Origin of the sequence: Paracoccus sp. MA, assembly GCF_020990385.1 — a bacterium.
Classification (GTDB): domain Bacteria; phylum Pseudomonadota; class Alphaproteobacteria; order Rhodobacterales; family Rhodobacteraceae; genus Paracoccus.
This window is the reverse complement of sequence record NZ_CP087598.1, coordinates 1232856-1287000: the sequence shown is the minus strand read 5'-3', so window position 1 is coordinate 1287000 and position 54145 is coordinate 1232856. Positions and strand designations below refer to the sequence as shown.

Here is a 54145-nt window from a genome sequence, read left to right as displayed (position 1 = left end):
AGACCACGGGCTCGCCGCCCTTGCGGGCACGGATGTCATCGGGGCTCAGACGGCCCTTGCGATCGGGGGTCGCGCTCATCACTCTCTCCGTTATCCAGGGCCTCGGCGGCCGCTGCCCGAATATTTGATTCCTTCCGCCATGTCTCGCAATAAAATGATGCAGATGCAGCATTCCTGCGCACGAAAAGAAGCCCCGCCCATTCGCGTCCCTTGCAGCCGGGCCGGTTTCCGTCGTCGCTTCATGGATCACCGGCTGCAGGTGGGGGAGACAAAGGCAATCGCGACAGGTGATGCCTCCAGCTCTGCTGTCAGGGAGAATCTGCCGCGCTGAATTACAATATTTGAAGGAATTTCCATCGGTTGGACAAGATTCTTTGCCTGTTTTCCGGAAAGATGGCCGCAAGCGGGGCAGGGCGGCCCCACAACGGGCGACCTTGCGACCCGGCCTGCGGCTTGACATGCCGGGGGACCGGGCCTAGTGCCGGTTTTCGGCCCCTGCGGGCCTGACCAACCAGCGCCGCGCCTGCGCGGCCGTTTCCTCGGGATCGAGACATGACGCTGAAAGCTGCCATCCTTGGGGCCTCGGGTTACACGGGGGCGGAACTCGTCCGCCTCCTCGCCACCCATCCCCGGATCGAGATCGCCGCGCTTTCCGCCGACCGCAAGGCGGGGCAGGGCTATGACGAGGTCTTTCCGCATCTGCGACACCTGAAGCTGCCGGCGCTGGTCAGGATGGAGGAGATCGACTTCTCGGCCATCGACCTGGTGTTCTGCGCCCTGCCGCACGGGCTTAGCCAGCCTTTGGTCGGACAGCTGCCGGGCGATGTGAAGATCGTCGACCTCGGCGCCGATTTCCGGCTGCGCGATCCGGCGGATTACCGGAAATGGTATGGGCTCGACCATGCCGCGCCCGAGATCCAGCCGCAGGCGGTCTATGGCCTGACCGAATTCTATCGCGACCAGATCCGCGAGGCGCGGCTGGTCGCCGGCACCGGCTGCAATGCCGCCACCGTGCAATTCGCGCTGCGGCCGCTGATCGCATCAGAGCTGATCGACCTGGACGACATCATCTGCGACCTGAAGAACGGCGTGTCCGGGGCAGGGCGCTCGCTCAAGGAAAACATGCTCTTCGCCGAGCGGTCCGAGGATGTGGCGGGCTATTCCCAGGGCGGCAAGCACCGCCACCTGGGCGAGTTCGACCAGGAATTCTCGGCCCTGGCCGGGCGCGAGGTGCGCATCCAGTTCACCCCGCATCTGGTGCCGGTGAACCGCGGCATCCTGGCATCCTGCTACCTGAAGGGCGAGCCGCAGGCGGTGCATGCCGCGCTGGCGGTGGCCTATGCCGACGAGCCGTTCATCGTGGTGTTGCCCTTTGGGCAACTGCCGGCGATGGCCCATGTCCAGGGCTCGAACTTCTGCCATATCGGCGTGACGGGAGACCGGATTTCGGGGCGGACGCTGGTCGTCTCGACGCTGGACAACCTGTGCAAGGGCTCCTCGGGGCAGGCGGTGCAGAATGCCAACCTGATGCTGGGCCTGCCGGAAACCGAAGGGCTGATGCTGGCGCCGATCTTCCCCTGACGGCGCCGCCAGAGGGCACCTCGTCCACGATCCTCAAGGGCGGCGCGCGGAACCGGAAGGCGGGCCCGCGCGTCTTGTCCAATATGAGCGGCGCCTTGCCGCTTCACAGGAGGACATACGAGATGCGTAGCCTGATTGCGACAGCCGTTTCCGCGATGGTGCTTCTGCTGGCCGGTTGCGGCGACAACCCCACCGAACGCGCTGCGACCGGCGGGCTGGGCGGAGCCGTCATCGCCGGTCCGGCCGGTGCGGTGGTGGGCGGGACCATCGGCGCCGCGACCGCGGATTGATCCGCAGGGTCCCGCCGTTCCCCGGATGACGCCGCATGACGAGAAAGGGCAGGGCGCGAGCACGCCCCTGCCCAAGGGCGTCAGAAATCAGCTCTTGGCGCGCTCGACATAGGTCAGGTCGGCGGTGTTGATGATCACCTTGGTGCCCACGCCGATATGCGGCGGCACCATGATGCGCACGCCGTTATGCGCCATGGCCGGCTTGTAGCTGGACGAGGCGGTCTGACCCTTGACCACCGGCTCGGTCTCGACCACCTCGACCGTCACCTTCTGCGGCAGTTCGATGGCGATGGCGACGCCGTTATGGACCTGCAGGAAAACGCTGATGCCGTCCTCCAGGAAAACCTTGTCGTCGCCGACCACGTCGGGCGAGACGACGACCTGCTCATAGCTTTCCGGCTCCATGAAATGGAAGCCCTCGCCGTCCTCGTAGAGGAAGTTGTAGGCGCGTTCATCCACATGGGCACGCTCGACCTGTTCGGTGGTCTTCCAGCGTTCCGAGACCTTGTTGCCGTCCGAGATGCGGCGCAGTTCGACCTGGGTCGTCGGCGTGCCCTTGCCGGGGTGGAAGTTGGTCGCCGTCAGGACGACATGGAGCTTGCCGTCGATCTCGACGACATTGCCTTTGCGAAGGCTGGAGGCGATGACTTTCAAGGCGGTTCCCTTGCCTGCTTTTCAAATTCCGGGGTGCCGGATACGAAGTCCGGCAAAGATGATGTCCCATAGCGTTTTCCGCAGCTTTGCGCCAGCCGCAAGCGGAAAACGACGCAAATGCAGGAGTTGTGCGCATGAAATCCGCCGATGAAAGCCCCTGGTGGGACCGCGACCGCCATGCCGGGCGCCGGCCGCTGCTGCTGGCGCGAAACCGCATCCAGGCCGCGATCCGCGACTGGCTGGGCGCCCAGGGCTTCATCGAGGTCGATCCGCTGGCGCTGGCCGTCAGCCCGGGAAACGAGGCGCATTTGCATGCTTTCGAGACCCGGCAGATCGGCAATGACGGCGTGCCGCGGCGGATGTATCTGCATACCAGCCCGGAATTTGCCATGAAGAAGCTGCTGGCGGCGGGCGAGGAGCGCATCTTCGCCTTCAGCCATGTCTGGCGCAACCGCGAGCGGGGGGCGCTGCACAGCCCCGAGTTCTGCATGCTGGAATGGTATCGCGCGGGCGATGATTATCGTGTTCTTTTCGAGGATTGCGCGCAATATCTGCGGCATGCGGCGGAATGCGCCGGTGCCGAGCTGCTGCGTTTTCGCGGCGCCGAATGCGACCCCTATGCCACCCCCGAGGTGATGAGCGTGGCCGAGGCGTTCCGCGACTATGCCGGCATCGACCTGCTTTCGACCTGCGACGGGACCGAAACCGATGCCGCGGCGCTGCGCGCCCAGGCCGAAGGGCAGGGGGTGCGGCTGGCCGAGGATGACGGCTGGTCCGACATCCTGTCCCGCGTGCTGGTCGAGAAGGTCGAGCCGCATCTGGGCCATGGCCGGCCGCTGATCCTTGACCGCTATCCCGCCGCCGAGGCGGCGCTGGCCCGCCGGGCCGCGGACGAGCCGCGCGAGGCCGAGCGGTTCGAGCTTTACGCCTGCGGGGTCGAACTCGCCAACGGTTTCGGCGAGCTGACCGACCCGGTTGAGCAGCGCCGCCGCTTCCAGAAGGAGATGGAGGAAAAGGCGCGAATCTATGGCGAGCGTTACCCGCTGGACGAGGATTTCCTGGCCGCGCTGGCCTTCATGCCGCCAGCCTCGGGCTGCGCGCTGGGATTCGACCGGCTGGTGATGCTGGCCACCGGCGCGCCGCGGATCGACGAGGTGATCTGGACGCCTCTGGCGGAATGATCCGCAAATCAATCCCCTGCACGGATGATCTGAACCCGTTTGTGCAACCCGATAGAAAGGGCGGGCTGCCGCCGGAGCGGAATTTCCGGCTTTCGGCCTTGCGGATCGGGCGCTAGGCTGGGCCAAAACGCTCGACCAAGGGGACAGGAATGCGGTTTTCATTGCGACTTTCGGCAACGCTCACGGCCATGGCCCTGCTGCTGGGCGGCTGCGCCGGCAACTATCCCGGCACGGGGGTGCCGCAGCAGAGCCAGGAAATCAAATGGGGCCGCTACCAGAACCCGCCGCCCGAGAAGGTCGCCGGCCTGCGCGGCTGGGTCGAGGGCTTCAAGACCCGCGCCCGCAGCCAGGGCATCAGCGACAGCACGCTGGACTTCGCCTTTCGCGACGTGACCTATAACCCCGAGGTCATCCGCCGCTCGCAAACTCAGGCCGAGTTCAAGAAATCCGTCTGGGAATATCTGGAAAACGCGGTTTCGGAAAAACGTCAGACCAACGGCCGGGCGGCGCTGGCCCAATATGGCGGCGTGCTGAGCCGCGTCGAGGCGGCCTATGGCGTGGACAAGGAAATCGTCACCGCGGTCTGGGGCATGGAATCGACCTATGGTGAACGGCGCGGCGACCTGCCGCTGATCGAAAGCCTGGCCACGCTGGGCTATGAAGGCTACCGGGGCGAATTCTTCCGCAGCCAGCTGATGGCGGCGCTGCGCATCCTGCAGGCCGGCGACATCGATCCCGGCCACATGACCGGCAGCTGGGCCGGCGCCATGGGGCACACCCAGTTCATCCCGACCACCTATCTCAGCTTCGCTGTCGATTTCACCGGCGACGGGCGCCGCGACATCTGGTCGAACGACCCGACGGACGCGCTGGCCTCGGCGGCGAACTATCTGGCGAAATCCGGCTGGCAGCGCGGCCTGCCGGCGGCGGTCGAGGTCACGCTGCCGCCCGGCTTCAACACCGGCTTGGCCGGCAAGGGCAAGCGGCGCAGCGTCGCCGAATGGCAGTCGCTGGGCGTGCGCCAGGCCAACCAGCGGCCCTTGCCGCCCGCCGGCACCCCGACCGAGCTGATCCTGCCGGGCGGCTCCTCGGGCGCGGCCTTCCTGATCACCCGCAACTTCCACGCCATCCTGCGCTACAACAATGCCGACAGCTATGCGCTGGCGGTGTCGCATCTGGCGGATCGGTTGAAGGGCTATCCGGGGCTTGCCAATCCCTGGCCGGCCGACCATCCCGGCCTGCGCATCGAGCAGCGCAAGGAGATGCAGCGCCTGCTGACCGCGCGCGGTTTCGACACCCAGGGCGTTGACGGCAATGTCGGCTCGAACACGATCAGCGCCATCCGGGCCTATCAGGCCTCGCGCGGCTTGCCCGTCACCGGCGAGCCCACGGCGGCATTGCTCGAACAGCTGCGCCGCGGCTGAGCAACAGTCTTCCGGGCCAGCGCCAGCGGGCGCTTGCCCGGTCGCTTCTGGCGCAGAGCCGGAATCCTTGCCGCTTGCGTGGCCGGTCGAACGTGGTCCGAACATGAGCCCGAGGCTTGGCCAAGCTCAGGCCGCATCGACCGAAGTGAAGGCCAAGCCGATCTGGCATGATGGTTGATGACATAACTCTGGTTATCATGATTTCCAGCGAATGTCGCGACAACCGATGTCCTACCACTGAAATAATGGCCATTCGGGCCCCTTTTTTGTCCTTTCTACAACCAATTATTGGCCACTGGTGTGGCTGATGTATGCGTATTTTATTTAATTACATATAGTTACATGAATGCAGGTGGTCGACACTGGCGGTCGTGACCCGGCGTCCCGGCCCGAGCCCGGCCCGTTGACCGCCGTGGCGCTGCCCGGCAAGTTCGGCTCACTCCCACCCGGAGCGATGGAACGGCCCGAGGGTCGCCGGATCTCTGGAGTTTCCTGATCACCACGTTTCCGCCGGAAAGCGCCGCTTCTCCGAAAGGCGGAGCCATGTCTCGAAGGTCGACGCGATGTCGCAACATGCAAGCCGTCCAGACCCTGGGCAAGACGCCCCTGAGGCCCAGGCGCGATCACCGCCCTGCCCTGCGGCACGGATTCCCGCTCACATCCGCTGAGCCGGACATCGCCCCCCCCCCCTGCCCTGACCAACCTCCATTCTGCCGGAATCGCCCGGCCGGTTCTCCGGCCGCCGGCCCCGTTTTGCCAAAAGGAATCCTCATGTCCAGCATCCCGTTTATCGAGGCCCATCCATCCGAACGAAGGTCGGGTCGACCTCATTCTGACCACAGGGTCATGCGGCCAATGAACATCCTGATCACCGCCGACCTGCACCTCGACCTCTGGACCGACGCCGGGCGCGATCCGTTTGCCGGGATTCTGCCGGTGCTGCGTGATCTCGACGCGCTGATCATCGCCGGCGACCTCGCCAATGATCCGCGGCGGAGCTGGCCCTGGGCACTGTCCCGGCTCGGGCGGCTGGTCTCGCCCGCGCGGATCTGGGTTATTCCCGGCAATCACGACTATTACGGTGCCACGCTCCACGACAATGTTCTGGCCCGGATCGTAACGGAGGCCGGGGCAAACCTTGCCCAGAAGCGGGTGCTGACCTTCGGCAATTGCCGGCTGCTGTGCTGCACGCTCTGGACCGACTTCGCACTGACCGGCGATCCGGAGGCGGCCATGGCCCGCGCCGGGATGGGGATGCTGGACTACGCCCGGATCCGCCGGGCGGAGGGCGGGCTTATCCGCCCCGAGGATACCGTCGAGATTCACCGTGATCACCTCGATTGGCTGACGCGGGAGATCGCCAAACCGTGGTCCGGCCAGACCATTGTCGTCACGCATCATGCCCCAAGCACGGCGGTCTCCGGTCCGATCTCCAGCCTCAGCCCGGCCTTTGCCTGTCAATCGGCACGCAACTTTGACCCCCTTTCGGCGCCCAATAATGACCCCGCTTGGTCAGCACGGGTAGCTGGCCCGATGCGGTGTAGCCTCCATACAGCGCAACCGGATCGGGCCAGCGGCGTCTCGGTCATTCCCGCGTCTTGAAGCGCCAGCTCTCGTTGCCGGTCTCGACGATGTCACAGTGATGGGTCAGTCGGTCGAGGAGCGCCGTTGTCATCTTCGCGTCTCCGAAGACGGTCGGCCATTCGCCGAAGTCGAGGTTCGTCGTCACGATGATCGAGGTGCGTTCGTAAAGGCGACTGATGAGGTGGAACAGGAGCTGGCCACCCGTCTGGGCGAACGGCAGATATCCCAACTCGTCGAGGATCAGGAAGTCGAGGCGGCACAGGAGATCCGCAGTGCGTCCCTGTCGGTCGGCGCGGGCTTCGGCGTCCAGCTTGTTCACCAGGTCCACGACGTTGAAGAAGCGGCCGCGCTTGCCACGGCGGATGCAGGCCCGGGCGATGCTGACGGCAAGGTGGGATTTGCCGGTCCCGGTGCCGCCGATGAGGACGACGTTACGCTGATGCTCGAGGAACTCTCCGGAGGCCAGATCGCGCACCAGCGTTTCGTTTACGGGCGTGTCTTCGAAGCTGAACTCGTCGACTTCCTTGGCCAAGGGCAGCTTGGCGATGGTCATCTGGTATTTGATCGAGCGAGCTTGTTTCTCGCTGATCTCGGCGTTCAGCAGGTCGCCCACGATTTGCTGCGGTTCGTGCTGTCGCTTCACCGCCGTGGCGATGATCTCATCGTAGGCGGCCTTCATGCCGTAGAGCTTCAACTGGCCCATCGCGTCCAGCACCTGTGATCTTTCCATGGCGGGGTCTCCTGAGGCTGTCGTAGCGTTTGCAGTCGGCCACGGGCTCGCAGGTCAGGCGCAACGCGTCCGGCGTGGCGATGGTCAACGGAGGTGGTGGCTCGCGATGTCGGGCCAGGATGTTCAGAACGACCGATGCCGCCGGGGCGCCTTCGGTCAGGGCCTCGACGCAGGCAGCCTCGACGGCTTCCAGTCCATCCGTTGGGATCATGCTCAGGATCTGGACCATCTGACGGTCACCGTTCGGCACGCGCCCCAGCTTACGCTGGACGCGTCGTATCGCCGGCGGCAGTTCCCATTCCTTGAAGGGAGCGCCGTTTCGAAGGGCGCCGGGCTTGCGGGCCAGCACCGGGATGTAGTGCAGCGGGTCATAGATGGCCTTGTCGCGCCCGAAGGCGCGGTCGTGCCGGCCGACGATCTTGCCGTCCTGCCAGACCTCGACCCGCTCGGCATAGGCGCGGATCTCGACCGGACGGCCGACGGCGCGACCATCGACCGAGTAGCGGTTCTTGTCGAACCTAACGAGGCAGGTCTTGGACACCGAGGCCGGCACGGCATGGAATCCGTCGAAAGGGCCGACGTAGGGCACCAGGCTCGCCCGCTCATCCTGGAACACGTCCCAGATTGTCCGATCACGCAATTCCTGGTGCGGATGGGCCTTGGCCCAGGCAATACAGCGATCCTGAAGCCAGGCGTTGAGTTCCGCGTAGCTCTTGAAGCGCGGCCGCGGCACGAAGAACCGCCGCCGGACAACGCCAACCTGGTTCTCTACTTGTCCCTTCTCCCAGCCGGACGCGGGGGTGCAGGCGACGGGATCGACAAGGTAGTGTCCGCACATCTGCTGGAACCGGCGATTATACGCGCGGTCGCGGCCGACGAAGATCGTGTCCACCGCCGTCTTCATGTTGTCGTAGATCCCACGCGCACAGGCGCCGCCGAAGAAGGCAAAGGCCTTGTCATGGGCATCGAACACCATTTCCTGCGTCTCTCGCGGGTAGGCCCGGACGAACAGCATCCGGCTATGACAAAGCCGGACGTGAGCCACCTTCACCGTGGTGGTCACGCCGTCGATCAGAACGACCTCGTGACTCCAGTCGAACTGGTAGGCTTCACCCGGATCGAAGCTCAGTGGCACATAGGCGGCGGCTGACGCTTCCTGCTCCGCCTGCGACCACGAAGCCGCATAGCGTCGGACCGCGTCGTAGCCGCCGTCATATCCGAGGGCCCTGAGCTCTTCGAAAATCCGGATGCGGGTCAGCCGCTCGCGCTTCGGCTTGCGCGCATTCGCCGCCAGCATCTCGTCGAGCTTGCCTTTCCAGGGACCGATCTTCGGCTGCGGTTGGACGGTTCGCTCGTAAGTCATCTCCGTTGCGCCGGACCGGATCACCTTCCGAACCGTGTTCCGCGATACCCGCAGCTCTCGGCAGATATGCTTGATCGACTTCTTGTCCTGGAAATACGCCCGGCGGATCTTCGCAATCGTCTCCACAACCAGCATCCCACACTGTGCCCCCCGATAGCCTCGGAGGCATCATGACCATCAGCGTAAGGGGGTCATTTTTGGAAGCCGATTACCCCGTTACGGGGTCAATTTTGCACGCCGGTTCACACATTATTGTATGACGGGGCGTAACCGTCCGGGCTGACCGCTATCCATTCCACTTCCAAGGCAGCAGATCGTCGACCTTGGTGATCTTGTAGTCCGGGATGCGGGCGAGTGGTCGGCGAGCCAGGCATTGGAATCGATGGCGTTGAGTTTGGCGGTTTCGATCAGGGTATAGGCGATGGCTGCGGCCTTTCCGCCTGCCTCGGAGCCGACGAAGATGTAGTTCTTCCAGCCGAGGGCGATGGCGCGCATGCTGCGCTCGGCGGCGATATCGACTATGGCCTGCTGATGCCCTGGCACTGCCCGGTCGGGCGGCTTGACGACTGACCACGATCCGGCCCGGAAAACCGGGCCGGGTCCATCCCGTCATCATGGAGACAAACGGTGCCGACCACGCGATCATCGACTTCCAGCACGCGGACGCACCCGGTGATCGGGACCCAAATTTTTTTTACCCGTTCAGCCTCTTGGAAATCAATTTTTCGCATAATTGCCTAAACCCATGAAGTCGCACGACAGGAACAACCTGTCGCGAATTTTCGAAAGCGGCCTACAACACCTTTCCTTTCATAGCGTGGAGCACTCTGGGAAAGCTAAATTTTTCGCATACTTTCCAGCTAGTAAACGGCGTTTTCTAGCGTCTTCCATCTCCCCGCAGCCGGGGCTATAGCGCGATTCGAACGAAGATTGTGAAAAGTGAAAATGCAGATGCGAAAGACCTGACCCGCGCAAAAACGAAAACACCGGGATGCGCCAACATCCCGGTGTGATCGTATCGAGGCAGACCTAAATCCACCGATTTGACACCGGTTTCCTAGCAGACCTTGCGGCTCGCCGCAAGGATTCGTATGGGCGACAGTCTTCCTCATCTCACCAGGCTCTTTTCCGGAAACGACTGACCGGCCGATCCGATCCTGACCGTAATTGCGGCAGGCCGGGAATGGCCTCGTCATCCCCGCTTCCCAGGAAGATCGCCTCATCCAGACCGGGTTCTCTGCCCGCTCCGGTGCAAGACCGCCTTCGCCCGGACCCGGGCGGGGATCGATCCCCCATGAGGAACAATCAAATGCCCCAATCTGTCCATAACCATGTCGGCACCTTCGTGCCGCCTTTGCCCAGCACCGCGCAGCGCGACGTGGTGCTCAGTTCCAAGAGCCATTTCTGTGGCCATGTCGTGATCGGCGATGGCTCCGGCCGCGGCGCCATTGCCGGCGTGCCGCCCAGGGTGGTGCAGGTGGAGAGCCATCTTGAGCTCTGCTGGTGCCTGTGCCTGTCGGTTCGCGCCGATATCGCCGATCTGCGTGAGCAGATGCAGTTCGACTGGTTCAACGAGGACGGCGAGGTCCATCCTCACTACTTCGACCTGTTTGTCACCAGGACGGACGGAACCCGGATCGCCTGCGCCATCCGTCCCACCGCCTGGATTGGCGGGGCGTTTGGCCGGCAAATGCCCCGGATCGCGGCACAGACCCGCGCTGGCCGCTTCGCCGACGACGTCCGCCTGCTAACGGACGCGGATCTCGATCCGGTGGAACTGCATAACGCCTGGCTGCTTCATGGCGTCCGTGCGGGCGATCCGGTGGCCGACGAGGCCGCGGCGCGGGTTTTGGCCGACATGTCAGGCACGGCCTCCCTTGCCGATCTCACCGCGATGACCGGTTGCGGTGCCGGAGGCTTCCGCGCCCTGCTGCGGCTTGTCCGGTGGGGGCAACTACGCGCCCTCCACCACGAACATATTACCCCGGCTACCATCGTCTACAAAGGGAGCAATCTCTGATGCAGATGTTCAATCTGAGCTTCGATCCCGACCGCCATCACTACGCCTTCGGTCAATACGACCGCGTGACCATCGATGGCCTGACCTACAAGACCGTGACCCATGGCCGGAACGAGGAGGGCTGGCTGCTGGAACTGGATGACGGTTCCGGCCGCTGCACGTCCTTCGCCCATCGGGAACTGAGCCGGATGGGATCGATGGGGCGAATCCGGGTCGAGCACAACCATTACGCCCCCGAGACCGCCAGGGTCCGGCTTCTTGGCGGCGGCATGCGCATCTCCGAGCTGCCCCCGGCCGAAGCGGCCCGGGTCAGCAGGAGAAGCGCCTATGTCGAGGCCTTCCGGGAGCTCTTCCAGGAAAAGCTTATCAAGATCACCGATGAGAGCATCAAGGCGAGCCGGGATCTTCTGCGCAGCCGGGCCATGGACTATGTCGGCAGGCTGATCGGCGGCCGGGGCGCGGCGATCTCTCAGGATATCACCAGGACGCCTTCCGCGCGCACGCTGCGCCGCTGGCTCCAGGCCTGCCGCAGCTTCGGCATGAGCGGGCTGATCGATGCCATGAACCGGCGCGGCAACCGCAGCTGTCTGATGGGAGGCGGGGAACTGGCGCTGCTGATGCGTGAGGTCGAAGGCTATGCCGATGAGAAACGTCCGACCATCAGGACCATCCATGTCAATGTCTGCCTCGCTTTCGAGGCGCGGAACAATGAGCGCCGGGCACAGGGCCTGCATCCCTTCAACATCCCGAGCTATGAGACCGTGCGCCGGGCCATCCACCGACTCGACCCCTATGCGGTGACGCTCAAGCGCGAGGGTGCCGAGGCGGCGCGCAAGAAGTTCATGCCGGTCGGCGAAGGGCTGCTCCTGTCCCGGCCGCTCGAACGGGTGGAGATCGACGAGAATACGATCGACATCATCTCGCTCGCCGAATGCGCCGGGCTCATGGAGCTTCTGACCGAAGAAGAGCGCAAAAACCTCGGGTTGGACAGGAGCAAGGCGCGCTGGTTCGTGACCGTCGCCATCTGCGCTACGACGCGCTGCATCCTCGGCATGGCTTTCTCGCGCACCGCCAGAGAGGAGGCCTCGCTGCAGGTCCTCCAGATGATCCTGTGTGACAAGGGAAAATGGGCCGATGCCACAGGGTCGCTCGGTTCTTGGGACATGCACGGCATCCCGATCCTCATCGTCACCGACAACGGCGCCGCCTTCCAATCGGAACGGTTCCGAATCGCCTGTGCCGACCTAGGCATCACCGCCATGCGCGCCCCCGCTGGCCTGCCGGAGGTCCGTGCCCGAAACGAGCGTTTCTTCCTCAGCCTCAATACCGGCCTGCATCCCCGCCTGCCAGGCAATACCTTCGGCAGCATCCGCGCGAAGGGGAACGCCGATCCCGAAGCCCGCGCCGCCCTGACTTTCGACGACCTCGCCTTCTGCCTGGTCCGCTGGATCGTCGACATCTACCACAACACTCCGCATTTCGGTCTGGGCGGCGAGACGCCGCTGCATTGCTGGCGCCGACTGACCGCCGAATGGGGCGTGCAGCCGCCGCCGTCACGCGAGGATCGTCGCGTGATCTTCGGTGAGCGCATGCCGCGCAAGCTTTCCCGCGAGGGCGTGACAGTGCTCGGCATGCGCTATCATTCCGAGGCGTTGGCCCGCTGGATGACCTGCAAGGAGGAACGCAATGTCGAAGTCCGCTGGCACCCCGACGATATCGGCCAGGTGACCGTTTACGTCCAGGGCCAGAGGTTCCAGGTGGGCTCGGTTCTCCCCGGTTTCGACGGTGTTTCCGCTCGGGAGTGGCTGGCAGCGACACGGGAACTGCGCGCGGCCGATCCCGCGCGCAAGACATATGACCAGCAAATCGCCTTGCAGGCGGTCGCGGCCATCCGTGAGCGCAGCACCTCGGCTACCACCCTCGCGGGGCTGATCGCCGAGGACTGGTCGCCGGCCCGGATCAAGTATGAGGAGGACCGCCTGTTCATCGGCTTCAATGCTACCGTCGGTCGAAAGACTGCGCCTGTCGCCTCCGACGGGATGGGTCGGGTGATCCCTGATGAGGTCGGCGGCGAAGATCGCCCGGCCTTCCCGGACACCCACCATTCCCCCGTCAGTCCGATCGCCGCCCGCCCTGCCCTGGCCCGGCCCGAACCAGCACATCCCGCCACTCTCCCTGACATGCCGGTAGGCGCCTCGCCTTCGTCCATCTGGAAAATCACGGAGTAGCCCCATGCCCGATCCCGCTGCAACTGCGCGCATTCTCGAAAAGCTGCGCAAGCTCCGCATAGACACCCCCAGGGACGCGGCGTTCCGCTCCCATTTCGACCGGCTGCTGCGCCGGGACGAGGCCGGAAACCTCCTGCATGAACCGCAGCGATTCTCGGCGGAGCGCGAGACCCGTGGCGTGATGGTGATCGACGGCGCGGGGGGTGGCAAGACCACCCTCATCGACCACGCCCTTGCACGACACCCGGCCCTGGCCGGGGCCGGGACCGACGGCCGGCACTATCTTGAGGCGAGCGTGCCCAGCCCTGCCACCTTCAAGAGCATGGCCGGCGCCCTGCTCCACCGCAGCGGTTATCCTGTCAACGCCGCGCACCGCGAGGGCTGGAGTCTGTGGGAGACCCTGCGCGGCCGTCTGAAGGATCTCGACATCACCACCCTCTGGATCGACGAGGCGCATGACCTGTTCTGTGCCGACCGCAACCTGATCCTGCGCGCTATCAAGGCGATCATGCAGGGCGACGAGGCGGTCGTCGTGATCCTGTCGGGCACCGAAAACCTGCGCGAGATCATCCGGTCCGATCCGCAGGTCCAGCGACGGTTCTCGACCCTGAACCTGCCGCCGGTGGCCGTGGCGACGGATGGCGCGAATTTCCGGGAGGTGATCGCGGCCTATTGCCGGATTGCCGGGCTGGAGCAGCCGCTTGAGGCCGATCTGATCCCGCGCCTGTTCCATGCGGCGCGTTATCGCTTCGGGCGTTGCGTCGAGACGATCCTCGGCGCCATCGAGTTTGCGCTGGAGGGCGATGCGTCGCGCCTCGACATCGGCCATTTCGCAGAGTTCTGGGGCCTGCAGGAGGGATGCCCGCTGGGCGGAAATGTCTTCCTGGCCCCGGACTGGCCGCAGATCGACCCGGATCAGGACGAGGCGGATGATCGACCCGTTTCCGTGCGGGCGCGGCGGCGGCGGAAATGACCATGGCCCGCCTCTTTCCCTTGCTGCCGTTTCGGACGGACGAAACCCATTGGTCTTGGGCGGTCCGCATGGCCGCCTTCCATATCCGTGGCCCCATCGGGATCTTCCTGCGTGATCTCGGCCTTGATCCCTTCGCTCTCTCCATCGGCGATCCGGATGAGGTGGTCAGGCTGTGCGAGATTGCCGGGCAGGATCCGGGACCGGTGCTGCGCAACACCGTGGTGCAGAACACCAGCCGGAGCTGGAGGCTCGGTGAGGAGGCTCTGATTGACAGCCTGTGTCCACAGCAGGATCTGCGCTTTTGTCCGGCCTGCCTCGCCGAGGACGATGCGGCCGCCATGGCGGCAGGCCATGACATCTCTAACCACCGGCGCGAGAGGCTGATCTGGCGGCTGAAGCCGATCCGTTCCTGCCTGAAACACAGGCTACCCCTGATCCGCCGGGATCGGCCTGACCATATGGTTGGGAAAGGCGTCTTTGCCGGAAGCGTGCTAGAAACCGCCGCGATGTTACAGGATCTTGCGGGCCGCGCTGTGCCCTGTCCGGGATCCCCGCTCCAGACCTATATCGCCAATCGGCTTGCTGGGCGTCATGGCCCGGCCTGGCCGGACAGCCTGCCGCTGGAACAGGTGATCAGGATCACCGAGTTTCTGGGTTCCGCCCTGGAGTTCGGGCCATATGTTGCCTTCGGCGACCTTTCCACCCGGGATCAGGATATCGCTTCGGCCTGCGGCTGGACCTATATCGTCAACGGGGAAGCAGGCATCCGCCGCGCCTTGCAAATCCTTCAGGCCGGGTTCGACCCGAAGCGGTCCCCATGCCGTATCAAGAAATGGGGGGCCTTCGGGCCGTTGCTCGACGAACTCCGGCATCCCCTCCCGAGCAATTCGCTCCGCAGAATCTTTGAAGAGCATCTCGCCAGCATTGCTGAATCCTGATCCGCATCCCGGGCAGGATTCGGTTCACCCCCTCGTCAAGTCACCCATTTGCCAGTCAGGCCGCCTTCGGGCGGCCTTTTTCTTTGGCGCCGGAGCAAGTTTCGATGGTCAATATTTGCGTGGAAAGTGGTCAAATCAGAAAACGGGCACTTACGAGATGTATTGAAATCAATCAGTTAAAGAGACCCAAGACTTCCAGAATGGCCATTATTTCAGTTGTTCGACAACCGAAAGAATGACCACTCTGGTGCAGGCTTCGACCCTTGACGCGCGAGTGGTGGCGCCGCCCGCTCGGCACCGAAGACCAGCGCTGGGCAAATGCATGGAACTTGCCAAGATGGTGCGGCGCCCGTTCCAGTCCGGCTTTCTCATATAAACTCGGCTCTGGCGCCTTCGGAGTCACGGCCTCGGCCTCCACGTCCCACGATGAGAAAGCGCGTCGAGGGACAAGCCCGCTGCCCGATATCCGAAATCGGTCCTTTCCGCCCTTGGGGCCAGCCTGCCTTCGGATTATTTTTCCTCCGCCAGAACCCCCTTCCGATCAAGGGCGGCGGAAGCTCGCTCATCCGGCCAGCGCCAGTGCAGCGCCCGCCATCGCGGCCAGAAGCACCACCCGCCAGGGCGCGAGCTTCCAGCCCGTCAGGGCCACGAAACAGGCGAGCGCCAGCGCCAGGTCCGGCAGGCCGCCGATCGCGGTGGTAAAGACCGGGGAATACAGCGCCGCGCCCAGAATGCCGACCACGGCGGCATTCGCCCCCTGCATCAGCGATTGCGCCCCGGCCATGCGGCGGAAGCGGTCCCAGAACGGCAGGACGCCCAGCAGCACCAGAAATCCCGGCAGGAAGATCGCCAGCAGCGCAAGCGCGGCGCCCAGCACCCCGTTCGGCTCGGGCCCCAGGGCCGCGCCCAGATAGGCGGCAAAGGTGAAAAGCGGCCCCGGCACCGCCTGCGCCGCGCCATAGCCGGCCAGAAAGGCCTGTGGGCCGATCCAGCCGGGCTGCACCACCTCGGCATCCAGAAGCGGCAGCACGACATGGCCGCCGCCGAAGACCAGCGCCCCGGCGCGATAGAAGCTGTCGATCATCGCGAGCGCCTGCGACCCGTCCGCCAGCAGCGGCAGCAAGGCCAGCAGCGCCAGGAACAGCAGCAGGGCCGCCGCCCCCGCGCCTCGGGACAACGGCACGACCAGATGCCCGCTGGCGGGCCTTGCCGCGCCGCGGCCCAAGGCAAGCCCCAGCCCCGCGCCGGCGGCGATGGCGAGGATCATGCCGGGGGCGCCCGGCAGCGCGGCCAGCACGACGACCGCGAGCACCGCGATCGCCGCGCGCTCGCGATCCGGGCACAGCTGCCGCGCCATGCCCCAGACCGCCTGGGCCACGATGGCCACCGCCACGACCTTGAGCCCGTGCAGCGCCCCCTGCCCCAGCGGCCCCGAAATCGCCGTCGCAGCCCCGGCAAACACCAGCAGGATCAGCGCCGAAGGCAAGGTGAAGGCGGTGAAGGCTGCAAGCGCCCCCAGCCAGCCGGCCCGCATCAGGCCCAGGGCAAAGCCGACCTGGCTCGAGGCCGGGCCGGGCAGGAACTGGCACAGCGCGATCAGATCGGCATAAGCGTGATCGTCCAGCCAGCGCCGCCGCACCACCAGCTCGTCGCGGAAATAGCCCAGATGCGCAATCGGCCCGCCGAAGGAGGTCAGGCCCAGCCGCAGGAAGGCCCCGAAGACCTCGCCGGCGCTGCCGCGCGCGGGGTCGCTGTCGGAAACCGCGTTCGACATCCTGGATCGCCCTTCTGCTGCCGCGGGCAGAGTGGCATCCCCGCCGCGCGGGGGCAAGCTGCCCCGATCCCTGCCCGTCCTGGCGGGATGCGGCGTGAAGGGCGATCTTGCGGGCCGCGCGGGCTTCCCCTACATCATGGAGAACAGTGAAAGGAACCGCCATGGCGATGGAAGCCCAGGATATCGAAGCCCTGATCCGCGCTGCATTTCCCAATGCCCAGATCACCATCACCGACCTTGCCGGGGACGGAAACCATTATGCTGCCGAGGTGATCGACGAAAGCTTCCGCGGCCAGAACCGCGTGCAGCAGCAGCGCGCAGTCTATGCGGCGCTGCAGGGCCACATGGACGGCCCGAACGGCGCGCTGCATGCGCTTGCCCTGACCACCAAGGCCCCCGAATAAGATCAACCGCCAGCGTCGCGCCATGGCGACGCTTCAGCAAGGACCAGCAGAATGACCGACGCACGCCAGCAGATCCAGGACACCATCGACGGCAACGATGTCGTCCTGTTCATGAAAGGCACCAAGGAGATGCCTCAATGCGGCTTTTCAAGCCGCGTCGCCGGGGTGCTGAACTATATGAACGTCCAGTATCGCGACGTGAACGTGCTGGCGGACGAGGCGATCCGCCAGGGCATCAAGGAATTCTCGGACTGGCCGACGATTCCGCAGCTTTATGTCAAGGGAGAGTTCGTCGGCGGCTGCGACATCGTCACCGAGATGACCCTGTCGGGCGAGCTTGACCAGCTTTTCGAAAAGGCGGGCGTGACCTATGACAAGGAAGCCGCCGACCGCATCCGCGAGGCCAATGCCTGACCGGGCGCCCTGCCCTCACTGACAACGACGGCCCCGCATTGTCGGGGCCTTTTCTTTTTGAAAATAATGGCTTGCCGGAGATTTATCAGGGTTCTTCCAGCAACCTCTGGCCCCAGGGGGATGCATGGCGCGGACGGTCATCTGAAACGCTTGGCCGGCGCCTGCGGTTTTAGATTTCAGGACAGTCAGCAGCGCCGGGAATCCTAACGACCTTCCGGCTGCCGCGTCGTTGGCGCGGCACCGACGAGCAAGAGTAAGGCAAAATAACTTTAATAAAATAAGCGCCCTAGGGCATACACTTCAACCATCCTCGTAAGGATCGTCCGTCCAGTCCTCGGCGGCGTCCCATTCCGGGGTGTCGCGCTGCCGCCAGTCCTGGAAGCGCGAGGCCAGCGTCATGCCGACCGCGAAGGCCCCGATCAGCGGCGCTATGGCCGCTGCCCGCGATTGCGAGGCTGCCTGGACCTGTCCCGCGGCGCGGCGCAGCGCATCCGGGGGCAGGCCCAGCCGTTGCGCGGCCTGCTCTCCGGCGCGGCGCGCGGTGCCATAGACCCGCGCCTCGGCCCGGTCGGCCAAGCGGTCGGCCTTGTAGGACAGGCTGTCGGCGACGCTGTGGACGCGCTGCTCGGCCTGTTCCATCAGCCGATTGGCCTTTTGGGAGGCCCGCTCCAGCGCCGCATCCGCTGCGCCGGTGGCTTTCCCGATGGCGGCATCGGCGGCCAGCATCAGCCGCTGCTCGACCTCGGCCTTCAACTCGTCGGTGGTGGGCACGGGATGGCGCTCCTTGCGCGCCATCAGCATCACCAGCAGCCCGATCACCAGAAAGCCGATGCCGATGGCGAGGGAGGCGCCGAGCGCCCCCCAGCCAAGATGATCCGCCAGCCAAGTCCACAGCGCCGCAAGCAGGAAGCCGGCGCCGATCAGCAGGGCCAGCCCTGCCCCGGCGCCCAAGCCCGCGCGGCGCAGCCTGTCCGTCAGGGCAAGCTGCAGGTTCCGGGTGTAATCGAACATCGCCGGCCTCAGCGGCGCGCGATGATCAGGCCCAGCAGGAAGCCGACGCCCGCCGCGATCCCCAGCGCCTGGGCGGGGTTGCGGCGCACCATGCCCGAGACCTCGTCGTAATATTCTTCGGCATGGGCTGCGACCTCATGCGCCTGCCGCTCGCCCTGGCGATACAGCCGGCGAGCCTCGTCGCGGGCGCGTTCGGCATAGTCATGGCCACGCTCGCGGACCGTCTCGGCATATTCGGCACCACGCTGACGGGCGGTCTCGACGAATTCGGCGCCTTTCTCGCGCGCGGTTTCGTAAAGCTCGGCGCCGCGCTCGCGGGCGGTCTCATAGGCTTCGGTCGCCTCGTCGGCGGCGCGGCGGGTGTGGCGGCCCACCTCGTCGGCGGCCTCGCGCGCCTGGGCTTTCACTTCGTCGGCGGTGGCTTCAGGTTTCGCCATGACATTGTCCTTTCACAGGGCTGTATGGGTTTCGCAAGGCAAACACCCAAGCCGGCAGATCGTTCCCGGAACCGCCCGGATTTCCCGCCCGCCGCGTCAGGACGTCGCGTTACCGGACCGGGTCACAGGGCTGCGTCGAAGGCCGGGATCAGCCGCGCCAGCGTGCCCTCGACATCGCCGAGCTTGTCCAGCCCGAACAGCCCGATGCGGAAGCTGCGGAAGCCCTCGCCCTCGTTCACCTGCAAGGGCACGCCCGCGGCGATCTGATAGCCGGCGGCCAGAAACTTGCGACCGCTCTGCACCTCGGGGTCGTCGGTATAGCAGACCACCACGCCCGGCGCGGCAAAGCCCTCGGCCGCGACCGAGCGCAGCCCGCGCCGCGCCAGTTCCGAGCGCACCGCGTCGCCCAGCCGCCACTGCGCCTCTCGCGCCGCCTCGAGGCCGAAGTCGCGCGTCTCGTTCATTGCATCGCGCAGGCCCAGCAGCGCGTCGGTCGGCAGGGTGGCGTGATAGGCATGGCCGCCATCCTCGTAAGCCTTCATGATCGCGCGCCATTTCTTCAGGTCCAGCGCGAAGCTGTCGCTGACCGTGGTCTCCAGACGCTCGATCCCGCGCGGGGACAGCATCACCATCCCGGCCGAGGGCGAGGCCGACCAGCCCTTTTGCGGCGCCGAGATCAGCACGTCCACGCCCGTCTCGCGCATGTCGACCCAGATCGCGCCCGAGGCGATGCAGTCCAGCACCATGACCGCGCCGACCTCATGCGCGGCATCGGCCAGCGCCTTGATGTAATCGTCGGGCAGGATCATGCCCGCCGCCGTCTCGACATGCGGGGCGAAGACGGCATCGGGGCGGGCTTCGCGGATCTTGGCCACCAACTCCTCGACGGGTGCCGGGGCGAAGGGCGCGCGCGGCTCGTTGCCCTGGGGCCGGGCCATCATCACCGTGGTCTGGCGGGCAAAGCCGCCGGCCTCGAAGATCTGGCTCCAGCGATAGCTGAAAAAGCCGTTGCGGACGATCAGCGCATGGGCGTCGCGGCCGAACTGGCGGGCCACCGCCTCCATGGCGCAGGTGCCGCCGCCCGGAACCAGCGCCACCGCCTCGGCCCCGTAGACCTCGCGCAGCATGGCCGAGATCTCGCGCATCGCGGCCTGGAATTTCTGCGACATGTGGTTGAGCGAGCGGTCGGTGAAGACGACCGAGAATTCCTGCAAGCCCTCGGGGTCCACATCGGGGCGAAGTCCGGGCATGGCCGATCCTTTCTGCTGTTGCAGGCCAACCCTAGCGCGACCCCGCGCCGCCGGCCAGCCCCACCGAGGTCGCAGCGCCCCCTTGCCGCCCGCGCCCCGCACGACTAGCTTCGGGGGGGGAACAACCGACAGGCCAACCACCATGCGCATCGGCATTCTCAAATGCGGCCAATCGCCCGAAGAGCTTCGCGGCGAACTGGGCGATTATGACACCATGTTCGAGCGGCTCCTTGCCGGGCGGGGCTTCGATTTCGCCAGCTATCACGTGGAGAACATGCAGTTTCCGCAGGACGTCCGCGAGGCCGGGGGCTGGCTGCTGACCGGCTCGCGCCACGGCGTCTACGAGGATCACGCCTTCATCCCGCCGCTCGAGGACTTCATCCGCGCCGCCTATGCCGCGCGGGTACCGATGGTCGGCATCTGCTTCGGCCATCAGATCATCGCCCAGGCGCTTGGCGGCCAGGTGGCGAAGCACCCCGAGGGCTGGGCCGTGGGGCCGCAGGATTACGATTTCGGCGGCGAACCGGTGCGGCTGAACGCCTGGCATCAGGACCAGGTGATCCGCCGCCCCGAGGCCGCCGAAATCATCGCCAGCAACCCGTTCTGCGAAAACGCCGCGCTGGTCTATGACGACCGCGCCTTTACCGTGCAGGCGCATCCGGAATTCGACGACGCCTTCATCGAGGGCCTGATCGAGCACCGCGCCCGCGGCACGGTGCCCGGCGCGCTGCTGGACCGGGCCCGCGCCCGCATGGGCGGGCCGCTGCAATCGGGCAGCATCGCCGACCGGATCGAGGCCTTCTTCAAGGCGCCGCGCAGCTTTGCGGCGCAGGCGACACGGCAGGGGGCCGCATGAAATCGCACTGGATCGACGAAACCCCGCAGGCCGCGCAGGATTACGTCGCCGGGCGGCGGCTGGACGAGGTGGAATGCATCGTCGCCGACATCGCCGGGGTGGCGCGCGGCAAGGCCATGCCGGCCTCGAAATTCGCGCATCAGGAGCGGTTCTACCTGCCGAACTCGATCTTCCTGCAGACCATCACCGGCGACTGGGCCGACAACCCGTCGGGCGCCTTCACCGAGCCCGACATGATCCTGACGCCGGATTTCTCGACCGCGACGGCAGCGCCCTGGACGGCGGACGTGACGCTGCAGGTCATCCACGACGTGTCCGACCAGTCGGGCAATCCGGTGCCGATCGCGCCGCGCAACGTGCTGAAACGCGTGGTCGATCTTTACCGGCAGAAGGGCTGGCGCCCCATCGTCGCGCCCGAGATGGAGTTCTTCCTGGTCGCGCGCAACATCGACCCGAACCAGCCGATCATGCCGCCCATGGGCCGCACCGGCCGCCGCGCCGCCGCCAAGCAGGCCTATTCCATGTCGGCGGTGGACGAATACGGCAAGGTCATCGACGACATCTACGACTTCGCCGAGGCCCAGGGTTTCGAGATCGACGGCATCCTGCAGGAAGGCGGCGCCGGCCAGGTCGAGATCAACCTGAACCACGGCGACCCGGTCGCCCTGGCCGACCAGATCTTCTATTTCAAGCGGCTGATCCGCGAGGCGGCGCTGCGCCACGACTGTTTCGCCACCTTCATGGCCAAGCCCATCGAGGGCGAGCCGGGCAGCGCCATGCATATCCACCATTCGGTCGTCGGGCTGACGGACGGGCGCAACATCTTCTCGGACGAGCGGGGCCGCGAGACGCCGGCCTTCATGCATTTCATCGCCGGCATGCAGAAGCACCTGCCGGCGGCGGTGGCGCTGCTGGCGCCCTATGTCAACAGCTATCGCCGCTATGTCCCGGATTTCGCGGCGCCGATCAACCTGGAATGGGGGCGCGACAACCGCACCACCGGGCTGCGCGTGCCGATCTCGAAACCCGAGGCGCGGCGGATCGAGAACCGGCTGGCGGGCATGGATTGCAACCCCTATCTGGGTCTCGCCGCCAGCCTGGCCTGCGGCTATCTGGGCCTGGTCGAGGGCGAGAATCCGCGCGCCGAATGCCTGGGCGACGCCTATATGTCCGAGGACGAGCTGCCCTATAACCTGGGCGACGCGCTGGACCTGATGGACGAGAACACGGCGATGCGCGAGGTGCTGGGATCCGAGTTCATCGACGTCTATCAGGCGGTCAAGCGCAATGAATACAAGGAATTCCTGCAGGTCATCAGCCCGTGGGAGCGCGAGCACCTGCTGCTGAACGTGTAGAGCCGGGCGCGGCCGGGCCCTTGCGCGCCGTCGGATGAGTATTTGAGAAACGGTGAAAGCCGAAGCATGAACCTGCTGTTTTCCAACGACCGGCGGGGGGAATATCCGCCCAGCCTCTATGCCGCGACCCGCGACCCGCTGCCGCCTTTCCCCGAGCAGCGGGGCGAGGAGCGCGCCGATGTCGTGGTGGTCGGCGCCGGCTATACCGGGCTTTCCGCGGCGCTGCATCTGGCCGAGGCGGGGCGCGACGTCGTGGTGCTGGAGGCGCATCGCGTCGGCTTCGGCGCCTCGGGGCGCAATGGCGGCCAGCTCGGCTCGGGCCAGCGGCTGGAGGTCGACGAGCTGGAGCGGATGGCCGGGCGAGAGGCCGCCCACCGGCTTTGGAACATGGCCGAGGAGGCCAAGCGCCTGACCCGCGATCTGGCGGCGCGCGCCGGGGTGCCGGTGGCCGACGGCATCGCCCATGCCTTCCGCAAGCCCGCCGAGTTCGACCATGCCCGCGCCCTGATCGACAGGCTGGGGCGCGATTACGGCTATGACCGGATCGAGCCGCTCGACCGCGACGCCTTCCGGGCGCTGGTGCCGTCCGAGGCCTATATCGCCGGCGAGCTGGACCATGGTGCCGGGCATCTGCACCCGCTGAACCTGGCCATCGGCATGGCGCAGCTGGCCGATGCCGCAGGCGCCCGGATCCGCGAGTTGAGCCATGTCCACCACATCCGCCACGGCCGGCGCGCCGGCGAGAAAAGCGTGGTGCAGACCGGCAAGGGCCGGGTGGCCTGCGACCATGTCATCCTGGCGGCCAATGGCTATCTGGGCCATCTCGACGGCCATGTCGCCGCCCGCGTCATGCCGATCAACAATTTCATCGTCGCGACCGAGCCCCTGGGGGCGCGCGCAGCCGAGGTGCTGACCCGGCCCATCGGCGTGCATGACACGAAATTCGTGGTGAATTACTGGCGGCTCGATCCCGAGGGGCGGCTGATCTTCGGCGGCGGCGAGAATGTCAGCTATCGCTTTCCCGCCGATATCGCCGCCAAGGTGCGCAAGCCGCTGCTTGAGATCTATCCGGGCCTTGCCGATGTGGCGCTGACCCATGCCTGGGGCGGCACGCTGGCGATCACCATGAACCGGATGCCCTGCTTCGCCCGGCCGGCGCCCAATTGCCTGTCGGCCAGCGGCTATTCCGGGCACGGGCTGGCGCTGGCGACGCTGGCCGGCAAGCTGATGGCGCAGGCGGTGCAGGGCCAGGCCGAGGGATTCGACACCATGGCCGCCCTGCCCTCGCCCGCCTTTCCCGGCGGCGCTGCGCTGCGCTGGCCGCTGCTGGTCGCCGGCATGGGCTGGTATTCGCTGCGCGACCGGCTGGGCTTCTAGGATTTCCCGGCCAGCTCGCGTTCGCGCCTGGCCTTGGCGCGGGCGATGCGCTCGGCCATCTGCCTTTCGCGGTGGCGGTGATAGGCCCGGATCACCGGCACGGTCAGGTAATGCGCCGCGACGGAAACCGCGATTCCGGGCAGGATGCCCCCCACCGCATAGGGCAGGAAGATCTGCTGGTTGAACTGCAGCAGCTGGTCCCAATGAGCGACGCGGTCCGTCACCGGCGCCAGCAGGTTGTTCCACAGCTCGCTGCCGGCGCGGGTGAATTCGTCGAAGATCAGGTGCGGGGTGAACTTGCCCTCGACCCCCAGCATCCAGCGGCCGAGCCCGACCGAGGTCAGCGCGATGAAGGGCGTGGTCAGCGGATTGCCGACGAAGGTGCCCAAGAGCGCGGCTAGGATATTGCCGCGGATCAGCCAGGCCAGCGCCGCCGCGCCCATGAAATGGAAGCCGAAGAAGGGCGTGAACGAGATGAAGATGCCGCAGGCCCAGCCCCGCGCCACCCGATGCGGCTGGTCCGGCAGGCGGCGCAGCCGGTGCAGCACATATTTCGAGGCCCGCTTCCAGCCCGAGCGGGGATAGAACATCTCGGTCCACATCTGGGCATAGCTGAGCGGCTTGCGTCTCTTGAACATGCCGGGCCGACCTCAGCTCATATGGGCCGAAGGGTCCCGGATGCGCGAGACCTGCGCCACGTCGCTTTCGGCCTCGAGCGCGGTCAGCAGCGTGTGCATGTGCTCGCGGTCGCGCAGCTCGATCTCGACGCGCAGCCGGTAGAAATCCGGCTTGCGATCGACGAATTCCAGATCCGAGATATTCGCCCCCTGCGCGCCGATCAGCGTGCAGATCCGGCCCAGCACCCCGGCATCGTGGCGGATGGTCAAGGACAGCATGGTCGAATAGGCTGCCGGGTGCTGGCCCTCGCGCCAGTGCAGGTCGACCCAGCGTTCCGGGCTGTCCTCGAACTCGGCCAGCACCGGGCAGTCGATGGCATGGATCACCACCCCCTTGCCGCGATAGGTGATGCCGACGATGCGCTCGCCCGGCAGGGGATTGCAGCAGGGCGCGCGGGTGAATTCCTGATCGGCCTCCAGCCCGGCGACGGCGCGCTTGGCGTCGATCTCGCTGCGCTTCTGGGCCAGTTCGGGATAAAGCGTGGTCAGCACGTCATGGGCCGAGATCTCGGCGCTGCCGATGCGGGCCAGCAGCTCGTCCGTATCGGGCAGCGCCATGGTCTTGGCCGCGATGCGCAGCGCCTTGTCGCTGACCTTGCGCCCGACATGCTCGAAGGCCACCCGCACCAGTTCCGAACCCAGCCGGATGAAGCGCGTCCGGTCCTCCTGCCGCAGCGAGCGGCGGATGGCGGCCTTGGCGCGGCCGGTGACGACGATGTCGAGCCAGGTCGCCTGCGGCCGCTGGCCGGAGGCGGCGATGATCTCGACCGACTGGCCGTTCTTGAGCCGCGTCCACAGCGGCACGCGGATGCCGTCCACCTTCGCGCCCACGCAGGAACTGCCCAGCCGGGTATGGATGGCATAGGCGAAATCCAGCGGCGTCGCCCCTTTCGGCAGCGGGATCACGTCGCCCTTGGGCGAGAAGCAGAACACCTGGTCGGAATACATCTCGAGCTTCACATGCTCGAGGAATTCGTCGTGGTCCTCTTCGCCGAAACGCTCGGTCAGGCTGGCGATCCATTCGCCCGGATCGATGGCAAAGGGGTTCGCCGTGCGCACGCCGTCGCGATAGGCCCAATGCGCGGCCACGCCCGCCTCGGCCACCTCGTGCATCTGCCGGGTGCGGATCTGCACCTCGACCCGCTTGCCGTCGCGGCCCGAAACGGTGGTGTGGATCGAGCGGTAGCCGTTCGCCTTGGGCTGGCTGATGTAATCCTTGAACCGGCCGGGCACGGCGCGCCAGCGGTGATGGATGACGCCCAGGGTGCGATAGCAGTCGGCCTCGGTCCGGGTGATGATGCGGAAGCCGTAGATGTCCGACAGGCGCGAGAAGGAAAGCTGCTTTTCCTGCATCTTCCGCCAGATGCTGAAGGGCCGCTTGGCGCGGCCGTAGACATCGGCCTCGATCCCCTCGCGTTCAAGCTCGGCGCGGATGTCGGCGGTGATCTTGGGGATCACGTCGCCGGATTCGCGCTGCAGGCTGACAAAGCGGCGGATGATCGAGTTGCGGGCCTCGGGGTTGATGACCTTGAAGGCCAGGTCCTCAAGCTCCTCGCGCATCCATTGCATGCCCATGCGGCCGGCCAGCGGCGCATAGATGTCCATGGTCTCGCGCGCCTTCTGCAGCTGCTTTTCCGGGCGCATGGACTTGATGGTCCGCATGTTGTGCAGACGGTCGGCCAGCTTGACCAGGATCACGCGAAGATCGCGCGACATCGCCATGAAAAGCTTGCGGAAATTCTCGGCCTGCTTGGAATGCGCGCCCGAGAGCTGCAGATTGGTCAGCTTGGTGACCCCATCGACCAGATCGGCGATCTCGCGCCCGAAGATCTGCGCCACCTCGGCCCAGGTCGAACGCGTGTCCTCGATCGTGTCGTGCAGCAGCGCGGTGACGATGGTGGCATCGTCCAGCCGCATCTCGGTCAGGATGGCGGCGACCGCGACGGGATGGGTGAAATAGGGCTCGCCCGAATGGCGGAACTGCCCCTCATGCATGCGACGCCCGTATTCGTAGGCGTCGCGGATCAGCTCGGCATTGGTGCGCGGGTTGTAATTGCGGATAAGCGCGATGAGGTCTTCGACGTCGATCATGTTCAGCCGAAGACCTTTGGACTCAGTTCCTGCCTTGCGCTTCCAGCATCATGCGCAGCATGCGCTCCTCGGATTCCTCGTCGGCGGGCTTCGGACGGTCGATCTCGGCGCCCAGAAGCAGCGCCATCGCGTCCTCCTCGGGCTCGTCGACCTCGATCTGGGTCTGCTGGGCCTCGATCATGCGCTCGCGCAGTTCGTCCACGGGCTGGGTCTCGTCGGCGATCTCGCGCAGCGAGACCACGGGATTCTTGTCATTGTCGCGGTCGACGGTCAGCGGGCTCCCCGCCGCGATTTCACGCGCGCGATGGGCCGCCAGCATCACCAGGTCAAAACGGTTCGGAACCTTGTCGACGCAATCTTCGACTGTAACGCGGGCCATCGGTCACCTTATCAGCTGGAATCGGGGTGCAGGGCGAAGCCGGATATTTGGGTGCGCGAAACGGAAATGTCAAGCACTTGCCGGCCGCATCCCGGCCATGGCCTCGGGCGGCAGCGCCGCCAGCATCTGCGCCACGCTGAGCCCAAGGCGCGGATGCACCCAGCCGGGCGCGATCTCGGCCAGGGGCGCCAGCACGAAGCCGCGGTCCTGCAGCCGCGGATGCGGCAGGATCAGTCGCTCGGGCGTGCGGCGCGGCTGTTCCTCGGGCGGCAGGCTGCGCCAACGGTCCTGCGCATCCGCGTCGGGCAGCACCAGATCGCCATGCGCCAGCAGGTCCAGATCCAGCCCCCGCGCCTGCCAGCGCGGCCCGTCGCGGCGGCGTCCCAGCGCCGCCTCGATCGCGTGCAGCTCGCGCAGGAGTTGATCGGGCGGCAGCGCGCAGGAAAGTGAAACCGCAGCGTTCACATAATCGGGACCGGAACCGGCCGGCACCGCCGGGGTGGACCAGAATCGGCTGACGGCAAGCGGCACAACCGCAGGTAATTTCAAAAGCTTATCCAGCGCGAAACGCAAGCTGTCCGATGGGATACCTGCCGAACTAGGCAGGTTTGCACCCAGCGCCACCAGGACTAAGTTCGCCTTCTGACTTTGGTAAAGAGACATCTTGGGGGAATCGTGTTTTACAAGGATGATCGGCTGGCGTTGTTCATCGACGGGTCGAATCTTTATGCTGCCGCGAAGGCGCTTGGCTTCGATATCGACTACAAGCTGTTGCGGCAGGAATTCGAGCGGCGCGGCAAGCTGATCCGCGCCTATTACTATACGGCCCTGCTGGAGAACGAGGATTACTCACCGATCCGTCCGCTGGTCGACTGGCTGCATTACAACGGCTATTCCATGGTGACGAAACCCGCGCGTGAATATACCGACGCTCTGGGCCGCCGCAAGGTCAAGGGCAACATGGATGTCGAGCTGGTCATCAACGCCATGGAGCTGGCGCCGCGGCTGGACCATGCGGTGCTGTTCTCGGGCGACGGCGATTTCCGGCCGCTGGTCGAGGCGCTGCAGCGCCAGGGCGTGCGGGTCTCGGTGGTCTCGACCATGCGCAGCCAGCCGCCGATGATCGCCGACGAGTTGCGCCGCCAGGCCGACAATTTCATCGAACTGGACGCGCTGCGCGACATCATCGGCCGCCCGCCCCGCGAAAGCGCCCCGCAGCAGGACGCCTGAACCCCCGGCGCCGCCGAAGACCCCGTCCCGGCGGGCCGGCGCCTTTCCCTTCCCCCGCCGCGGCGGGCCAAGGGTGTTTCTTTCCCCGATCATCCACCGCTTCCTGACAGGCTTGGCCATATCCGGCTTGCCAGGCGGCCGCGTTTCGGCGATACGCCCCCTTGCCGGTCCCGAAAGGGCCAAGAGGGAATCCGCGGCGCATCCCTGCGCCAACCGGAACTGCCCCCGCAACTGTAGGCGGCGAGCCGCGTCCGATCACGTCACTGGGTCCTCGACCCGGGAAGGCCAGGACAGGCAGCGACCCGCCAGTCAGGAGACCTGCCGGCGCCTTGACGTTCACACCGGGCGGGGTTGTCCGGGGAGGGTGAGATGACGACAGCCAGACGCGGCCCGCCTTGCGGGCAGGACGCGGTCCGCCAAGCCCAACGTTGCGCCGCCTCCGGCCCCTGGTCCCAACCAGATGGAGACGGAGCATGTTCCTGCGTTCGGGCCTGATCGGCCTTTCCCTGTCCCTTGCCGCATTCGCCGCCCATGCCGGCGCGACCGGCTATCCGCTGACGGTCGGGAATTGCGGCCAGACGCTGGAATTCGACGCCGCGCCGGCCTCGGCGGTAAGCGTCGGCCAGGCCGCGACCGAGGTGCTTTACGCGCTCGGCCTCGGCGACAAGGTCGCCGGCACCTCGGTCTGGTTCAGCGAGGTGCTGCCGCAGTTCCGGGACATCGACGCCAAAGTCGCGCGGCTGGCCGACAACGATCCCAGCTTCGAAAGCGTGGTGGCCAAGAAGCCGGGGCTGGTCGCGGTGCAATATGAATGGCATGTCGGCCCGCAGGGCATCGTCGCCACGCGCGAGCAGTTCCACGAGCTCGGCATACCGACCTATGTCATGCCGGCCGATTGCGTCGGCAAGGACAACACGGTCGGGCTTGACGGCACGCGGCTGACGATGTTCTCGACCGCGAGCCTCTACCAGGGCATCGAGGAACTGGCGGCGATCTTCGACGTGCAGGACCGGGGCGCCGCGCTGGTCGCAGACCTGAAGGCGCGCGAGGAGACGGCCGAGGCCGAGGCCAGGGCGCTGGGGCTAAAGGACGGATCGGCGGTGTTCTGGTTCTCCTCGGCCGAGATGGACATCGATCCCTATGTCGCCGGCCGCAAGGGTGCCCCGGGCTACATGATGGAGACGCTGGGATTGCGGAACATCGTGGAATCGGACGAGGAATGGCCGACCGTCGGCTGGGAGACCATCGCCAGGGCCAATCCCACGGTGATCGTGGTGGCCCGGATGGACCGTCGCCGCTTCGAGGCCGACGACGTCGAGAAGAAGCTCGCCTTCCTGAAATCCGACCCGGTGGCCAGCCAGATGGATGCGGTGAAGGCCGGCCGCATCGTCGTCATGGATGCCGGCGCCATGGACGCGACGATCCGGGTGATCGACGGGCTGGAAGAGCTGGCGGCGGCGCTGAAATCCTACGGCCTGCCGCAATGACGCCGGCCGCCGCCGGACCGCGCAGGGCGCTTGTCGCCGCGCTTCTGGCGCTGGCGGTGCTGGCGGCGGCGGTCCTGGCCGGGGCGATGATCGGCGAGACCCGCATCGCCCCGGATCTGGTGCTGAAGGTGCTGGCCAACCGGCTGTGGCAGGCGGGCCATGCGCTCGACCCGCTGGATCAGGGCATCGTCTGGAGCTATCGCGTGCCCCGCGCGCTGGTCGCCGCCGCCTGCGGCGCGGGACTGGCCGTCTCGGGCGTGGTGCTGCAGGCGCTGCTGCGCAACGCCCTGGCCGATCCCTATATCCTCGGCATCTCGGCCGGGGCCTCGACCGGGGCGGTGGCGGTGACCATCGCCGGGCTCGGGGCGGGGCTGCTCTCGATGTCGCTCGGCGCCTTCATGGGGGCGCTGATCGCCTTCGGGCTGGTGGCGGCGCTGGCCCGGGCCGCCGGTGCCGACGCCGGACGCGGCGGCGCGGCGCAGATCGTGCTGGCGGGCATCGCCGGCTCGCAGCTCTTCAACGCCCTGACCGCGTTCGTCATCGCGAAATCGGCGAATGCCGACCAGGCGCGCGGCATCATGTTCTGGCTGATGGGCAATCTCAGCGGCGTGCGCTGGCCCGAGGTGCAGCTGGCCGTGCCGGTCGCCGTCATGGGCTGGCTGGTCTGCCAGCTGCATGCGCGCGGGCTGGACGCCTTTGCCTTCGGGGCCGACAGCGCCGCCTCGCTGGGCGTGCCGGTGCGGCGGGTCCGGGCGGTGCTGATCCTGGCCGCGGCGCTGGTGACGGCGGTCATGGTGTCGATCCTGGGCTCGATCGGCTTCGTCGGGCTGGTGATCCCGCATGCGGCGCGCTTCCTGGTCGGCGTCCGCCACGGCCGGCTGATCCCGGCCGCGGCGCTGATCGGCGCGGTCTTCCTGATCGGCGCCGACATCCTGTCGCGCGTCATCATCAGGGGCCAGGTCCTGCCCATCGGCGTCGTCACCGCGCTGATCGGCGCCCCGGCCTTCGCGCTGATCCTGATCCGCAGCCGGGGCCAGATGCGATGAGGCTTTCGGCGCAATCCCTGTCCCTCGCCCTGCGCGGGCGCAAGATCATCCGCGACGTCTCGCTGGAGGTGACGCCCGGCGAGACGCTGGCGCTGGTCGGACCGAACGGTTCGGGCAAGTCGACGCTGCTGCGGCTGCTGGCCGGGCTGGTCCGCCCGGACTGGGGCGCCATCCGGCTTGAGGGTCAGCCTCTTGCCCGGCTGTCGCGTCGCGGGATCGCGCAGCGCATCGCGCTGGTCGAGCAGCAGGCCGACACCGCCGAACGCCTGACCGCCCGCGCCGCCGTCGAGCTGGGCCGCACCCCCTGGCTCTCGGCGCTCGCATCCTGGAGCGAGCGGGACGAGCGGCAGGTCGCCCGCGCGCTCGACGCGGTGGAGATGACCGCGCTGGCGGATCGCAGCTGGGCCACCCTGTCGGGCGGCGAGCGCCAGCGGCTGCACATCGCCCGCGCCCTGGCGCAGGAGCCGGGTCTGCTGCTGCTCGACGAGCCGACCAACCATCTGGACATCCACCACCAGCTGGCGATCCTAGGCTTCATCCGGCAGTTGCCCATCACCACCGTCATCGCGCTGCACGACCTCAACCAGGCCATGGGCTGCGACCGCGTCGCGATGCTGGACGGCGGCCGGCTGGTCGCCTGCGGCCCGCCCCCCGAGGTGCTGCGGCCCGATCTGGTCGCGCACGTCTTCGGCATCCGCGTCCGGCGGGTGCCCGATCCGGCCGGCGGGCCGGACATCCTGACCTTCTCGATCACCTGAAAGGACGCCCATGGTCTCGCGCAGCCTCGCCCTGCTCCTGCTGACCGCCGCCCCTGCCCTCGCCGAGATCCACGAGGTCAGGATGCTGAACCGCAACGACACCGCCACGATGGTCTACGAGCCGGACCACCTGGTGGTCGCGCCCGGCGACACGGTCCGCTTCCTGCCGACCCAGCCCGGCCATAACGCCGCGACCATCGACGAGATGATCCCCGCCGGGGCCGAGCCCTTCAAGAGCGGCCTCAACAAGGAATTCGAGGTCACGCTGACCCTGCCCGGCATCTACGGCATCAAATGCAGCCCGCATTACGCCATGGGCATGGTCATGCTGATCCGGGTCGGCGAGGCGGCCGCGCCCGAGATCCCCGCCGCCGTCCCGGCCCGCGCCAGGACGCGCTTCGAGGAAATCCTCGCCCGTCACGGTGCCCCGGACTGAGCCGGCCGGAGCGCCGCGGCCCCGCGCCGGGCCTCCGACTGCAAAGGGGGCTCCGCTGTCCCCGGTTCTGCGGCGGCAAGGGGCCTTGGCGATCCCGTCGGCGGACCTTGGCGGGACTGCCGTCCCATGCGGCTTGCGCGGTGCCGCGCGTCTAGCGTTCGGTCAGCTTCAGCTCGATGCGGCGGTTCTGGGCCCGGGCCTCGGCCGTGTCGCCCGCCGCCACCGGCCGGGTATCGGCAAAGCCGGCCGGGGCAAGGCGGGTGGCCGGGAAGCCCAGCTGGTCCACCATGTAGCGCACCACGGCCAGCGCCCGCGCCTGGCTCAGTTCCCAATTGTCGCGATAGCGCCCCAGCCCGGACAGCGGCTGGTCGTCGGTATGGCCGTCGACGCGGATCATCCAGTCGATCTCCGGCGGGATATCGCCCGAGATCTGCTTCAGCATGTCGGCGACCCGCGCGATCTGCTCGCGGCCGCCGGGCGACAGCGTCGCCTCGCCCGGCGCGAACAGCACTTCCGAGGAAAACACAAAACGGTCGCCCACGACCCGCACGCCCTCGCGCCCTTCCAGGATCTGCGACAGCCGGCCGAAGAATTCCGAGCGATAGCGCGCCAGATCCCGGGCCTCGGCCTCGGCCTTGCTGCGCGCCTCCTCCTCCAGCGCGCGGCGCTTGCGCTCCTCTTCGGCGGCGCGCAGCAGGGCGACGTTGAGCTGTCGGCCCAGATCCTCGGCGCGCAGGTCGGCCTCGCGGCGTTCCTCGCCCGCGGCGTCCAGCACCGCGCGCAGGCTGCCCAGCTGGTCGTTGAGCTGCGCCACCTGCCGGTTGAGCAGCGCGACGCGGCGCTGGTCCTGGGCGGAAAGCGCCTCCTGCTCGGAAATCTTCTGCCGCGCCAGCGCCAGAAGCCCGGCCTGCTTCTCGGCCTCGCTGGCCTGGGCCTCGGCCTGCTCGCCCAGCTCCTTCTTGGCCGCCTCGGCGGCGGCAAGCAGGGTCAGCGTCTCCTCGGCCTGTTTGCGCGCCGCCTCGAGCTCCAGCGTGGCGGCGTCGAGCTCGGCGTCGGATCTCGCCAGCCGCTCGCGCAGCGCCTCGGCGGCGGCGGCGTCGGCCAGGCGGGCGGCTTCGGTCTCGTCCAGCTGCTGCCGGGTCTCGGCATTGCGGCGGCGCAGGTCGCCGACCAGCGCCTCCAGCGCCTCGCGCCGGGCAGCGGCCAGCCGCGCCGCCTCGGTCTGGGCGTCGATCTCGGCCCGGGCGGCGGCCACCGCCTGCTCGGAACGGCGCAGCCGCTCGCGCTCGGCCGTCAGGTCGCGGTCCAGCGTGGCGGCGCGGGCCTGCGAGCTGGACAGCGCGTCCGACAGCTGCGCCACCTGCCGGCCGAGCTGGTCGAGCTCGCTGTCCTGGGTGGTGATCTGGTCGCGCAGCACCGATTGCACCAGCAGGAAGATGGTCAGCACGAACATCATGACCATCAGAAGCGCGGTCATCGCATCGACGAAGCCCGGCCAGATCGTCGCCGAAAAGCGGTTGCCGCTGCCCCGGCTAAGTCCCATCGCCGCGCTCCAGGTTGCGGATCGCCCGGGTCAGCGCCGCCATGTCCTCGCGCAGCTCCGAGATCAGCCCGTCGCGGCCGCTGGCGGCTTCCTCGACCAGCCGGCCCAGTTGCACGTCGATCGAGCGCAGCCGCATTCGCGCCTCGGGATCGTCGCCCGAAATCGCGGCATGGGCCTGACCCGGCCGCTGCGCGCCAAGATCGAGGATGCGGTCCTGTCCCTCGGCCAGCCGCTCCAGCGCCCGGACCAGCCGCGGGCCGTCCAGCGCCGGCGCCGGTGCCTCGGCCAGCGCGACCAGCCGGGCCTGCCCTTCGGCCAGCCGTTCCAGCGCCTCGGCCAAAGCGGCGCCGTCGAAGGACGGCTGCGGCGTCTCGGCCAGGGCCGCAAGCCGGGCCTGGCCCTCGGCGACCCGTTCCAGCGCCGCCGCAAGCGCCGGATCGTGGCGCGGCTCGGCCAGCCCGGCGATTGCCCGTTCGACTCCGGCAAGCGCCTGCGCCGTGGCTTCGCGCTCGGCGCTCAGCGCGGCCCCCAGCTGGTCGCGGTCCGAGCCGAGCAGCCCGGCCAGCCTTTCCACGCCCTGCGCCAGCGCCAGCGAACGCTGGTCGGCGGCGGCGGCTTCCTCGTCGCGCAGGACATCGCGGCCGGCATAGAACTCCTGCAGCCCGGCCAGCTGCGCCTCGACCCGCTCGATGAAGCCCGCCAGAGCCGCCTCGCCCAGCCCCTGCCCCTCGGCGCCGCCGAGGCCGATGCGGGTGAATCCCGACATCCATTCCTCGAGCTCGCGATAGAAGCGGTTCTGGCCATGGGCGGCGAAAAGCTCCAGCAGCCCGACGACCAGCGAGCCCGCCAGCCCCAGCAGCGAGCTGGAAAAGGCCGTGGCCATGCCGCCCAGCTGCGATTCCAGCCCGGTCATCAGCTTGTTGAACACCTCGAGCCCGGTCTCGCCATCCTGGGGGGCCAACGCGCGGATGGTGTCGACCACGGCCGGAACCGTGGTGGCCAGCCCATAGAACGTGCCCAGAAGTCCCAGGAAGATCAGCAGATTCGCCAGATAGCGGGTGATGTCGCGCGCCTCGTCGATCCGCGTTGCCACCGATTCCAGGATCGAGCGCGACGATTCGGTCGAGATGGCCCCACCCGCCGGCCCGCGCTGGCCCAGAAGCGCGGCCAGCGGCGCCAGCAGCCGCGGCGCGTCGTCCGGCCCCTCGGGCTCGGTCGCGCCCAGACCCTTTTCGGCGGCATGGCGGCGGCGGGCGGCGAAACGCTCGATCCAGCTGACGGATTTGACCAGTTCGGCCACCTGCCAGAAACAGCCCAGCACGCCCATCACGAAGACGGCCAGGATCAGCCCGTTCAGATATTCGTTCGAGTGAAAGATCGACAGGATCCGGCCATAGGCGAACCAGGCCCCGGCCACGACCAGCGCCAGCACGATCAGCATCAGCACGATCTGCCGCACCGGCTGCGAGAATTGCGGCGGCGCCGGGCCGGCCCCGCCGGGCCCCGTGCCGCGCGTCGCCGCCAGACGGGCGGCGCGGGAACGGCGGCCTTCGGGCGCGGCGGGCGGCCCCTCGGGCGGTTCGGCGTCGGTTCGGGACAAGACGACCCCCTTGCTGCTTTCGGCCCGACTGTAGAGGCGGGACCGGCGCCTGCCAAGCGCCGTCGCAGCGGCGGATCGCCTCTATTCCGGCCCGGGCCGCAGCAGGCCGCGCACCTGCCGCGCCAGTTCGGCCATGGCCAGGTCCTCGATGCCCATCTGCTCAAGGTGGCGGGCGGTGTTGAACAGGTAATCGGCGTTCGGCCCGCGGCCGCCCTGCGCCCGGGCGATGATCCGGGCCTGTTCCTGCAGGTCGATGGCGCCGGCATATTGGTCGTGGTCGCGGCGGATCACATAGGTGACCGCCTCGACCCGGCGGCCGTCCTCCAGCGCCAGCGGCAGCCACAGCTCGGCATAGGCGTTGGTGGTCAGCTCGCGCGCGCGCAGGCCGGCCAGCGTCTCGTCCCAGTCCGGCTCGGCGACGCGCAGCGCCAGGCCAAGGCAATGCGCCCCCGGCTCGGCATCGAGGCCCAGGACCAGCCCCGGCGCCTCGACGGTGCCGCGATAGACGACCGAGCGCAGGCAGAAGCTGCGGGCATAGCCGTCGAGCCGCGCCGACACCATCTCGGCCACGCGAAAGCCCGGGTCCCACATCAGCGAACCATAGGCAAAGACCCAATGTTGCGGCCGTTCACCCATTCTTTACCCCGGTGCCCTAGATCATTCGGTCAGGAAAAACTTAGGACAGCAGGGCCGGCGTTCCAAGACGCCATGACAGACGCGAGGATAGGATGCGCCGACTGCCAGCCCTGCTGATCGTGCTTGCCCTGATTCTGGGCGGGCTTTGGCTGGGCGGCGAAAGCCTGATGGCGCAGCAGCTGCGCCGGATCGCCGCCGGACAGCCGATGCTGGAACTCGGCGCGGTGCGGGAATTGCGCGACCCGCGACGGATCGGGGTGCAGGCCGCGGCGCTGGAATTGCAGACGGAGGCCGGCAAGGTCGCCCTGCCCCGGGCCGAGCTGTGGCTGAACCCGCTGCGCCCGACCGAGCTGCGGCTGGACCTGCCGCCCCGCGCCACGCTGGACCCCGGATCGGGCCCGCTGGAGCTGGGCCTTGCCGACGCCTCGGCCCGGCTGCGGCTGCAACCGCTGAACGGCCTGGCGATGGCCTCGGCCGGGGTCGCGGCCGGACGGCTGACGGTCGAGGATGCCGAACTGGCCCGGGCCCTGCGCGCCGATGCCGAACTGGCTGCGCTGGAGGCGGATGCGCCGCCGGGGGCCGCCGCGGCCTATGACCTGGACCTGACCGTGGACGATCTGGACCCCGCCCTGTTCGCGGCCCTGCCCCTGCCCGGCCGGCTGAGCCTGACTGCGACGGGCCGGGTCTGGCTGGACGCCCTGCCCCGCCCCTCGGCCCTGTCCGCCGATCCGGCGCCGCTGCCGGTGGGCCTGCGCCTGGACGATGCCGAGCTGCGGCTGGGCACGCTGCAGGCGCGCATCCTCGGCCGCGTCCAGGCCGATGCGCAGGGCCGCGCCCAGGGCCGGCTTGCGCTTTACACCCGGGATGCCGAGCCGCTCTTGCAGGCCGCGGCCGCGGCCGGGCTGATCCCGCCGAAGGTGGTGAGGCTGGCCGGGACCATGCTGAAGAACATCTCGGAGCTTCCTCTGCCCGAGGATGCCGGCTTCCGCTTCCCGCCGCCGGCAGAGGGTGAATTGCGCCTGCCGCTGACCTTCGCCGACGGCAAGACGAGCCTCGGGCCGCTCACGCTGGGCCCGGCGCCAGCCTTCCCGCGCCGCTAGGGCTTGGGCGCATGGCCTGCGGCCAGGCTGCGGCCGAAATCCGGTGCCGCGGTATCCTGCCCGGCCTCGACGATGCCGCGCCGGATCGCACGGGTGCGGGTGAAGTAATCGTGCAGATGCGCCCCGTCGCCCATGCGGATCGCCCGCTGCAGCACGAAAAGCTCCTCGGTGAAGCGGCCCAGGATGTCCAGCACCGCCTCCTTGTTCTGCAGGAACACATCGCGCCACATGGTCGGGTCCGAGGCGGCGATGCGGGTGAAATCCCGAAAACCCGCGGCGGAATACTTGATGACCTCGCTTTCGGTGACGCGCTTGAGGTGATCGGCCACCCCCACCATCGTATAGGCGATCAGGTGCGGCGTGTGGCTGGTCACCGCCAGCACCAGATCGTGATGCGCGGCGTCCATCTCCTCGACATTGGCCCCCATGGCGCGGATCAGCGCCGACAGCCGCGCGACCGCCGCCGGATCGCTGCCCTCGACCGGGGTCAGCAGCCACCAGCGGTTGCGAAACAGCGAGGCAAAGCCCGAGCGCGGCCCGGAATGCTCGGTCCCGGCCAGCGGATGGCCGGGGATGAAATGCACCCCCGCCGGCATGTGGGGCGCCACCGCCTCGATCACCGCCTGCTTGACCGAGCCGACATCGGTGACGGTCGCGCCCGGCTTCAGATGCGGCGCGATCTCGGCCGCGACCGCGCCCATGGCGCCGACCGGCACCGCCAGAACCACCAGATCGGCGCCCTCGACTGCCTCGGCGACACTCTCGGCCACGCGGTCGACCAGGCCGATCTCGGCCGCGACCGCGCGGGTCTCGGGGCTGCGGGCATAGCCCACCACCTCGCCCGCCAACCCGGCCTCGCGCATGGCCAGCGACATCGACCCGGCGATCAGCCCCAGCCCGATCAGCGCCACCCGGTCATAGATCGCGGCCATCAGCGGCTTCCCGCGCGCTCGGCCATGAACTGGCCGATGACATGGGCGACGCGCCGGCAGGACGCCTCGTCGCCCACCGTGATGCGCAGGCATTGCGGCAGGCCGTAGCCGGCGACGCGGCGCACGATCAGCCCCTGGGTCTTGAGATATTCGTCGCAGGCCCCGGCGGTTTCCACGTCGGCAAAGCGCGCCAGGATGAAATTCGCGCAGGAGGTGTCCGAAGGCACGCCCTTCTCGGCCAGCGCCTCGGCCAGCCAGGCGCGCATCCGGACATTCTCGGCCTGGCAGCGGGCAATGTGCTCGCGGTCGCGCATGGCGGCCTCGGCGCCTTCCAGCGCGACATTGGACAGGTTGAAGGGGCCGCGGATGCGGTTCAGCACATCGACGATCTGCCGCGGACCGTAGCCCCAGCCGACGCGCAAGCCCCCCAGTCCGTAGATCTTGGAAAAGGTCCGGGTCATGAAGACGTTGGGCAGCCGCGTCGCCAGCTCGGCGCCGCCGTCATAGTCCTCGACATATTCGGCATAGGCGGCATCGACCACCAGGATCGCGTGCGGCACGGCGCGGGCCAGCCGCTCCAGTTCCGGCAGGCCGATCATGGTGCCGGTCGGATTGTTCGGATTGGCGACGAAGATCAGCCGCGTGCGCGGGGTCGCGCCGGCGATCAGCGCGTCCACATCGGTCACCCGGTCGCGCTCGGCCACCTGCACCGGCGTCGCGCCGGCGGCATGGGCCGAGATGCGATACATCAGGAAGCCGTGCTCGGTGAACAGCACCTCGGTCCCGGGCCCGGCATAGGCCTGGCAGAGGAAATGGATGATCTCGTCCGATCCCACGCCGCAGATGATGCGGTCAGGGTCCAGGCCATGCACCTCGCCGATGGCGCCGCGCAGCCCGGCATGGTCGGTATTGGGATAGCGATGCAGGCTGTGGGCGGCGCGGATCACCGCCTCGCGCGCCTTGTCCGACGGCCCGAAGGGGTTCTCGTTCGAGGAAAGCTTCACGACATTCTCGACCCCCGCCACCTTCGAGGCCCCGCCTTCGTAAAGCGAGATCTCCATGATGCCGGGTTGCGGAGCGATGGTCGTCTGGTTCTGCGACATGGCGGCCCTCTTGCAAGCCCGGCCGTCTTAGCGCCCGCCGCCCGGCTTGGAAAGCCTCCGCGCGACCGCCCCGGCCTTCACCGTTTCCCAAATACTCCTGCGACGGCGCAGGCTGCGAAGGCGCCCCGGTCTCCCCCAGGCTTCTTCGTTCCGAAAATACCCATGCAAGGCCGCAGCCAGGCCGGCGCGGCCCTCATTCGGCCGCCAGCGCCTTCTCCAGCTCGGGCAGGAAGCGGTTCGTGTAATCCTCGCGCACCAGCGGGCCGGCATGGCGATAGAGGATGCGGCCCGAACCGTCGATGATGAAGGTCTCGGGCGGCGCGGTCACGCCCCAGTCGATCGCCACCCGGCCGCGCGGATCGGTGGCCAGCGCATGGAACGGGTCGCCATGCTCGGAGAGGAACCCCAGCGCCGCGCCCTCGGGATCCTTCAGGTCGACGCCATAGACCGGCAGCCGGGCGGAAAGCTCGGTCAGCGTCGGATGCTCGGCGCGGCAGGGCGGGCACCAGCTGGCCCAGAAATTCACCAGCTTCACCCCCGGCTGGCGCAGCATCTCGTCGGTCAGCTGCGCCTTGCCGGGCAGCGTGGTCTCGCCCACCGAAGGGGCCTCGCGCCCGACCATGGCCGAGGGCAGCGCGTCGGGATCGTCGCGCAAGAGCGCCCAGCCGGCCAGCCCGGCGAAGCCGGCGAAGACCGCCACCGGCAGCATCATCATCGGCGAGACCCTAGCCACGGCGCTCATGCTCCTGCAATTCGCGGCGGGCCCGGGCATTGGCCAGCACGGTCTGGACGATGATGCCGACCAGCAGCACCAGGCTCGCGCCATAGGCGGCCAGGACGGTGGTGGCGTATTTGCCAAGCTCGGTCATGCGCGGTTCTCCCTTGCCAGCAGCGCGGCCAGGCGGCGGCGGCGGATCTCGGTGCGGGTGCGGATCAGCAGAAGCGCCAGGAACAGCAGGAAGAACCCCGCCATGGTCAGATACAGGGGATAGCGATAGACCGCCGCCATCCGCTCGCCCGGCGCCAGCGACAGCGAGGCGCCCTGGTGCAGGCCCTGGTTCCAGAAATTCACCGCATAGCGCGACAAGAGCGCGAAGACCGAGCCGACAAGGCACAGCACCCCGGTCAGGTCGGCGGCGCTGTCGGGGTTCTCGACCGCCTCCCACAGCGCCATATAGCCCAGATAGAACAGGAACAGGATCAGGAACGAGGTCAGGCGCGGATCCCATTCCCACCAGGTTCCCCACATCGGCTGGCCCCAGATCGCCCCGGTGATCAGCGCGATCAGCGTCATCACCGCACCGACCGGCGCGGCGGCCTTGGCGGCCAGCGCGCTGACATGGTGGCGCCGGATCAGCCAGATCAGCGAGGTCACCAGCATCATCAGCCAGATGTTGATCGCCATCAGCGCCGCGGGCACATGCAGGAAGATGATCTTGACCGTCGAGCCCTGCTTGTAATCCTGGGGGGTCAGGAACCCCCAGACCAGCCCCGCGACGGTGCAGATCGCCGCCCCCGCCACCACCCATGGCAGGATCGCGCCCGAGATGCGCATGAATTTGACGGGGTTGGCATATTCCCAGATCGACATGATTGCTCCGTAAACCGGGCGCGCCGCCCGCTCAAGTGGCTCGATGTCGCATTCACCGCAGATTGACGCGCAGGGCCGCGGCGGCGGCAAAGGGCGCCAGCGCCCAGGTGGCGAGCGTGATCGCGGCAAGAAAGACCAGCGGCACCGCCGGGTCGGCGCCTGCGGCACCCCGCCGCACCGCCTCGGCCCCGAAGATCAGCGTCGGCACGTAAAGCGGCAGCACCAGAAGCGACAGCAGCAGCCCGCCCCGCCGCAGCCCCACCGTCACCGCGGCCCCGAAAGCGCCCAGCATCGACAGCGCCGGGGTGCCGAGGATCAGCGAGGCGACCAGCCAGGGATAGGCCGGCCCCGGCAGGTGCAGCAGCAGACCGAAGACCGGCGCCGACAGCGCCAGCGGCAGCCCGGTCACCAGCCAATGCGCCAGCGCCTTGATCGCCACCGCCCCCTCCAGCGGCAGCGGCGCCGTGCCCAGCAGGTCGAGGCTGCCGTCCTCGAAATCCAGCGCGAAGATGCGGTCGAGCGACAGAAGGCAGGAGAGCAGCGCCCCCACCCAGAGAATGCCGGGGGCGATGCGCGACAAGGTGCCGCCCTCGGGGCCGACGCCGAAGGGGACCAGCGTGCAGACGATCAGGAAGAAGGCCAGCGCCAGCCCGAAGCCGCCGCCGGCCCGCGTGGCCAGCCGCAGGTCGCGGATCAACAGCGCCTTCATCCGCCCGTCCCCGTCATCCGCCCATCCTCGTCATCCGAATACCTCGTTGAATCCGGCCGGGCGCGATTCGCGGCGGGCCTGCGTGGCGCGATAGGGGCCGAGGTCGAGGATCTCGGCCTCGGGCATGCCCAGGTCGATATGGGTGGCGATCACCGCCGCGCCGCCCCGGCCCAGATGGGCGCGCAGCATGGCGGCGAACAGCGCCACCGAATCGCGGTCCAGCGATACCGTCGGCTCGTCCAGCAGCCACACCGGCCGGCCCGTGACCATCAGCCGCGCCAGCCCCAGCCGCCGCTTCTGCCCGGCGGAAAGCGCATGGGCCGGCCGCGCCGCCAGCTCGCGCAGGTTCATTGCCTCCAGCGCGGCGGCGATGTCGCGGCCGCCGAAGATCTCGGCCCAGAAGCGCAGGTTCTCGGTCACCGTCAGCGCCGGTTTCAGCCCGTCGGAATGCCCGGCATAGGCGACGGCCTCCGGCACGGCCTCGATCACGCCGGCGACCAGCGGCTGCAGCCCGGCCAGCGTGCGCAGAAGCGTGGTCTTGCCGATGCCGTTCGGCCCGCGCAGCACCAGCGCCCGGCCGGCATCGAGGCTGAAGGAAACCCCCTCGACGGCACGCAGCCCGCCCCGCGCCACGGCCAGGTCGCGGACCGCAAGCAGGCTCATAGCGGGATCAGCGCACAGGCCACGCGCCGGCCTTCGGACAGCGTGACGTTGTAGCTGCGCGCCGCCGAGGGCGAGCTCATCGGCTCGGCCATGACGCCCGCCTCCTCCAGCGCCGCGGCCAGGTCGCGCGGCGGGAAGGCGATCTCGGCCCCCATGCCTAGGAACAGCACGTCCACCTGCCCGGCCAGCGCCAGCAGCGCCGCGCGATCCGCAAGCCCGGACCAGGGCCGCACGCCCTCGGCGGTGACGATCACCGCGCCGTGATGCACCACGCCGCCGACTCGGAAAAAGCCGGGGCCGTAGCCGTCCACCGGCACGGCCCCGGAAAATTCCGTCGGCACCATCGTGGGCATCAGGGGGCGTCCCGGAAGGCGGCGGGGATATCCTCGCCCGGGGCCTTTTCACCCGCGCCGGGCTTGGACCAGTCGCGCTTGACGCCCAGCCACAGCACGATGTTCTTGGCGACATAGATGGTCGAATAGCAGCCGACGATCACGCCCCAGAGCATGGCGATGACGAAGTCGCGGATCACGTCGCCGCCGAAGATCAGCATCGCGGTCAGCGCGATGGCGGTGGTGACGGCGGTCATGATGGTGCGCGACAGCGTCTCGTTGCAGGTCAGGTTCATCAGGTCGAGCAGCGGCCGCGTCTTGTATTTGATCAGGTTCTCGCGCAGCCGGTCGAAGACGACGACCGTATCGTTGCAGGAAAAGCCCAGCGTCGTCAGCAGCGCCGCGATGGTGGTCAGGTCGAAGCGCAGCTGGAACAGCGAGAACAGCCCGACCGTCAGCAGCACGTCGTGGATCAGCGAGATCACCGCCCCCAGCGCGAACTGCCATTCGAAGCGCAGCCAGATGTAGAACATGATGCCGATGGTCGCCGCGCCCACGGCATAGAGCGCGGTCTTGATCAGCTCGCCCGAGACCTTGGGGCCCACCGATTCCACCGCGGCGAAGGTCACCTGCGGATCGACGGTCTTCAGCGCCGCCTCGATCTCGTTCAGCTGCTCGGGCGTGACCGAGCCGGTCTCGTCCGTGGTGCCGATGCGGATCATGGCGACATGCTTGGTGGTGCCGAAGGCGGGGTCGAAGACCTCGGTGATCGAGACATCGCCCAGGTCCAGATCGCTCATCGCCTGCCGGTAGTCGCCGACCTCGAAGGCTGTCGGGCTTTCGGTGCGGATGGTGGTGCCGCCCTTGAAGTCGATGCCGAAGTTCAGCCCCATGACCAGCACGACCACCACCGAGGCGACCATCGCCGCCGCCGAGACGCCGAAGGTCAGCCATTGCCAGCGGAAGAAGTTGAAGCTGGTATTGTCGGGAACGAGTTTCAGACGAAATGCCATGGTCCTGCTCCCTTACAAGATCAGTTCTTTGGGCTTGCGCCATTCCAGCCAGAACACGATCAGCAGCCGCGTCAGGTAGATCGCGGTGAAGACCGAGGTGACCAGGCCGATGGTCAGCGTCACCGCGAAGCCCTTGACCGGGCCGGAGCCCAGGAAGAACATGACCATGGCGGCGATGAAGCTGGTCACGTTGGCGTCGATGATCGCGCTCATCGCCTCGTTGAAGCCGTCGTCGATGGCCTTGACGATGCGCTTGCCGGCGCGCAACTCCTCGCGGATGCGCTCGTAGATGATGACGTTGGCGTCCACGGCGGTGCCGACGGTCAGCACGATGCCGGCGATGCCGGGCAGGGTCAGCGTCGCCCCCATCATCGACATGACCGCCAGGATCAGGATGACGTTGACGATCACCGCGACCGAGGCGAAGACGCCGAACAGCCCGTAGCTGGCGACCATATAGGCCACCACGGCGACCGTGGCGATGACCGAGGACAGACGGCCGGCGTCGATGGAATCCTGCCCCAGTTCCGGGCCGATGGTGCGTTCCTCGAGGAAGGTCATCTGCGCCGGCAGGGCGCCCGCGCGCAGCAGCACGGCCAGCCGGGTGGATTCGTCCACGTTCATCGCGCCCGAGATCTGGCCCGAGCCGGTGGTGATCGCCTGCCGGATCACCGGCGCCGAGATCACCTGATTGTCCAGCACGATGGCGAAGGGCTGGCCGATATTGGCCGAGGTATAGGCCCCGAACCGCTTGGCGCCCGAGGGGCCGAAGCGGAAATCCACCGCCGGCTGGCCGTTCTGGTCGAAGCTGGGCCGGGCGTCGGTCAGCTCCTCCCCGGTCACGACCGGGTTTTCCTCGATGACGTAATAGACGCCGGGCTCGTCCATCGAGGGCAGCAGCACGTTGCCGGTGCCGGGGCGCGCATTGGCGTCGGTGGTGCGGTTCACCACCGGGTTGAAGGTCAGCTTCGCCGTGGTGCCGATGAGCTGCTTGAGCTCTTCGGCCGAGCCGATGCCGGGCACCTGGATCAGGATGCGGTCCTTGCCCTGGCGCATGATCGTCGGCTCGCGCGTGCCGACCTCGTCGATGCGGCGGCGGATGATTTCCAGCGACTGCTGCACGGTGCGATCATCGGTCGCGGCCTTTTCCGCGTCCGAGAGCTGCACGTGGAGCCGGTTGCCCGAGGCCGAGATCGCCAGGTCGCTCTGCCCCGCCCCGGTCAGCGAAGTGACGGGCGTGGCGAGGCCGCGCGCGATCTCGACCGCCCTGGCCATCTGCTCGGGATTGCCGATCTCGACCGCCAGCTGGCCCGCGGGGGCCTGGACGCGGCGGACGGCGCCGACCACCTCGCGCTGCGCCACCAGCGCGTCGCGCAGTTCCGGCCAGAGCAGATCCATCCGCGCCTTGTAGACATCCTGGACATGCACCTCGCCCAGCAGATGGGCGCCGCCGCGCAGGTCGAGGCCCAGGTTGACCAGGCCCGAGGGCAGCCAGTTCGGCCATCCGGCGCGGGCTGCGGCTTCCTCCGGGGTTTCGAACCCGTTGCGTTCGGCGGCGGTGATGGCGTCGTTATGCTGCTCGACCTTGGTATAGAACAGGTTCGGCATCGCATAGAGCAGGCCCAGGGCGACGAGCCCCAGGATCAGCAGACGCTTCCAGAAAGGGATGTCCAGCATGGCGGGATGTGGTCTTCAGCTGTTGGCGGCGGCGGGCTGGGTGCGGTTCACCAGCCCGGTCACGGTCGAGCGGATCACCCGGACCTTGACGCCGGGGGCGATCTCGACCTCAAGCTCGTTCTCGCGCACCGAGGTGACCTTGCCGATCAGCCCGCCCTGGGTGATGACCTCGTCGCCCTTCTTCAGCGCCTCGACCATGGCGCGATGTTCCTTCATGCGCTTCTGCTGCGGGCGGATCATCAGGAAATACATGATGACGAAGATCAGGATGAGCGGCAGGAACGAGGCGAGTCCTGCGGCGCCGGAAGCGCCTCCGGCGGCCTGGGCATAGGCGGGGGTCACGAGCATTAAGTCTATCCCTGTGCTGTCGATCTCCGGGCGGTCCCCCGGCGGAATTGGCGCGCACCCTATCCGCGGCTCGGACCGATGGCAAGAAAGCCCGGACCGGGCGCCGGCGACGCCGCGCCGTGGACATGGGGCCGCGCATGTGGCAGGTCAATGCGGGCCAAGCCTATCTAGGGGGATCACCATGGCTGAGGACAAGGCGCCCCATCCCGCGCCGGACCATCCCGCGCTGGCCCGCGATGCGGCGGACCGCACCGGCATCCGCCGGCTGCTGGCGATCATGGCGGCGCTGCGCGATCCGCAAAGCGGCTGCCCCTGGGACATCGAGCAGGACTTCGCCTCGATCGCGCCCTATACCATCGAGGAGGCGCATGAGGTCGCCGACGCCATCGCGCGCGAGGCCTGGGACGAGCTGCCGGGCGAGCTGGGCGACCTGCTGCTGCAGGTGGTCTTTCACGCGCAAATGGCCGAAGAAGCGGGCATGTTCGATTTCGCCGACGTGGTGGCGACGATCTCGGACAAGATGATCGACCGCCATCCGCATATCTTCGGCGACGAATCCCGCGACAAGTCGGCCGCCCAGCAGATCAAGGACTGGGAGGCGATCAAGGCCAGGGAACGCGCCGCCAAGGCGGAAAGGGGCGTGCTGGACGGCGTGGCGCTTGGCCTGCCGGCGCTGACCCGCGCGGTCAAGCTGCAGAACCGCGCCGCCCGCGTCGGCTTCGACTGGCCGGGCCCCGCCGAGGTGCTGGACAAGATCGTCGAGGAAAGCCGCGAACTGGTCGAGGCCAAGGCGGGCGCCGATCACGCCCATTTGACCGAGGAATTCGGCGATCTGATGTTCGTGATGGCGAATCTGGCCCGGCATCTGGACATCGACCCCGAGGAGGCGCTGCGGCTGGCCAATGCCAAGTTCACCCGCCGGTTCCGTGCCATCGAAGCGGCGCTGGCCGCGCGGGGCCGCCGCCCCGAGGACAGCGACCTGGCCGAGATGGACGCGCTTTGGAACGAGGCCAAGGCTGCCGAGCGCGCCTGACCCGCTGGCCGCCATCGCGGCGCTGCCGGGGATCGAGCCGCTGCGCCTGCTGCGCGACCGGCCCGACCGGCTGGTGCTGCAGATCCGGCTGGACGGGCGCCCGGCCTGGCTGAAGCTGTGGCGCGGCCCCGATCCGACGGCCGCGGTCGCACAGGCCGAGTCGCGGCTGCGCGCCGCGGCGCTTGCGCTGGGACAGGCGCTTGACGCGGTCGCCCCGCCGCTCCTGATCCTGCCCGAACGGGGCATCCTGATCACCGCGCCCGCGCCGGGCCGGCCGGTGGCGCAGGCCCTGGCCGGCGCCGACCAGGCGGAGCGCGCCGCGCTGATCGCGCGCATGGGATCATGGCTGCGCCGGCTGGCCGGCACGACGCGCGCCCGCGGTCGCTTCGGCCCGCGCTTCTGGCTGAACGGGCTCGAGGCGCGGATCGCCGCCGCCACGGGCGACTGGATCGACCGCGATCTGGTCGCCGGCCATATGCGGCGGATGCGGGCCGAGGCCGAAAGCCTGCGCGGCGCCGCGGTCGAGCGCGGCCTCTGCCACGGCGACCTGACCCCCGACAACCTGTTCGTGGATGCGCCCCGTCCCGGCATCCTGCGGCTGACCGCCATCGACATGCAGGGCGCGACCGAGATGGCGCTGGCCCGCGACATGGCGCGGCTGCTGGTCTGGCTGGAAAGCCGGCGCGAGCGGCCGCCGGCCCCGACCCGCGACGGCATCGCCCTGCCCGACTGGCTGGCGCTGACCGGGGTGCCGGGCCTGATGGCGCCGGACCAGGCGCCGATCCTGCGCTTCCTGATCGGAGAGCTGATGCTGGCCTATTATCTCGACAGCGCGCGCCAGCCCGCGCGCCGCCGGGCGCTGGTCCGGGCGATGCGGGACTGGGGCGGGCAGGATCGGGCGATCACGCCGGCGCCATGACCTCGGCCAGCGCGGCGTCATAGACCGCCAGCGCCTCGGCCCGGTCGCGGGCGCGCGACGCGCCCTCGGACAATTGCCGCCGCCAGCCGCGCGCCCCGGGGCGGCCGTGGAACAGGCCCAGCATGTGCCGCGTCGCCTGATGCAGCCGCCCGCCCCGGGCCAGATGCGCCTCGACCAGCTCGCGCAGCGCCCGCGCCGCCTCCAGCGGGTCGGCGAAGCGCGGCTCGTCGCCCCAAAGCCGGTCCGCCTGTCCCAGCATGTCCCAGGGCTGGTGATAGGCCGCCCGCCCGATCATCACCCCGTCCATCGCCGCCAGATGATCGCGCGCGGCGTTGAGCGAGGCGATGCCGCCGTTGATCGACAGGTGCAGGTCGGGAAACGCCTGCTTCATGCGACGCACCAGCGGATAGTCCAGCGGCGGGATCTCGCGATTCTCGCGCGGGGAGAGGCCCTGGAGCCAGGCCTTGCGGGCATGGATGGTCAGGCGGCGGACGCCCGCCTCGCGCATGCGGGCGATGAAATCGGGCAGCACCGCCTCGGGATCCTGCTCGTCCACGCCGATGCGGCATTTCACCGTGACCTCGACCGGGCTGGCGGCGATCATCGCCGCAACGCATTCGGCGACCAGTTCGGGCCGGGTCATCAGCACGGCGCCGAAACAGCCCGATTGCACCCGGTCGCTGGGGCAGCCGACGTTCAGGTTGATCTCGTCATAGCCCCATTCCGCGCCGATCCGCGCCGCCTCGGCCAGCTGCGCGGGGTCCGAGCCGCCCAGCTGCAGCGCCACGGGATGTTCGGCCGCGTCGAAATCCAGCAGTTTCGCGCGGTCGCCGTGGATCAGCGCCGGGGCGGTGACCATCTCGGTGTAAAGCAGCGCCCGGCGCGACAGCAGCCGGTGGATGCGGCGGCACAGGCTGTCCGTCCAGTCCATCATCGGCGCAACGGACAGCATTGCGCTATTGTTTTCATTAATAAAATTGCCAGTTCTGGCCATTTCTAGCACCCGTCGCGGCCGCTTATCCTGCCTTGTTTTTGCTGGTTTAATTCCGTTCCCGTTTTTGCTTTGCTTACGTTTAGCAAGAATCGCAGAGGCTTTAGCAAATCACATGGGAACGATCACCGAGCGCCGCCTCAAGGACGGCTCGATCGTCTATACCGCACAGGTCCGGATAATGCGAGATGGCAGGAAGGCCTCCGCGTCCTCCACCTTCGAGAGGAGGTCGGCAGCCGAGGCATGGCTGCGCCGCAAGGAAGCTGAGCTAAAGAAGCCTGGCGGGTTCGAGAAGATGGAACGCCAGCGCACCGGCGGCGCCACGTTGGCCGAGGCGATCGACACATATGTCAGGACGTCGACAAAGCAGATCGGCAAGACCAAGGCGCAGGTGCTGAAGTCCATCAAGTCCTTCGAAATAGCCTCCCTGCCCTGCGCCGCCGTAACTTCGCAAAAGCTCGTCGAGTTCGCCCAGGAGCTTTTTGACGGTGGCCGCCAGCCCCAGACGATCGGTAACTATCTGTCCCACCTATCGGCGATCTTCGCCATCGCGGAGCCGGCATGGAAGATTCCGCTGGACCCGGCCGATATGCGCGCCGCGACTACGGTGTGCAAGAACCTCGGGCTGATAGGCAAATCCAAAAAGCGCGACCGGCGGCCCACCCTTGAGGAGATGAACAAGCTGATGGCGCATTTCGAGGACCGCTGGCGCAAAGGCCGCGCGCTTCCTATGCACAAGGTCTGCGCCTTCGCGATCTTCTCGACCCGACGCCAGGAGGAGATCGTGAGCATCACCTGGGCGGATCTCGAAGCCGGCCGCGTCCTGGTGCGCGACATGAAGCATCCCGGAGAGAAGGAAGGGAACAATATCTGGGTTGACCTGCCGTCCGAGGCCGAGCGGATCGTCAAGACCATGCCGGCCGAGAGCAGCCGCATCTTCCCCTACACAACCGATGCGGTGGGCACCGCGTTCACCAGGGCATGCAAGCTGCTTGGCATTGAGGACCTGCATTTTCACGATCTACGCCACGAAGGCGTGTCGCGGCTTTTCGAGATGGGCAAGACCATCCCCCAAGCTGCCAGTGTGTCGGGACACAGGAGCTGGCCCAGCTTGCAGCGCTACAGCCACCTGCGAGCGACGGGTGACAAATGGGCAGGCTGGAAATGGCTCGACAAGATTGCACCGCCAGCACCAATCTGATGGGCGGCTACGATGATGATGGCTTCCGGAGCCCGAGCGCGTCCTTGCATCGTTCAGTTCAGAGTCAGCTGCACAAGAAATGCACACGCGGCTGTGATTTTATTTGATCGGCAGCGAAGAATCGTTCATAGGTAGAGTGCCGCGCTTCGTTTTCAAGCGTGCAATGTAAATTGCTCGGTGTCCCGGTTTTCTTTTCAACCTATCGACCGGCCAAGTTGGCGGCGGTCTGACAAAAGGTGGCAATCATGCCTTATATTACCGAGATCCCCTCAAACCTCATCACCGTGGGCCTTGATGGCGTCGTTGCCTTCGTTCCCGACACGTCACTGCTCAACGCGTTCGAATCCTCCCAGGAGTTCGCGCAATATGACGTTGACGCCAACGGCGCGACCACGCTCAGCAACGGCGACAACATCACGCCGGTGGACGCTGAAGGCAATCCTCTCACCAGTACGGGCACCTATCTTGGATCTACCACGGTCCAGAACGCCGCGGCTTCTGTCGGCATTCCGGGCTTGGCAACCATCGGGTTGCAGGTGAACCCGATCAGCGGTCACCTGATGGAAGCCGACGGTTCCTATTATTTCGTGAGCGACGAGCCGCTGGACGACGACCATCTGTCGGTCACAGCTTCGATCACGGTCGCCGGTCAGACCGTTTCCGTGACGGGGCCCATTTCGGACATTGCCGAACAACTGGCGGCGGCAGTTGAGGGTATCCCGATAGCCGGACCGGTGGCTGCCGGCCTCATCCGGGGATCCGCCGATCTGATCCAGTCCACCGCCAACACGGCCATCGTAACGATGGAGCATGACCCCAACGGCACGCTGGAGTTGACCGACGACGAAGTCATCTGCTTCGCTTCCGGAACACTTATTGAAACCGAAAGGGGTTTCGTGGCGGTCGAGGATCTCAAGGTCGGCGACCTGATTGCAACGCGGGACAATGGCTATCAGCCCATCCGTTGGATTGGCTCCGTAAAGCTCTCCGCCGCAGTGTTGAAAGCCAAGCCGAAGCTGCTGCCAATCCGCATCAAGGCCGGCGCTCTTGGCAGAAAAACCCCTTCCACCGATCTTCTCGTGTCGCCGCAGCACCGGGTTCTCGTCCGGTCGAAAGTGGCGCAGAAGATGTTCGGCGCCATGGAAGTCCTGGTCGCAGCCAAGCAGCTGCTCCAGATCGAAGGTGTGGATATCGCCAAGGATATCGACAGCGTGGAATATTTCCACTTCCTCTTTGATCGGCACGAAGTAGTGAACTCCAACGGGGCCGCCACTGAGTCTCTCTACACCGGTGCCCAGGCGCTTAAAACGGTGGGCCCGGCCGCACGCGAAGAGATCTTCTCCCTTTTCCCGGAACTCCGGGAGGAGGAATTCGTACCTGCGCCCGCACGCCTCCTGCCGTCCGGCCGCAAGGCGCGCAAACTAGCAGTCCGTCACATTCAGCACCATCGCTCCATGGTCTGCTGATCGCAGATTCATAGCAGCTTCCAGGGGTCACGGAGGAATCCGTGGCCCTTTTTTCATCGACGCGCTCAAGATGCCGGCAACTACCTCCCCCCATCTCGCAAAGATCGCGCCGGAGAGGCCTGCGGCCGCGACCGCGGCGCCGATCACCGCCTCTACATTGATCGACAGCATATGGGTGGCGACGTCATAGGTGACACCCCAGCCCCGTTCCTTGGGCTCGGTATAGATGTCCCAAGACCACTCGCCGCCCCATTCGTGCCGCACCCCGCCGACGAGCACAGCGTTGCGCAGCATGGCGTAAGTATCCTCGATCACACCCGCAATTTCATCGCGTTACCGAGGCAGGCACTCACGCCGCCATGTCGAAGATGTCGAAGGCCAGATACAGATCATCCTCGATCAGATCGGCCTTCATCGTGACTTCGGCGTCTCCGGCCTCGGCCGAGTGCAGCCGCGCCGTCCATATCTCGTCCTCGCCGCGCAGGTCAACCACGGCATGCCCGGGAAACCGGAATGCGAGATAGCGGCGTACATGCGCCTCCATGCTGTCATCTGGCTCGGCCGCCAGAACGTTACCGATGATCATCATGACAGCCTCCTGATTCTCACCCCCCCGAAGGAGAACACAAAGAGAACAATTGTGTCTAGATGCTCGGTGATCACGCTGCCGTAGGGACCTGTCGCGCCTCGTTCGAGCCGAGGCGAGACGGTGAACTGTCGTGCTGTATCCGTTAGCTCGCAGGCTTCAACAACCTAAGTCACAAAAGAGCAACGCCTATTTCTTGGAGGGTTGCTTGGCCTCATTCACGGTGGTTACCGCAAGCGCAGTCAGTTTTGCGTTCGCAGCTTTTTCCTCGTCCAGGATGGATGTAAGCAACGCGTGCGCCTCGTCATGGCCCAGAACCTTGGCCCATTCGCGCAACGTGCCATAACGTGCGATCTCGTAGTGTTCGACCGCTTGAGCTGCTCCGATCAGCGCCACATCCAAAGCATGGCCCGAAGCCTCTTCAATCAGGCCATCGGTCTCCTTCAGCAGGCCGTCCATGGCGTCGCATTTTTCGCCTTTGGCGTCCTGCCCGATTGACTTGAAGACCGCCTCCAAGGTCTTAATGTGTCCTTTGGTTTCCTTGAGATGGCCGTCAATTGCTGTCTTTAGCTCGGCGTTGTTTGCAGATTTGGAGACCTTGGGCAGAGACTTGGACAAGGCGTTTTCTGCCCAGTAGATATCCTGCAAAGTATGCTCGAACGCGTCCTGCAACGTTTTCATCAGATAGTTCCTCCACAAAACTCACCGCTTGGCGCGGTATGCCTCGGTAACGCCACAATGGATGGGCGGTTCCAGAAACGACGCTCGGACAAGGCACGGTGATGATGGACCACTGACGAGGAGACCAAAGCGGTTTGAAGCGCCCTTAACACGAAAAAGCCCCGCCCCGCCGAACCGAGGCGGGGCGCAGGTCAATTATGGCGGAGATCAGACCGCTCTTCAGCGTCGAGCCTCGCCACCATGGCATCAAACAAGCTCTTAGCTTCATCGTCCGTCAGCTTCTCGAACTTCTGTCCCTCAGTCTGCCGGTATTCCGGGTCATGTAGTTCGGGAACGAATTTTTGCCCCATCTCTTCACCCTCCACCTGACTGATGTGGGAGGCTAGCACGGAGACAAAGAGATGCCGAATCCTGACGCGCGCACCGGCGATCTGCTGCTGCTTGTCGCACCAGCCGAGCAAACGCGGGGCGAGCGCGCCTCGTCTGCCGCCGACTTCATCAACCAGAGATTTGGGCCGGGGACGATCCGGTTCGGCGTAACCCAGCCGCACCCGGGGTTCTTTGAGCGAGGCTGAACTTGAGCGTCAGCTATGCGGACCTTCCCGTGCCTCAGCTGGCCTTGCGCAGCCCAAGCACCTGCGCGTCGACAGCGCAGCTATAGATGTGATGCATGGCATCGACACGGCCCGGAATCAACGGGATGTCTTCGCGGGTCCAGCACCACGGGTATTTCGCTAGGGTGCGCTCGAAGCGGCTGGATGCCGTCGCGGACCAGAATGCCGCCAGCCCGCCGGGGGTCAGCGCCTCGGCTACGATGGCGATACCGTGATGCTGATAGAGGTCTACGTTCTCGGGGCGAACGACAAAGTCCGGGCCGTTATCAGTGTCAAGCAGGATCAGATCATACTGCCCTTTGGATGATGCCAGATGATCGCGGACATCGCCGATCACCACCTTGCTGCGCGGATCGTCCAATGGACTTTGCGCCAGATGCGCCAGCGAGCCATGGTTCCATGCCACCACCTCGGGGATGATCTCGCAGACCGTGACCTCGGTATCTGGCGCGGCCAGATCCAGAAGAGCGCGCAGGCTGTAGCCCAGACCCAGCCCGCCGATCAGCACCCGCTTTGCCCGGAAATCCAGCCGCCGCATCGTCCGCAGCGCCAGTTGGATTTCGGATTGATGGTTCAGGTTCGACATCAGCTCGATGCCATTATAGCGGATTTCATAGATATCGCCGCGCTGGCGCAGCATAATGTCATCGCCCGACGCAGTGCGCGCGCGGGCCAGAGTTTCCCACAATGTCATGTCATTTCCCGTAGATGTCACGCCGCAGGACCATGGTGCGGCAAAGGATTGGATTCGGTCGGATGCGTCAGGGTTGCCAGTCGTCAGCGACCAGACAACCCCGGAACATTGTTGGCCCTGGAACCGATCAGAAGGGGAAACAGGGCTGAGGGATTGAACACGCCGCGCGACTCCTGCCGGATCATATTGGGAAAGGCTCAAACCAGCCAGCGGGCAATATGGTCCGGGCTATCGCGACTTGCAAGGCGCGAGGGACGTGGTGCTGCCGCAGCAGGCCCGTCCTGCGCGGCCCAGCGACCGTCGGAAATTTCAGTTTGACGGAATCAGTGTAACCGTCCGGCCTGACCGCCCTGCCGCGTGCTGAGGGTGCGGGATAGTGTCCACCATCGATAGTGGACACTATGGTGATGGCGTGGCGCGTCGGACGAAGCGGCTCTGGACGGATGAGGAGAAGCGGTCGATCTGTTTCCAGACGGCTGCGCCGGGCGTTTCGGTAGCGCAGGTGGCGCGACGCTACGCGGTCAATGCGAACCTGATCTTCAAGTGGTTGCGCGATCCCCGCTTTGCGCCCGACCCGGCGTCGGTTCCGGCCTCGTCGGAGGAGGCGCGGTTTTTGCCGGTAGAGATAGTCGCGGAAGAGCAAGCACCTGCGGCAGCGCCTGTCGCCGAGAACCGCATCGAGATCGAGCTGGCCGGCGGTCACCGGATGCGGATCAGCGGGAGCTATGATCCCGAGGCGCTGGCGCGGCTGATCCGGGGTCTCAC

Annotated in this window: 57 protein-coding genes, 1 pseudogene and 1 riboswitch (2 of these 59 only partly in view); of the genes and pseudogenes, 25 read left to right on the top strand and 33 right to left on the bottom strand. The window is 67.1% G+C overall.

Annotated features, from left to right (window positions below):
• Nucleotides 1–79, bottom strand: partial view of a 3-methyl-2-oxobutanoate hydroxymethyltransferase gene (gene panB, locus LOS78_RS13485; RefSeq protein ID WP_230377078.1) — the 5' portion only. 752 nt of this gene lie to the left of the window's left edge; only the first 79 of its 831 coding nucleotides appear in the window; it begins with the start codon at nt 77–79; its stop codon lies off the left edge, out of view.
• Between the two features lie 473 nt (nt 80–552).
• Here panB and argC point away from each other — a divergent pair, with 473 nt between their 5' ends.
• Nucleotides 553–1581, top strand: coding sequence for an N-acetyl-gamma-glutamyl-phosphate reductase (gene argC, locus LOS78_RS13480; protein ID WP_230377077.1), 1029 nt, complete (start codon nt 553–555; stop codon nt 1579–1581).
• A 122-nt stretch (nt 1582–1703) separates the two neighbouring features.
• Nucleotides 1704–1871, top strand: a complete 168-nt coding sequence (locus tag LOS78_RS13475) for a hypothetical protein (RefSeq protein ID WP_230377076.1) — start codon at nt 1704–1706, stop codon at nt 1869–1871.
• A gap of 87 nt (nt 1872–1958) precedes the next feature.
• On the opposite strand, the gene efp is transcribed toward LOS78_RS13475, so the two are convergent.
• On the bottom strand, nt 1959–2525 hold the full coding sequence (gene efp / locus LOS78_RS13470) for an elongation factor P (RefSeq protein ID WP_028714208.1): 567 nt from the start codon (nt 2523–2525) through the stop codon (nt 1959–1961).
• A 134-nt stretch (nt 2526–2659) separates the two neighbouring features.
• On the opposite strand from efp, the gene epmA reads away from it, so the two are divergent.
• The 3 genes from epmA to LOS78_RS13455 all read left to right on the top strand — a co-directional run bounded on the left by epmA (nt 2660) and on the right by LOS78_RS13455 (nt 6732).
• Nucleotides 2660–3706, top strand: coding sequence for an EF-P lysine aminoacylase EpmA (gene epmA, locus LOS78_RS13465; protein ID WP_230377075.1), 1047 nt, complete (start codon nt 2660–2662; stop codon nt 3704–3706).
• A 149-nt stretch (nt 3707–3855) separates the two neighbouring features.
• Nucleotides 3856–5130: a lytic murein transglycosylase gene (locus tag LOS78_RS13460; RefSeq protein ID WP_371824710.1), complete on the top strand. Its 1275-nt coding sequence runs from the start codon at nt 3856–3858 to the stop codon at nt 5128–5130.
• A gap of 855 nt (nt 5131–5985) precedes the next feature.
• Nucleotides 5986–6732 carry a metallophosphoesterase gene (locus LOS78_RS13455; RefSeq protein ID WP_230377073.1) on the top strand — a complete coding sequence of 249 codons (747 nt, stop codon included), beginning with the start codon at nt 5986–5988 and terminating at the stop codon, nt 6730–6732.
• Here the strand turns inward: LOS78_RS13455 and istB are convergent.
• The 3 genes and pseudogenes from istB to LOS78_RS13440 form a co-directional block, all read right to left on the bottom strand.
• Nucleotides 6716–7444 (bottom strand): IS21-like element ISPkr1 family helper ATPase IstB, encoded by a 729-nt coding sequence (istB, locus tag LOS78_RS13450; protein ID WP_024843951.1) that lies wholly within the window; start codon nt 7442–7444, stop codon nt 6716–6718. The genes LOS78_RS13455 and istB overlap by 17 nt on opposite strands.
• Nucleotides 7374–8942, bottom strand: a complete 1569-nt coding sequence (gene istA, locus LOS78_RS13445; protein WP_028717560.1) for an IS21 family transposase — start codon at nt 8940–8942, stop codon at nt 7374–7376. Before istA ends, istB begins: the two co-directional genes overlap by 71 nt.
• A gap of 151 nt (nt 8943–9093) precedes the next feature.
• Nucleotides 9094–9317, bottom strand: a pseudogene (locus tag LOS78_RS13440) (transposase domain-containing protein); the annotation flags it as partial.
• Nucleotides 9318–10116: 799 nt separating this feature from the next.
• Here LOS78_RS13440 and LOS78_RS13435 point away from each other — a divergent pair.
• The 4 genes from LOS78_RS13435 to LOS78_RS13420 are packed head-to-tail and all read left to right on the top strand — an operon-like array spanning nt 10117 to nt 14966.
• Nucleotides 10117–10827 carry a hypothetical protein gene (locus LOS78_RS13435; protein ID WP_230377071.1) on the top strand — a complete coding sequence of 237 codons (711 nt, stop codon included), beginning with the start codon at nt 10117–10119 and terminating at the stop codon, nt 10825–10827.
• The gene (locus LOS78_RS13430; protein ID WP_230377069.1) at nt 10827–13055 is read left to right on the top strand and encodes a Mu transposase C-terminal domain-containing protein; all 2229 of its coding nucleotides are present in this window, start codon (nt 10827–10829) and stop codon (nt 13053–13055) included. Before LOS78_RS13435 ends, LOS78_RS13430 begins: the two co-directional genes overlap by 1 nt.
• Before the next feature lie 4 nt (nt 13056–13059).
• Entirely contained in the window at nt 13060–14028 is a 969-nt protein-coding gene (locus LOS78_RS13425) for a TniB family NTP-binding protein (protein ID WP_230377067.1), read from the top strand.
• On the top strand, nt 14025–14966 hold the full coding sequence (locus LOS78_RS13420) for a TniQ family protein (protein ID WP_230377065.1): 942 nt from the start codon (nt 14025–14027) through the stop codon (nt 14964–14966). Before LOS78_RS13425 ends, LOS78_RS13420 begins: the two co-directional genes overlap by 4 nt.
• Nucleotides 14967–15528: 562 nt before the next feature.
• On the opposite strand, the gene chrA is transcribed toward LOS78_RS13420, so the two are convergent.
• Nucleotides 15529–16740: a chromate efflux transporter gene (chrA, locus tag LOS78_RS13415; RefSeq protein ID WP_230377064.1), complete on the bottom strand. Its 1212-nt coding sequence runs from the start codon at nt 16738–16740 to the stop codon at nt 15529–15531.
• 161 nt (nt 16741–16901) lie between these two features.
• Here chrA and LOS78_RS13410 point away from each other — a divergent pair, with 161 nt between their 5' ends.
• Together LOS78_RS13410 and grxD are read left to right on the top strand one after the other, a co-directional pair.
• Nucleotides 16902–17144, top strand: a complete 243-nt coding sequence (locus LOS78_RS13410) for a BolA/IbaG family iron-sulfur metabolism protein (RefSeq protein WP_028714204.1) — start codon at nt 16902–16904, stop codon at nt 17142–17144.
• Nucleotides 17145–17195: 51 nt separating this feature from the next.
• A complete protein-coding gene (grxD, locus tag LOS78_RS13405) occupies nt 17196–17558 on the top strand; it encodes a Grx4 family monothiol glutaredoxin (RefSeq protein WP_230377063.1) in 363 nt (120 codons plus the stop codon).
• Between the two features lie 300 nt (nt 17559–17858).
• Here grxD and LOS78_RS13400 read toward each other — a convergent pair whose 3' ends face one another.
• The 3 genes from LOS78_RS13400 to LOS78_RS13390 form a co-directional block, all read right to left on the bottom strand.
• On the bottom strand, nt 17859–18569 hold the full coding sequence (locus tag LOS78_RS13400) for a phage holin family protein (protein WP_230377062.1): 711 nt from the start codon (nt 18567–18569) through the stop codon (nt 17859–17861).
• A gap of 8 nt (nt 18570–18577) precedes the next feature.
• Nucleotides 18578–19006, bottom strand: coding sequence for a YqjD family protein (locus LOS78_RS13395; RefSeq protein WP_230377060.1), 429 nt, complete (start codon nt 19004–19006; stop codon nt 18578–18580).
• Between the two features lie 122 nt (nt 19007–19128).
• The gene (locus tag LOS78_RS13390; RefSeq protein ID WP_230377059.1) at nt 19129–20256 is read right to left on the bottom strand and encodes an aminotransferase class V-fold PLP-dependent enzyme; all 1128 of its coding nucleotides are present in this window, start codon (nt 20254–20256) and stop codon (nt 19129–19131) included.
• 142 nt (nt 20257–20398) lie between these two features.
• On the opposite strand from LOS78_RS13390, the gene LOS78_RS13385 reads away from it, so the two are divergent.
• The 3 genes from LOS78_RS13385 (at nt 20399) to LOS78_RS13375 (ending at nt 23844) form a co-directional block, all read left to right on the top strand.
• Nucleotides 20399–21112 (top strand): type 1 glutamine amidotransferase, encoded by a 714-nt coding sequence (locus tag LOS78_RS13385; protein WP_230377058.1) that lies wholly within the window; start codon nt 20399–20401, stop codon nt 21110–21112.
• Complete coding sequence (locus tag LOS78_RS13380) at nt 21109–22467, top strand: glutamine synthetase family protein (RefSeq protein ID WP_230377057.1); 1359 nt, start codon at nt 21109–21111, stop codon at nt 22465–22467. Before LOS78_RS13385 ends, LOS78_RS13380 begins: the two co-directional genes overlap by 4 nt.
• 66 nt (nt 22468–22533) lie before the next feature.
• Nucleotides 22534–23844 (top strand): FAD-binding oxidoreductase, encoded by a 1311-nt coding sequence (locus LOS78_RS13375; RefSeq protein WP_230377056.1) that lies wholly within the window; start codon nt 22534–22536, stop codon nt 23842–23844.
• Here the strand turns inward: LOS78_RS13375 and LOS78_RS13370 are convergent.
• The 4 genes from LOS78_RS13370 to folK form a co-directional block, all read right to left on the bottom strand.
• Nucleotides 23841–24482 carry a DUF2062 domain-containing protein gene (locus LOS78_RS13370; RefSeq protein ID WP_028714196.1) on the bottom strand — a complete coding sequence of 214 codons (642 nt, stop codon included), beginning with the start codon at nt 24480–24482 and terminating at the stop codon, nt 23841–23843. The genes LOS78_RS13375 and LOS78_RS13370 overlap by 4 nt on opposite strands.
• Before the next feature lie 12 nt (nt 24483–24494).
• Nucleotides 24495–26612: a bifunctional (p)ppGpp synthetase/guanosine-3',5'-bis(diphosphate) 3'-pyrophosphohydrolase gene (locus LOS78_RS13365; protein WP_028714195.1), complete on the bottom strand. Its 2118-nt coding sequence runs from the start codon at nt 26610–26612 to the stop codon at nt 24495–24497.
• A gap of 22 nt (nt 26613–26634) precedes the next feature.
• Nucleotides 26635–26991: a DNA-directed RNA polymerase subunit omega gene (gene rpoZ, locus LOS78_RS13360; protein ID WP_028714194.1), complete on the bottom strand. Its 357-nt coding sequence runs from the start codon at nt 26989–26991 to the stop codon at nt 26635–26637.
• Between the two features lie 69 nt (nt 26992–27060).
• Nucleotides 27061–27654 (bottom strand): 2-amino-4-hydroxy-6-hydroxymethyldihydropteridine diphosphokinase, encoded by a 594-nt coding sequence (folK, locus tag LOS78_RS13355; protein WP_230377055.1) that lies wholly within the window; start codon nt 27652–27654, stop codon nt 27061–27063.
• A gap of 12 nt (nt 27655–27666) precedes the next feature.
• Here folK and LOS78_RS13350 point away from each other — a divergent pair, with 12 nt between their 5' ends.
• From LOS78_RS13350 to LOS78_RS13330, 5 genes are all read left to right on the top strand, one after another.
• Nucleotides 27667–28221, top strand: coding sequence for an NYN domain-containing protein (locus tag LOS78_RS13350; RefSeq protein WP_028714192.1), 555 nt, complete (start codon nt 27667–27669; stop codon nt 28219–28221).
• Nucleotides 28222–28369: 148 nt separating this feature from the next.
• A riboswitch (cobalamin riboswitch) is annotated at nt 28370–28562 on the top strand.
• A gap of 132 nt (nt 28563–28694) precedes the next feature.
• On the top strand, nt 28695–29708 hold the full coding sequence (locus LOS78_RS13345) for an ABC transporter substrate-binding protein (protein WP_230377054.1): 1014 nt from the start codon (nt 28695–28697) through the stop codon (nt 29706–29708).
• On the top strand, nt 29705–30754 hold the full coding sequence (locus LOS78_RS13340; protein ID WP_230377053.1) for an iron ABC transporter permease: 1050 nt from the start codon (nt 29705–29707) through the stop codon (nt 30752–30754). The genes LOS78_RS13345 and LOS78_RS13340 overlap by 4 nt, the downstream gene beginning before the upstream one ends.
• Nucleotides 30751–31512: an ABC transporter ATP-binding protein gene (locus LOS78_RS13335; RefSeq protein ID WP_230377051.1), complete on the top strand. Its 762-nt coding sequence runs from the start codon at nt 30751–30753 to the stop codon at nt 31510–31512. Before LOS78_RS13340 ends, LOS78_RS13335 begins: the two co-directional genes overlap by 4 nt.
• Nucleotides 31513–31522: 10 nt before the next feature.
• On the top strand, nt 31523–31948 hold the full coding sequence (locus LOS78_RS13330) for a pseudoazurin (protein ID WP_230377049.1): 426 nt from the start codon (nt 31523–31525) through the stop codon (nt 31946–31948).
• 151 nt (nt 31949–32099) lie between these two features.
• Here LOS78_RS13330 and LOS78_RS13325 read toward each other — a convergent pair whose 3' ends face one another.
• The 3 genes from LOS78_RS13325 to LOS78_RS13315 form a co-directional block, all read right to left on the bottom strand.
• Nucleotides 32100–33491, bottom strand: coding sequence for a peptidoglycan -binding protein (locus LOS78_RS13325; protein WP_230377048.1), 1392 nt, complete (start codon nt 33489–33491; stop codon nt 32100–32102).
• Nucleotides 33481–35091 carry a hypothetical protein gene (locus LOS78_RS22100; protein ID WP_028714186.1) on the bottom strand — a complete coding sequence of 537 codons (1611 nt, stop codon included), beginning with the start codon at nt 35089–35091 and terminating at the stop codon, nt 33481–33483. Before LOS78_RS22100 ends, LOS78_RS13325 begins: the two co-directional genes overlap by 11 nt.
• A gap of 81 nt (nt 35092–35172) precedes the next feature.
• Nucleotides 35173–35727: a gamma-glutamylcyclotransferase gene (locus LOS78_RS13315; protein ID WP_230377047.1), complete on the bottom strand. Its 555-nt coding sequence runs from the start codon at nt 35725–35727 to the stop codon at nt 35173–35175.
• A 92-nt stretch (nt 35728–35819) separates the two neighbouring features.
• Here LOS78_RS13315 and LOS78_RS13310 point away from each other — a divergent pair, with 92 nt between their 5' ends.
• Entirely contained in the window at nt 35820–36827 is a 1008-nt protein-coding gene (locus LOS78_RS13310; protein ID WP_028716864.1) for a DUF2125 domain-containing protein, read from the top strand.
• Here the strand turns inward: LOS78_RS13310 and LOS78_RS13305 are convergent.
• From LOS78_RS13305 to yajC, 11 genes are all read right to left on the bottom strand, one after another.
• Nucleotides 36824–37759, bottom strand: coding sequence for a prephenate/arogenate dehydrogenase family protein (locus LOS78_RS13305; RefSeq protein WP_230377046.1), 936 nt, complete (start codon nt 37757–37759; stop codon nt 36824–36826). The genes LOS78_RS13310 and LOS78_RS13305 overlap by 4 nt on opposite strands.
• Nucleotides 37759–38862 (bottom strand): histidinol-phosphate transaminase, encoded by a 1104-nt coding sequence (hisC, locus tag LOS78_RS13300; protein WP_230377045.1) that lies wholly within the window; start codon nt 38860–38862, stop codon nt 37759–37761. Before hisC ends, LOS78_RS13305 begins: the two co-directional genes overlap by 1 nt.
• 193 nt (nt 38863–39055) lie before the next feature.
• Nucleotides 39056–39574: a DsbE family thiol:disulfide interchange protein gene (locus LOS78_RS13295; protein ID WP_036698161.1), complete on the bottom strand. Its 519-nt coding sequence runs from the start codon at nt 39572–39574 to the stop codon at nt 39056–39058.
• A 13-nt stretch (nt 39575–39587) separates the two neighbouring features.
• Nucleotides 39588–39731 (bottom strand): heme exporter protein CcmD, encoded by a 144-nt coding sequence (gene ccmD / locus LOS78_RS13290; RefSeq protein WP_028714180.1) that lies wholly within the window; start codon nt 39729–39731, stop codon nt 39588–39590.
• Entirely contained in the window at nt 39728–40453 is a 726-nt protein-coding gene (locus LOS78_RS13285; RefSeq protein ID WP_230377044.1) for a heme ABC transporter permease, read from the bottom strand. The genes ccmD and LOS78_RS13285 overlap by 4 nt, the downstream gene beginning before the upstream one ends.
• A 52-nt stretch (nt 40454–40505) precedes the next feature.
• Entirely contained in the window at nt 40506–41162 is a 657-nt protein-coding gene (gene ccmB, locus LOS78_RS13280) for a heme exporter protein CcmB (protein WP_230377043.1), read from the bottom strand.
• A 30-nt stretch (nt 41163–41192) separates the two neighbouring features.
• Nucleotides 41193–41825 carry a heme ABC exporter ATP-binding protein CcmA gene (gene ccmA, locus LOS78_RS13275; protein WP_230377042.1) on the bottom strand — a complete coding sequence of 211 codons (633 nt, stop codon included), beginning with the start codon at nt 41823–41825 and terminating at the stop codon, nt 41193–41195.
• On the bottom strand, nt 41822–42178 hold the full coding sequence (locus LOS78_RS13270) for an Mth938-like domain-containing protein (protein ID WP_028714176.1): 357 nt from the start codon (nt 42176–42178) through the stop codon (nt 41822–41824). The genes ccmA and LOS78_RS13270 overlap by 4 nt, the downstream gene beginning before the upstream one ends.
• Entirely contained in the window at nt 42178–43170 is a 993-nt protein-coding gene (gene secF / locus LOS78_RS13265) for a protein translocase subunit SecF (RefSeq protein WP_230377041.1), read from the bottom strand. The genes LOS78_RS13270 and secF overlap by 1 nt, the downstream gene beginning before the upstream one ends.
• A gap of 12 nt (nt 43171–43182) precedes the next feature.
• Entirely contained in the window at nt 43183–44847 is a 1665-nt protein-coding gene (secD, locus tag LOS78_RS13260) for a protein translocase subunit SecD (protein ID WP_230377039.1), read from the bottom strand.
• Between the two features lie 15 nt (nt 44848–44862).
• Nucleotides 44863–45195, bottom strand: a complete 333-nt coding sequence (yajC, locus tag LOS78_RS13255) for a preprotein translocase subunit YajC (protein ID WP_028714173.1) — start codon at nt 45193–45195, stop codon at nt 44863–44865.
• 181 nt (nt 45196–45376) lie between these two features.
• Here yajC and mazG point away from each other — a divergent pair, with 181 nt between their 5' ends.
• On the top strand, nt 45377–46228 hold the full coding sequence (gene mazG, locus LOS78_RS13250; protein ID WP_230377037.1) for a nucleoside triphosphate pyrophosphohydrolase: 852 nt from the start codon (nt 45377–45379) through the stop codon (nt 46226–46228).
• On the top strand, nt 46122–47147 hold the full coding sequence (locus LOS78_RS13245) for a phosphotransferase (protein WP_230378519.1): 1026 nt from the start codon (nt 46122–46124) through the stop codon (nt 47145–47147). Before mazG ends, LOS78_RS13245 begins: the two co-directional genes overlap by 107 nt.
• On the opposite strand, the gene dusA is transcribed toward LOS78_RS13245, so the two are convergent.
• Nucleotides 47131–48141, bottom strand: coding sequence for a tRNA dihydrouridine(20/20a) synthase DusA (gene dusA, locus LOS78_RS13240; RefSeq protein WP_256451349.1), 1011 nt, complete (start codon nt 48139–48141; stop codon nt 47131–47133). The genes LOS78_RS13245 and dusA overlap by 17 nt on opposite strands.
• 112 nt (nt 48142–48253) lie before the next feature.
• Between dusA and LOS78_RS13235 the strand changes: the two genes are divergently transcribed.
• Nucleotides 48254–49339 carry a site-specific integrase gene (locus LOS78_RS13235; protein ID WP_230377033.1) on the top strand — a complete coding sequence of 362 codons (1086 nt, stop codon included), beginning with the start codon at nt 48254–48256 and terminating at the stop codon, nt 49337–49339.
• A 245-nt stretch (nt 49340–49584) separates the two neighbouring features.
• Nucleotides 49585–50805, top strand: coding sequence for a Hint domain-containing protein (locus tag LOS78_RS13230; protein ID WP_230377031.1), 1221 nt, complete (start codon nt 49585–49587; stop codon nt 50803–50805).
• A 27-nt stretch (nt 50806–50832) separates the two neighbouring features.
• On the opposite strand, the gene LOS78_RS13225 is transcribed toward LOS78_RS13230, so the two are convergent.
• The 5 genes from LOS78_RS13225 to LOS78_RS13205 all read right to left on the bottom strand — a co-directional run bounded on the left by LOS78_RS13225 (nt 50833) and on the right by LOS78_RS13205 (nt 53380).
• Nucleotides 50833–51099 (bottom strand): hypothetical protein, encoded by a 267-nt coding sequence (locus tag LOS78_RS13225; RefSeq protein ID WP_230377029.1) that lies wholly within the window; start codon nt 51097–51099, stop codon nt 50833–50835.
• Between the two features lie 55 nt (nt 51100–51154).
• Nucleotides 51155–51394 carry a hypothetical protein gene (locus LOS78_RS13220; protein ID WP_230377027.1) on the bottom strand — a complete coding sequence of 80 codons (240 nt, stop codon included), beginning with the start codon at nt 51392–51394 and terminating at the stop codon, nt 51155–51157.
• A 186-nt stretch (nt 51395–51580) separates the two neighbouring features.
• Nucleotides 51581–52072 carry a ferritin-like domain-containing protein gene (locus tag LOS78_RS13215; RefSeq protein WP_230377026.1) on the bottom strand — a complete coding sequence of 164 codons (492 nt, stop codon included), beginning with the start codon at nt 52070–52072 and terminating at the stop codon, nt 51581–51583.
• Between the two features lie 191 nt (nt 52073–52263).
• On the bottom strand, nt 52264–52623 hold the full coding sequence (locus LOS78_RS13210) for a hypothetical protein (RefSeq protein ID WP_230377025.1): 360 nt from the start codon (nt 52621–52623) through the stop codon (nt 52264–52266).
• Between the two features lie 58 nt (nt 52624–52681).
• Nucleotides 52682–53380 (bottom strand): spermidine synthase, encoded by a 699-nt coding sequence (locus tag LOS78_RS13205; RefSeq protein WP_230377024.1) that lies wholly within the window; start codon nt 53378–53380, stop codon nt 52682–52684.
• A 376-nt stretch (nt 53381–53756) separates the two neighbouring features.
• On the opposite strand from LOS78_RS13205, the gene LOS78_RS13200 reads away from it, so the two are divergent.
• On the top strand, nt 53757–54145 hold the 5' portion of the coding sequence (locus tag LOS78_RS13200; RefSeq protein ID WP_028714526.1) for a transposase. It continues 7 nt past the right edge of the window; only the first 389 of its 396 coding nucleotides appear in the window; the start codon lies at nt 53757–53759; its stop codon lies beyond the right edge, outside the window.

What these genes read in the sequence shown, in the direction of transcription:
- LOS78_RS13365 (WP_028714195.1), bottom strand. Translation starts at nt 26,612, where the DNA reads ATGATCGACGTCGAAGACCTCATCGCGCTTATCCGCAATTACAACCCG.
- LOS78_RS13295 (WP_036698161.1), bottom strand. Translation starts at nt 39,574, where the DNA reads ATGATGCTGCCGGTGGCGGTCTTCGCCGGCTTCGCCGGGCTGGCCGGC.
- chrA (WP_230377064.1), bottom strand. Translation starts at nt 16,740, where the DNA reads ATGTCGAACGCGGTTTCCGACAGCGACCCCGCGCGCGGCAGCGCCGGC.
- LOS78_RS13460 (WP_371824710.1), top strand. Translation starts at nt 3,856, where the DNA reads ATGCGGTTTTCATTGCGACTTTCGGCAACGCTCACGGCCATGGCCCTG.
- LOS78_RS13205 (WP_230377024.1), bottom strand. Translation starts at nt 53,380, where the DNA reads ATGACATTGTGGGAAACTCTGGCCCGCGCGCGCACTGCGTCGGGCGAT.
- LOS78_RS13335 (WP_230377051.1), top strand. Translation starts at nt 30,751, where the DNA reads ATGAGGCTTTCGGCGCAATCCCTGTCCCTCGCCCTGCGCGGGCGCAAG.
- yajC (WP_028714173.1), bottom strand. Translation starts at nt 45,195, where the DNA reads ATGCTCGTGACCCCCGCCTATGCCCAGGCCGCCGGAGGCGCTTCCGGC.
- istA (WP_028717560.1), bottom strand. Translation starts at nt 8,942, where the DNA reads ATGCTGGTTGTGGAGACGATTGCGAAGATCCGCCGGGCGTATTTCCAG.
- LOS78_RS13370 (WP_028714196.1), bottom strand. Translation starts at nt 24,482, where the DNA reads ATGTTCAAGAGACGCAAGCCGCTCAGCTATGCCCAGATGTGGACCGAG.
- LOS78_RS13395 (WP_230377060.1), bottom strand. Translation starts at nt 19,006, where the DNA reads ATGGCGAAACCTGAAGCCACCGCCGACGAAGTGAAAGCCCAGGCGCGC.
- LOS78_RS13425 (WP_230377067.1), top strand. Translation starts at nt 13,060, where the DNA reads ATGCCCGATCCCGCTGCAACTGCGCGCATTCTCGAAAAGCTGCGCAAG.
- secD (WP_230377039.1), bottom strand. Translation starts at nt 44,847, where the DNA reads ATGCTGGACATCCCTTTCTGGAAGCGTCTGCTGATCCTGGGGCTCGTC.
- LOS78_RS13475 (WP_230377076.1), top strand. Translation starts at nt 1,704, where the DNA reads ATGCGTAGCCTGATTGCGACAGCCGTTTCCGCGATGGTGCTTCTGCTG.
- LOS78_RS13305 (WP_230377046.1), bottom strand. Translation starts at nt 37,759, where the DNA reads ATGGCCGCGATCTATGACCGGGTGGCGCTGATCGGGCTGGGGCTGATC.
- LOS78_RS13230 (WP_230377031.1), top strand. Translation starts at nt 49,585, where the DNA reads ATGCCTTATATTACCGAGATCCCCTCAAACCTCATCACCGTGGGCCTT.
- LOS78_RS13220 (WP_230377027.1), bottom strand. Translation starts at nt 51,394, where the DNA reads ATGATGATCATCGGTAACGTTCTGGCGGCCGAGCCAGATGACAGCATG.
- LOS78_RS13310 (WP_028716864.1), top strand. Translation starts at nt 35,820, where the DNA reads ATGCGCCGACTGCCAGCCCTGCTGATCGTGCTTGCCCTGATTCTGGGC.
- argC (WP_230377077.1), top strand. Translation starts at nt 553, where the DNA reads ATGACGCTGAAAGCTGCCATCCTTGGGGCCTCGGGTTACACGGGGGCG.
- LOS78_RS13235 (WP_230377033.1), top strand. Translation starts at nt 48,254, where the DNA reads ATGGGAACGATCACCGAGCGCCGCCTCAAGGACGGCTCGATCGTCTAT.
- LOS78_RS13325 (WP_230377048.1), bottom strand. Translation starts at nt 33,491, where the DNA reads ATGGGACTTAGCCGGGGCAGCGGCAACCGCTTTTCGGCGACGATCTGG.
- LOS78_RS13420 (WP_230377065.1), top strand. Translation starts at nt 14,025, where the DNA reads ATGACCATGGCCCGCCTCTTTCCCTTGCTGCCGTTTCGGACGGACGAA.
- LOS78_RS13345 (WP_230377054.1), top strand. Translation starts at nt 28,695, where the DNA reads ATGTTCCTGCGTTCGGGCCTGATCGGCCTTTCCCTGTCCCTTGCCGCA.
- LOS78_RS13410 (WP_028714204.1), top strand. Translation starts at nt 16,902, where the DNA reads ATGGCGATGGAAGCCCAGGATATCGAAGCCCTGATCCGCGCTGCATTT.
- secF (WP_230377041.1), bottom strand. Translation starts at nt 43,170, where the DNA reads ATGGCATTTCGTCTGAAACTCGTTCCCGACAATACCAGCTTCAACTTC.
- LOS78_RS13225 (WP_230377029.1), bottom strand. Translation starts at nt 51,099, where the DNA reads ATGCTGCGCAACGCTGTGCTCGTCGGCGGGGTGCGGCACGAATGGGGC.
- ccmB (WP_230377043.1), bottom strand. Translation starts at nt 41,162, where the DNA reads ATGAAGGCGCTGTTGATCCGCGACCTGCGGCTGGCCACGCGGGCCGGC.
- LOS78_RS13380 (WP_230377057.1), top strand. Translation starts at nt 21,109, where the DNA reads ATGAAATCGCACTGGATCGACGAAACCCCGCAGGCCGCGCAGGATTAC.
- LOS78_RS13435 (WP_230377071.1), top strand. Translation starts at nt 10,117, where the DNA reads ATGCCCCAATCTGTCCATAACCATGTCGGCACCTTCGTGCCGCCTTTG.
- dusA (WP_256451349.1), bottom strand. Translation starts at nt 48,141, where the DNA reads ATGGCCAGAACTGGCAATTTTATTAATGAAAACAATAGCGCAATGCTG.
- LOS78_RS13390 (WP_230377059.1), bottom strand. Translation starts at nt 20,256, where the DNA reads ATGCCCGGACTTCGCCCCGATGTGGACCCCGAGGGCTTGCAGGAATTC.
- LOS78_RS13215 (WP_230377026.1), bottom strand. Translation starts at nt 52,072, where the DNA reads ATGAAAACGTTGCAGGACGCGTTCGAGCATACTTTGCAGGATATCTAC.
- rpoZ (WP_028714194.1), bottom strand. Translation starts at nt 26,991, where the DNA reads ATGGCCCGCGTTACAGTCGAAGATTGCGTCGACAAGGTTCCGAACCGT.
- LOS78_RS13270 (WP_028714176.1), bottom strand. Translation starts at nt 42,178, where the DNA reads ATGCCCACGATGGTGCCGACGGAATTTTCCGGGGCCGTGCCGGTGGAC.
- mazG (WP_230377037.1), top strand. Translation starts at nt 45,377, where the DNA reads ATGGCTGAGGACAAGGCGCCCCATCCCGCGCCGGACCATCCCGCGCTG.
- LOS78_RS13375 (WP_230377056.1), top strand. Translation starts at nt 22,534, where the DNA reads ATGAACCTGCTGTTTTCCAACGACCGGCGGGGGGAATATCCGCCCAGC.
- LOS78_RS13340 (WP_230377053.1), top strand. Translation starts at nt 29,705, where the DNA reads ATGACGCCGGCCGCCGCCGGACCGCGCAGGGCGCTTGTCGCCGCGCTT.
- hisC (WP_230377045.1), bottom strand. Translation starts at nt 38,862, where the DNA reads ATGTCGCAGAACCAGACGACCATCGCTCCGCAACCCGGCATCATGGAG.
- LOS78_RS13285 (WP_230377044.1), bottom strand. Translation starts at nt 40,453, where the DNA reads ATGTCGATCTGGGAATATGCCAACCCCGTCAAATTCATGCGCATCTCG.
- LOS78_RS13330 (WP_230377049.1), top strand. Translation starts at nt 31,523, where the DNA reads ATGGTCTCGCGCAGCCTCGCCCTGCTCCTGCTGACCGCCGCCCCTGCC.
- LOS78_RS13400 (WP_230377062.1), bottom strand. Translation starts at nt 18,569, where the DNA reads ATGTTCGATTACACCCGGAACCTGCAGCTTGCCCTGACGGACAGGCTG.
- folK (WP_230377055.1), bottom strand. Translation starts at nt 27,654, where the DNA reads ATGTCTCTTTACCAAAGTCAGAAGGCGAACTTAGTCCTGGTGGCGCTG.
- LOS78_RS13430 (WP_230377069.1), top strand. Translation starts at nt 10,827, where the DNA reads ATGCAGATGTTCAATCTGAGCTTCGATCCCGACCGCCATCACTACGCC.
- LOS78_RS13455 (WP_230377073.1), top strand. Translation starts at nt 5,986, where the DNA reads ATGAACATCCTGATCACCGCCGACCTGCACCTCGACCTCTGGACCGAC.
- ccmD (WP_028714180.1), bottom strand. Translation starts at nt 39,731, where the DNA reads ATGACCGAGCTTGGCAAATACGCCACCACCGTCCTGGCCGCCTATGGC.
- LOS78_RS13315 (WP_230377047.1), bottom strand. Translation starts at nt 35,727, where the DNA reads ATGGGTGAACGGCCGCAACATTGGGTCTTTGCCTATGGTTCGCTGATG.
- grxD (WP_230377063.1), top strand. Translation starts at nt 17,196, where the DNA reads ATGACCGACGCACGCCAGCAGATCCAGGACACCATCGACGGCAACGAT.
- istB (WP_024843951.1), bottom strand. Translation starts at nt 7,444, where the DNA reads ATGGAAAGATCACAGGTGCTGGACGCGATGGGCCAGTTGAAGCTCTAC.
- ccmA (WP_230377042.1), bottom strand. Translation starts at nt 41,825, where the DNA reads ATGAGCCTGCTTGCGGTCCGCGACCTGGCCGTGGCGCGGGGCGGGCTG.
- LOS78_RS13385 (WP_230377058.1), top strand. Translation starts at nt 20,399, where the DNA reads ATGCGCATCGGCATTCTCAAATGCGGCCAATCGCCCGAAGAGCTTCGC.
- epmA (WP_230377075.1), top strand. Translation starts at nt 2,660, where the DNA reads ATGAAATCCGCCGATGAAAGCCCCTGGTGGGACCGCGACCGCCATGCC.